The organism is Calidithermus chliarophilus DSM 9957 (genome assembly GCF_000430045.1).
In the GTDB taxonomy this organism is placed as follows: domain Bacteria; phylum Deinococcota; class Deinococci; order Deinococcales; family Thermaceae; genus Calidithermus; species Calidithermus chliarophilus.
In genome coordinates this window covers 880456-927782 of the sequence record NZ_KE387027.1, presented here as the reverse complement: position 1 = coordinate 927782, position 47327 = coordinate 880456, and the positions used below count along the sequence as shown (strand labels likewise).

The window sequence follows — 47327 nt, the reverse complement described above, 5'->3', positions numbered from 1 at the left end:
AGCGCCGCAGCAGCCGCCGCTCCTTGCGGGGGATGCGCCGCTCGCGCAGGGGCAGGGTGCGGTAGGGGTCGTCGGCCCCGCCCACGATGACGCGGTGGTCGGGGGTGGTGCGCACGTAGAGGTAGGGCCGCGCCGTCTCCCAGACGAGGCAGCGCTCGGGCCACAGCGCGCCGGGCTCGAGCGGCTCGCTGACGAAGGCGTAGGTGTTGCGCAGCACCGCCAGCCGCTGCCGCAGGTAGGCCTGGGTCTCGTAGCCGCTGGCGAAGACCATGGCCCGGGCGCTCACGCCGTAGCCCCGGTCGGTCGCCAGCCGCACCCCGGAACCGGGGTAGCTCCAGCCCGTCACCTCGGTGCGGTCGTAGACCCGCAGCCCCCGGCCCTGGGCGGCCTCGAGCAGCCGGTGGGTGAGCCGGTAGGCGTCGGCCTCGGCGGCGGTCTGGGAGCGCAGGGCGCCGGGGGCGCGGATGCCGTAGCGTTCGGCCAGCTCCCCGCGCCCCAGGAACCCCACCGCGATGCCGATGCGGCGGCGGGCCTCGGCCTCCTCGCGCAGCGCGGCGACGTGGCGCGGGCTCGAGGCCAGGTACAGGCTGGGGCGGCGCTGGAGGGAGCAGGGGTCGTCGAGCGTGCCCACCAGGGCCGCGAGCTTGTCCACGGCCTCGAGGCACAGCCGGTAGGCGCGCACCGCGTGCTCCTCCCCCACCAGCCCCACGAGGTCGGTGAGGTGGGTGTCGATCTCGTACTGCAGCACGGCGGTGGAGGCGGCGGTGCTGCCCATGCCGACGTCGCGCCGGTCGAGCACCACGGTCTCGAGGCCGGCCTGCACCAGGTGATAGGCCACCAGCGCCCCCGTGATCCCCCCGCCGATCACCGCCACCTCGCAGCGCTCGTCGCGCGCGAGGGGCGGGTAGACCCGCAGCAGGCCGTTCTGGATCGGCCAGAAGGCCTGCCCCGAGCGCAGGTCCACCGGCTACTCCAGGATCAGGCGGGCTTCGGCGACGCCGTAGCGCCGCGCGGGCTCGTGCACGGCCACCAGCACGTCCACCCGCTTTCGGTAGCGCCGGTTCATGGTGTCGTTGACGACGCCCAGCAGCTCGCGCCCGTTCTCGAAGACCAGCCGCACCCTCTGCCCGCAGCGCCGCCGCCCGTCCTCCCGGAAGAAGAGGTCGCGCGAGAGCGCGACCTGGACCCAGGGCTCGAGGTTGGGCCCGCAGGCGGCGACGTTGGGGTTGCCGTCGGTCTGGGAGGGGAGGGCCTGGTAGTACGTGACCCGCACCGAAAAAGCCGGCTTCCTGGGCCTGGGCTTCGGCTTGGGCGCAGGAGCAGGCGCTGGGGCCTCGAGGGCGGGCCGGGGTTTGCCGAATGCCGGGGAAATGTCGAGCTCGAGTTTAGGCAACAGGCTCAACACCAACCCCATCGGGGAGAGCAGAGCGCAGTAAATCCCAAACAAACACATACCCCCAAAAATGAGAGGGGGTGCTTAGCAGATCTTGAACCGGGCCTTAGTCCTCGCTGAAGGGGAGGGTCGAGGGCCTAGGGTCGAGGGTCAAAGCGGTTCGCGTTTTGCGTACGGCGTAGGACGTACGACGCACGACCCGCGCTGCGCGCCCGGCTATCAGCTACCGGCTATCGACTATCGACCCCTAAGGATTCTCCCGCAACACGTACCCCGCCCCGCGGATCGTCTGGATCAGCCGCGGCTCGCCGCCCGCCTCGAGCTTCTGCCGGATCTGCTTGACGTAGACCTCCACCACGTTGACGTCGCCGAAGAAGTCGGTGCCCCAGACCTTGTCGAGGATCAGCTCCTTCGACATCACGCGCTCGGGGTTCTCCAGGAAGGTCTGCAGCAGGCGGAACTCGAGGCTGGTGAGGGAGATGTTGCGCTCGCCACGGCGCACGGTGAAGGCCTCGGTGTTCATCTCGAGGTCGGCGAAGCGCAGCACGGTGGGCGCTTCGGCCTGGTGGCGGCGCAGCAGGCTGCGGATGCGGGCGACGAGGACGTCGAAGCTGATGGGCTTGGTCACGTAGTCGTCGGCGCCGGTGTCGAGGCCTTTGATCTGGTCCTCGGGCGCGTCCTTAGCGGTGAGCATGATCACCGGCAGCTTCTCGTCGGCGGCGCGCAGGCGGCGCAGCACCTCCACGCCGTCCATGCCCGGCATCATCCAGTCGAGGATCACCAGGTCGGGGTAGCGGTCGCGGGCCTGGTTGAGCCCAGCCTCCCCCGACTCGGCCAGGTCTACGGCGTAGCCCTCGTAGGACAGGCCCCGCTTGAGGAAGTTCCGCACGCTGGGGTCATCATCGATCACCAGAATCCGCTGCATGATTCATGTTCTACACCGACAAGCCCCCCAATTTGTAGCCCATACCCCCTCAGCCCTGCCTCAGAGGAGCCACAGTGTGAGCTAAGACAGCTTCTCTAATTTCGAGACATCACCAGGCCCCGACAGGAGCCTGGAGCCAAGGAGGAAAGGGTATGGATTGGATTATCGCGATTCTGGTAGGGGCCCTGATCGGTTGGCTGGCCAGCCTGGTCATGGGGACGGACGCGCGGCAGGGCGCCATCGCCAACATCCTCATCGGCATGATCGGCTCCGCGCTGGGCCGCTGGATCTTCGCGGACGTGCTGGGCATCGGGGGCGCGGCGGCGGCCGGCTCGCTCTCGCTGCTGGGCATTTTGTGGGGGGTGCTGGGCGCGATCATCCTGATCTTCATCCTGCGCGCCGTACGGGTGCTCTGAAGACTCCTTGAGCCGGGGCTCCCCCGCGAAGCACACCGGTGCTGCACCGCGACGGGAGCCCCTCTTTCTGTGGCGTTAGTGCCGAGCGAGAACCCACCATGCGGGTCACCCTGATCCACAACCCGGCCGCCGGGGGCGCCGGCAGCCTCTCCAGCAGCGACCTCGAGGCCGCCCTGATCCTGGCCGGCTTCAACGCCCAGCACCGGCCCACCGAGTCGGTCGAGGACCTGCCCGAAGCCCTCGAGGACCCCGGCGACCTGGTCGTGGTGGCCGGGGGCGACGGCACCATCCGCGCGGTCGCGAGCCACCTGGCCGAGCGGGGCGTCCCGATGGCGGTGGTGCCCCTGGGCACGGCCAACAACATCGCCGCGGCGCTGGGCGTGCGCGGCAACCCGCGCGAGGTCGTGGAGGGGCTGGCCCAGCCTGAGCGCCGCCGCTTCGACCTGGTGGAGATCAGCGGGAGCTGGGGGCGCGACTTCTGCCTCGAGGCCGCCGGGGTGGGGCTCTTCGCCGCCACCATGTCCACCTACGACCCCGAGGCCGGCAAGAGCCCCCTGCGGGCCCTCACCGCCACCATCCAGACCCTGGCCTCCTACCAGCCCTGCGAGGTGCGCGTGCAGCTCGACGGCACCACCCTCGAGGGGCCCTTCCTGCTGGTGGAGGCCATGAACACCCCCGCCATGGGCCCGCGCGTGCGGCTGGCCCCCGACGCCGACCCCGGCGACGGCTGGCTGGACGTGGTGCTCATCAACCCCGAGCAGGGCGTCGGCTTCGGCGCCTACCTGCGCGGCCTGCTGCAGGAGAAGCTCGACGAGCTGCCCAACGTCACCGTCGAGCGTTGCCGCACCCTGACGCTGGAGTGGGAGGGCTGCCCCTTCCACCTCGACGCCGAGCTGCGCTCCCCGCCCGACGGCGGGCGCGAGCGGGTCAAGCTCGAGCTCAAGCCGGGGGCGCTGGAGGTGTGGGTGCCCAGCGCGGTGGCCCAGCCCGCCTAGAGCGCTCGAGACCGGACGTGACGCGAGGGAAGAGCACGGTAGGAGGGAAGATGCCCACTGAAGAGCACGACCCCAAGAAGACCCCCCCGGTCGAGCAGCCCCCGCAGGCCAAGCCCAGCCCGAAGGAGGTGCTGGAGAGCGGGGCCACCCCCGCCCCGGCCTCGGCCGCGCAGGTGCCCAGCGGCACCATACGCATGGACCTGCACTGCCACAGCGAGGCCTCGGCCGACTGCCGCACCCCGCTCAAGGCGCTGCTCGAGCGCGCCATAGCCAAGGGCATCCACGTGCAGGCCATCACCGACCACAACGAGATCTGGGGCGCCTTGAAGCTGCGCGAGCTGGCCCAGGGCACCCCCCTCACCGTGATCGTGGGCGAGGAGGTCTCGACCCGCGAGGGCGAGATCATCGGGCTGTTCCTGCACGAGAAGATCCCCGCCGGCCTCAGCCCCGAGGAGACCGTCGAGCGCATCAAGGCCCAGGGCGGGCTGGTGCTGCTGCCCCATGGCTTCGACCCCCTCAAGCGCCACCGCCTGCACCCCCTGGCCCTGCAGCGCGTGGCCGACCAGATCGACATCGTCGAGAGCTTCAACGCCCACATCTCCCGCCCGACCTGGAACCGCCGCGCCGCCCAGTGGGCTAAGGAGCGCGGCCTCCCCGTCAGCGCCGGCTCCGACGCCCACACCCTCGTCTCCATCGGCGCCGCCTGGGTCCAGACCCCCGCTCGAGCCGTCCAGACCCCCCAGGACCTGCTCGCCGCCCTCCGCGAGGGCACCGTGATGGGCGAGTGGACCCACCCCGCCTGGGCCTTCGTGCTCAAGATGTGGGACTTCGGCCGCCGCCGCCTGGCGCGGCTGACCAATCCCGAGATGGCGGAGGCGGTTGATGGGCGGTAGATGGGGGATGAAGGCCGGACGCTGATAGCGGATAGCCCATAGCCGATAGCCGAACGCCGGGCGCCGGGTGCGGGTCGTACGTCCTACGTCGTACGCAATACGCCTAACGTCGAACGCCCAACGCCGAACGCGAGATGCGAGATGCAAGACGCCTTTTCTTTACCCCCCTTAGCAAGGGGGGCCGGGGGGGATACCCCTCCCCGCGCGCGGGGAGGGCTTCCTTTCACCACGAGCCACGACCCGGTTTTGCTGACGGCTGACGGCTGAGGGCTGAAAGCTGACTGCCCATCGCTTCCCCATGCCTTGCAGCATTCAGCTATCGGCTATGGGCTATCGGCTATCGCCCCCTACCGCGCGCTCGCCTGTGAGACCTTCGCCAGCGGTAATTGCACCACCGCCGTGGTGCCGTGGCCCAGTTCGCTCTCGAGCCAGATGTTGCCCTTGTGGATCTCTACGATCCACTTGGCGATCGCCAGGCCCAAGCCGCTGCCGCCGGGGTCTTGGCTACGGGAGGCGTCGGCACGGAAGAAGCGCTCGAAGACGCGGGGGAGGTCGGCGGTGGGGATGCCGGGGCCGTTGTCGCGCACGCGGAACTCGGCCTTGTCGTCGCGCACGCTGAGCTCGAGCTCCACCCAGCCGTCGGGGGGGGTGTACTTGAGGGCGTTGTCGAGCAGGATGAGGGCGAGCTGCTTGAGGTAGTCGCTGTCGCCCAGCACCTGTGCTTGCGCCAGGGGCCCCAGCCGCAGGTCGTGGCCGCGGGCCAGGTGGCGGGCCTCCTCGAAGGCGGTGAGCAGCACGTCGCCCAGGGGGAGGGGGTCGTTGCGCACGGTGACGCCCCCGTCGCCGCGGGCCAGCGTCAGCAGGTCGCTGACCAGGCGGTGCATGCGCCGGGCCTCCTGGCGCATCTCCCGCAACGCCTCCTCGCGCTCGGCGGGGGGCATCTGGGGGAAGCGCTCCATGAGCTCGAGATTGCCCAGGATGGCGGTGAGGGGGGCGCGCAGCTCGTGGGCGGCGTCGCTGACGAAGCGCTTCTGGGACTCGTTGATCTGGCGCAGCCGGGCCTCGCTCTCGCGCAGGGCGGCCTCGGCCAGGCGGTAGGGGGTGATGTCGTGGGCGATGCCGCTGAGGATCAGCGGGCGGCCGCGGGCGTCGCGGGAGACCCGGCCGCGGTGCTCGACCCACAGGTAGTCGTTGCGCTCGCTGTGCCAGACCCGGAAGGTGGCCCGGTACTCGTCGCCGTGCTCGAGGGCGGCACGCAGGCGCGCGTCGAAGTCGGCCTGGTCCTCGGGGTGCACCACCTCGCGGTAGCGCTCGCCCAGCAAAGTCTGCACGGCCTGGCCGCCCAGCACCTGCTCGGCGGTGTCGGAGAACATCACCTGGCGATGGCGCAGGTCCCACTCCCACGCCACCATGCCCGCCGACTCCAGCGCCAGCGCCAGCCGCGACTCCAGCGCCCGGTTGCTGGCCTCCAGCCGCGCCATCATCTCCGCACGCTCCAGCGCCAGCCCCAGCGTCGCGGCGGCGCGCGCCATCAGCTCCCGCTCGGTCTCGAGCCAGGGCCCGTGCAGCTTGGGCCGCCCCGCCGAGAGCACCGCGCGCACCTTGCCGTCCGAGCCCCGCACCGGCTCGAGCGCCACGCCGTAGGCGGGGAGGTCAAGGTCGAGGTGCTGGGGCAGGGAGAGGTAGTCTTCGGTGTACAGCGCCGTGCCGCGGTCGATGACCTGCCACATCACGCTGGGCACCGAGCGGGGGATGCCGCCCTCGGCGGTGCGGGCGAAGGGCTCGGGCAGGCGGCCCCAGACGTGGATGAGCACCAGCGTGTCCCCGTCCTGCTGCACCAGCGCCATGTAGTCGGCCTTGAGCAGCGGCCCGACGTGGGAGGCCGCGGTCTGGGCGACCTGCTCGGGGGTGCGGGCGGCGTGCAGGGCGTCGCTGAGGGCCGCCAACAGCTCCGAGCGCTTGCGGGCGGCGTGCAGCAGGCGGTTCTGCTCGGTGAGCAGTTGCTGGGTGCGGGCGCGCTCGACGGCGTAGCGCAGGGCCTTGGCGAGGCCCTGGCCGTCCACCTGGCCCTTGACCAGGTAGTCCTGCGCCCCCTCCTTCACCGCCGCCAGGGCCACCCCCTGGTCGCCCAGGCCGCTCATCACCACCAGCGGCAGCACCGGCGCGGCGGCCCGCATGCGGTGCACGGTGTCGAGGCCCTGCGCGTCGGGGAGCGAGAGGTCGAGCAGCACCACGTCCCAGGGGTCGTGCTCGTGCTGGAGGCGCTCGAGCGCCGGGGCGAGGTGGGTGAGGTGCTCGAGCGCGAAGGCGTCCGGTGCGGCTTCCTCGAGCAATTCCTGCACCAAGAAGGCGTCGCCCGGGTTGTCCTCGACCAGCAGTACCCTGAGCCTCGACACGCGGTTCCCCTACCGAATTTTACGCCGTGGCCTTGGGCGGCAGCCGCACGATCGCCAGCCAGAAGTCCTCGAGCGAGCGCACCACCTGCATGAACGCCTCGAAGTCTACGGGCTTGGAGATGTAGCAGTTGGCGTACTGCTGGTAGCTCCGCACGATGTCCTCCTCGGCCTGCGAGGTGGTGAGGATGACCACGGGGATCTCCTTGAGGGCCGGGTCGCTCTTGAGCTCGGTGAGCACCTCGAGGCCGCCCTTCTTGGGCAGGTTGAGGTCGAGGAGGATGATGTCGGGGCGGGGGGCCTGGGCGTAGGCGCCCTTGCCGCGCAGGAAGTTGAGGGCTTCCACGCCGTCGCCCACCACGTGCAGCCGGTTGCGAACCTTGGCCTCCGCCAGCGCTTCGCGGGTCAGCTCGACGTCGCCGGGGTTGTCTTCAACTAACAGGATCTCGATCATAGCACTCTTCACGATCATGCTCTTTCCTCTGCCGCAGGCCAGGTGAAGTAGAAGGTGCTGCCTGTCTCAGGGGAACTCTCCAGCCACATCCGCCCGCCGTGCCGCTCCACGATCTTCTTGCAGATGGCAAGGCCGATACCCGTGCCAGGATACTCTTCCTTGCTGTGCAAACGCTGAAAGATAACGAAAATCCTTTCATGGTACTGTGGCTCGACCCCGATCCCGTTGTCGCTGACGCTGAATTTCCACATCGCCCCCTCGGGCTGGGCGCAGACGCGGATGTAGGGCGTGACCCCGGGCCGGCGGAACTTGAGGGCGTTGACGAGGAGGTTCTGGAAGACCTGGGCCAGTTGGCTGCGGTCGGCCTGCAGGCGGGGCAGCTCGCCGACTTCGAGCCGGGCCCCGCTCTCCCGCAGGGCCACCTCGAGGTCCCTGAGCACCTCCTGCATGACCTCCCCCGCGTTGGTGGGCTGGGGCTCGCGGCCCTTGGTGCCGACTCTAGAGTAGCTTAGCAAATCCTGGATCAGCTTCTGCATGCGGTTGGCCCCGTCGACGGCGAAATCGATGTACTGGTCGGCCTTCTCGTCGAGCTGGCCGCGGTAGCGCCGGGCGAGGAGCTGGGTGTAGCTGCTGACCATGCGCAAAGGCTCCTGCAGGTCGTGGGAGGCGACGTAGGCGAACTGCTCGAGCTCGCGGTTGGAGCGCTCGAGCTCGGCGGTGCGCTCGCGCAGCTCGGCCTGGTTCTTCGAGCGCTCCAAGGCGATGCCCACCGCCGCCACCGAGCGGGCGATGAGCTCGCGCTCCTCGGCGGTCCACTCGCCCAGCGCGCTGGGGCGGATGGCGGAGATGATCCCCGTGACCTTACCGCCCGGGCTGCGGATGGGCTCGATGGCGAGCCCGAGCTCGGGCTGGCCGGGCGGCTGGCGTTCGCCGGTGTAGAAGCGGTGGTCGTAGAGGGGCCGCCCGCTGCGGATCACCTCGGTCGCCTCAGGAGAGGCCGCCAGCGGCACGCCCGTCTCGAGCACCGGCCCCATCTCCGGCGGCAGCTCGCCGTACCAGCCGGTGAACACCAGCGTGTCGCCCACCAGCTCGTTGACGAACATGTAGCTCGCTCCCAGGAGCTGGTTGAGGCCCTGGATGGCGATTCGGGCGACCTCCTGCGAGGAGGTGGCGCTCTGCAGGGCGTCGGTGAGCGCGGCGAGCAGCTCGGAGCGGGTGCGGGCGGCCTCGAGGCTGTGGGTGGTGCGCTCGAGGGAGGCGGCCATGAGGTTGAAGGCGGTGGCGAGTTGCCCCACCTCGTCGCGGCTTTGCACCGCCACCCGCACGCCGTAGTCGCCCTCGGCGATCCGCTCGGTGGCCCGCTGGAGCCGGCCCAGGCGTTCGACGACGGTGCGGCTGAGGCCCAGCCGCAGGCCCAGCGCGGCCACGATCACCAGCAGCAGCAGCAGCCAGGGCAGGGCGGTGAGGGTCTGGGTGGCGCGGTTGCTGCGCTCGCGGATGAGGTTGAACTGCAGCTCGGTGGCGCGCTGGAGGCCGTCGAAGCGGATGCGCAGGGAGTCGAAGAGCACCTTGCCGTCGCGCAGCAGGGCGTTCTGCTCCTCGGGGGTGAGGGTCTGGCCGAGCTCGACCTTGGCGACGGAGGGCTTGGCCCATTCCTCGATGAAGGAGTAGACCGTCTCCTCGAGCAGCTTGACCTCGCCGGGGAACAGCCCCATTTCCCGCAGCCCCGCCAGCGCGGTCTGGGTGTCGCGCAGCCCCTTGTTGTAGGGCTCGAGGAAGCCGGGGTTGCCGCTGAGCTGGTAGCCGCGCTGCCCGGTCTCGATGTTGAGCACGGCGATCTCGAGCTGGTCGAGGTAGGTGTCGAACTGCCGGACCCGGTAGCGCTCGTTGAGGGTCTGGTTGAGCTGCAGGCCCGTAGTCAGCAGCACCACCACCATTCCCAGCACCGGGATCATGAACGCCACGATCAGCAGCTCGAGCTTGCGCTGCAAGGAAAGGTCGGCCCAGCGCCTCATGCTGCCTTCACGCTACCACCTCGAGTTGAGGCCGCGCTAAAGCGCTCATTCCCTGGCGACAGGCGGTTTTCCTTCGTTTCTGGCGGGAGGGGTGTGTTGCGGTGCTGGGGTTTGGCGACCCTTGTTCCGCCGTCGGGGGTCGTAGGGGGAGGCGATTCCACATCACCTCCCCCTGGCGACCCCCGAGGGACTCCAGGTTACCGGCAGAGCCGGTATGGCCTACGGCCACCCCCTCGCGGACATGCCGCCGGGCCTCAGTGCCCGCGTGTGCGGGGGTGCGGGCCGCACCTTGACCCGGCGGCATGCTCGTCTGCGCCACCCCGCCCACCCCCTCCCGCGTGAGCCGCACACCCCGGCCGGGGCACGGCAGCGACCACCGAGCGCCCTTCCGCGGGGAAGTGGGGCTGTAGTTGGCCTGGGGGGCGGGCACAACCCCAGTGGATGATTAACCCCAACGAGGCGTCTCGCGTTTTGCGTTTGGCTATCAGCTATAGGCTATCGGCTATGGGCTATCAACTATCGACCATCGACACTACCTAATCTCCACCCCCGCCCACCGCTCGAGCAGCCTCGCCACCGCCGTGTGGTCCACGTCGGCCGAGCCGACCTCGTGCTTGGCGATCTCGAAGAACTCGCGCAGTTGGCGCAGCAGAGGGGCGGGCGTGCCGGCGGCCTCGAGCACCTTCACGCAGATGCCCATGTCCTTCGCCAGGAGCCCTAAAGCGAAGGTGTTGGGGAACTCGCGGCTGAGCACCCGTTGGCCGAAGAGGTTTTCCGAGACGTTGGAGCGGCCCGAGGAGGCGTTGATGACCTCGAGGGCCAGCCCCAGGTTGATGCCTTGCTTCGCCAGCGCGGCCATGCCCTCGCTCAGGGCCCACAGGTTGACCGCCAGCAGGCCCTGGTTCACCGCCTTGACCGCGTGGCCCGCCCCCAGCGGCCCCACGTGTACGATCTTGGCGGCGTAGCTCTCCATCACGGGCTTGGCCCGCTCGAAGTCGGCCTCGCTCCCGCCGCACATCACCGTGGCCCTGGCATTGACCACCCCCACCACTCCGCCCGAGAGGCAGGCGTCGAGGTAGCTCACGCCCCGGGTCGCCAGCAGGGCGGCGGTCTGCTTGGCCAGCTCGGGCTCGCCCGAGGTGTGGTCCACCCACAGCGTGCCGGGGCGCAGATGGGGCAGCAGCTCGCGGGCCAGGTCGTCGACGTCCTTGGAGACGGGGACGCAGGTGAGGATGACGTCGGCCTCGGCGGTCTGCTCGAGCCCCACCGCCTTGCTGCCGAACTCTTGGGCGTGGCGCTCGGCCTTGGACGGGGTGCGGTTGTAGACCAGGGTTTCGTAGCGCTTGGCCAAGTGGCCCGCCATGGGGTAGCCCATCGCCCCCAGGCCGATGAACGCCACCTTCATAGCCCCTCCTCAACGATCGCGTCGGCCTCGATCTCCACCAGCATCTCGGGGTCGATGAGGCCGCTGACCTGCACCATGGTGGCCGCCGGGCGGACGTCGCGGAAGAACTCGCCGTGGGCGCGGCCCACCGCCTCCCAGTCGCGCTCGATGTTCACGACGTACATGCGGGTGCGCACCACGTCGGAGAGCTTGGCCCCGGCCCTGGCGAGGGCCCCCTCGATGATGCCGAGGATCTGGCGGGTCTGGGCGTAGGCGTCCCCGACGCCCACCAGCTTTCCGTCCGGGCCGACCGCCGTCGTTCCCGCCACGTGCACGTAAGGGCCGACCCGCACCGCCCGGCAGTAGCCGACGACGGGCTCGTAGGGGGAGGTTCCGGGGATGTTCTGGCGCATGGGCACACCATATCCCATGGCGCCCGCTCGAGGCCAGTTCAGGCCAGGAAAGCCCGCACCCCGTCGGCCACGTACTGCACCGCGAGCGCGGCCAGCAGCAGGCCCAGCACCCGCGTCACCACGTTGATGCCGGTGCGGCCCAGCAGAAAGCGCAGGCGGCTCGAGGCCCGCAGCAAAAAGTAGGTGATCACCAGCACCACCGCGGTCATGGCCAGCACCACCCACAGCCCGCCCTCGACCTTGCGCGACTCGCCCGCCAGGATCAGCACACTCGCCAGGGTGCCGGGCCCGGCGATGAGCGGGATGGCCAGCGGGAAGACCGAGATATCGGAGCGCTCGCGGGCCTCGTCCTGCTCCTCCTTGGTCTCGCGCTCCCACTGGGCGAAGACCATGTCCACGGCGATGCGGAACAGCAGGATGCCCCCCGCGATGCGCAGCGCCTCGAGGCTGATGCCCAGGTGCTCGAGCAGCGGACCGCCCACCAGCGCGAAGAACAGGATCACCCCGCCGGCCACCAGGATGGCCTTGCGGGCGATGTTCACCTGCTCGGAGCGCGGCCGGTTGCCCGCCAGGGCGATGAACATCGGCACCACCCCCACGGGGTCAATGACCACGAAGAAGGTCAGGAAGGCCTTACTCGCGAGTTCAAGCATGGCCCTGGGTCACTCGAGGTAGCTCTCGAGGTCGTCCTGCAGCCGCTCGGCGTCCTTGACGCTGCGGGTAACGATGAAGATGGTGTCCTCCCCGGCCAGCGTGCCCACGATCTCATCGCGGGTGAGGCGGTCGAGGAGCAGCGCGATGCCGGTGGCGTGCCCGTCGGCGGTGCGCAGCACCAGGATGTTCTCGCCCCGGTCCACGTCGCGCACCATCTCGCGGAACATGCGCCGCAGCTCCTCCTCCACGTCTTCCGCCAGGGTCACCGCCGCCAGCGCATACTTATGCCGCCCGCGCCCCATCGGCATCCGCACCAGCCGCATCTCGTTGATATCCCGGCTCACGGTGGCCTGCGTCACGTCGTAGCCGCGCTTGCGCAGGCGGTCCACCAGTTGGGCCTGGGTGGAGATATTCTCCTGGGAGATGATTTCCTGAATAGCCCGGTGACGCTGTTCTTTGCTCGCCATAATGATTCCTCTGCGGTTCGCGCAGTGAGTATACATCATTTTTATGCAGTTTAGCGTTCCTTTGCGGGGCTCGTTGTCGTACGTTGAACGCGATGCGCGATGCGCCGAACGCCCAACGCCGATAGCTGATGGCCGATAGCCGAACGCCGGGCGCGGGTCGTACGTCCTACGCCAGACGCCTAGGCCCTAGACCCTAGACGCCGGCGGGGAGGGCCAGGGAGGGGTAAACCACCGGCCACGAGCCCCCGCTTATCGCTGACAGCTGACCGTTGAAGGCTGATCGCTCTTACTCAACCGCGCTAATCCCGATCCCGGTCGCGGTCGGCGACGGGTTCGGGAATTTCGCGGGGGTACATCTGGTCGAGCATGCGGGAGAGGCGGTCTTCGGGCACCAGGCCCTCGCCCAGGCTCAGGCGGTTGGTCTGGAGCTCCTGCATGGCCCAGGTGACGGCGTTGGGGTCGGGCTTCTCCCCTTCCAAAGTGCGCATCTTGGGCCACTCAGCGGGCTCGAGGACGCTGTTCTTGAACTGGTAACGCAGCAGGTGCTGGGCGCGCTTGGCGACGACGACGGTGAGGCGGTACTTGGAGTCGGTAAGGCTGAGCAGATGGTCAAAACCGGGTTCGGCCACGGGGTTCCTCCTAGCAATCTTCCCGATTGTGAAGACATACCCCCGGCGTGTCAAGACCCCGCTTTGCGAATTGTTTCCTCCAGCACGGCGTTTTCGGCGTCAATTTCCGGGTCGTGGGTCAGGGCCTGGGCGATGGCCTCCCGCATGCGGGGGTAGCGCAGGCGCTCGGCCCGGATGACGGCCATGAAGTCGTTCACGGCGCTGCCGAGCTCGTCGTTGACGACGACGTAGTGGAAGTTGTGGGCGGCCTCCATCTCGCGCCTGGCCTGCGCCAGGCGTTTCTCGATCTTCTCGAGGCTCTCGGTGCCCCGCAGCAGCAGGCGGTGCTTGAGCTCGGAGAGCGAGGGCGGGACGATGAAGATCATCACCGCTTCCGGGGCACGCTGGGCGACCTGCAAGGCCCCCTGGACCTCGATCTCTAAAAGCACGTCGAGGCCCTTATCCAGCGCCTCCTCCACCGGCTCGCGGGGGGTGCCGTAGTAGTTGCCCACGAACTCGGCGTGCTCGAGGAACCCGTTGCGGGCGATGCGGGCCTCGAACTCCTCCTTGCTCACGAAGTAGTAATCCTGACCGTGCTTCTCGCCGGGACGCGGCGCGCGGGTGGTCATCGAGATGGAGTAGTGCAGGCTTTTGTGCAAGTACCCCATCACCTGGGCCCGGATGGTGCCCTTGCCCACCCCCGAAGCCCCGGTCATCACGAATAGCGTTCCTCTTGCCACGGCTGACACCTCGAAGAGCCTTGCAAACCACGGCATCCTACCAAAGCCCTCCAGGTCGCACAAGGCGAAAGCCCGGAATGAGGCGCAAATATGGGCTCTTTCGGGGTAAATTCAGCCTGAAGCGGCGAAAGGCGGGTGTTATGATGCTGGCGATGTTGGATTTGCCCCTGTTGAGGTGGCTATGGAGCTAAAAGTTGGTGTGGTCGGCGTGGGGGTCATGGGTACCTACCACGCCCAGATCTATGCGGGGCTTCCCGGGGTCAAGCTCGTGGGCGTGGCCGATCCCGACCCCATGCGAAGACGAGTGATCGAGCAGGACCTCGAGGTGCCCGCCTACTCCGAGCCGCAGGCCCTGCTGGGCCAGGTCCAGGCGGTGACCATCGCCTCGCCCACCTCGTATCACTACCAGCAGGCCCGGCTGTTCCTGGAGGCCGGGGTGCACGTGCTGGTGGAAAAGCCCATGACCCCCTCCCTCGAGCAGGCCCGCGAGCTCGTCGAGCTGGCCGACCGGCGCGGCCTGGTGCTGCAGGTGGGCCACATCATGCGCTTTTACCAGGCGGTCGCCGACCTCCCCAACCTGGTGGGGACCCCCTGGGTTATCGAGGCGCGGCGGGTGGGCAACAACCGCCGCATCCGCGACATCGGGGTGATCCTCGACCTGATGATCCACGACCTCGACCTCATCCTGCTGCTGCTGCGGGAGAGGCCGCTGCGCTACACGGTGGTGGGGCAATCGCTCGACGGGCGCGACGAGTACGCCCACGCGGTGCTCGAGTTCCCCTCCGGCACCCAGGCCGTGCTCACCGCCAGCCGGGTCTCGCCCCAGCCCGAGCGCTCGCTCACCATCGCCCAGCCGGGCGAGGTCGTGCGCATGGACTTCACCAACGACCCCTACACCGAGCTCTCCATCCACCGCGCCATGAGCACGGGCGAGCTCGGCAGCCCCACCCACGTCCACGTCGAGCGCACCTCGATCCACAACGAAAACCCGCTGCGCCGCCAACTCAAGCACTTCGTCGACCGCATCCAGCGCAACGACCCGCCCCTGGTCACCCTCGAGGACGACCTGCTCGCGCTCGAGCTCGCCCTCGAGCTCTCCAAGGCGCTCGACGCCCTGCCGCAAAGCCGGGTCTCGGCGCCCCGCTCCCGCTAAGCCCCTATGGACATCACGCAGATCCTGCAATTCCTGCCCCACCGCTACCCCTTCCTGCTCATCGACCGCGTGCTCGAGGCCGACGAGAAGCGCTTCCGGGCCCTAAAGAACGTGACCTTCAACGAGCCCCACTTCCAGGGCCACTTCCCCAGCTACCCCATCATGCCGGGGGTGCTGATCCTCGAGGCCATGGCCCAGGCCTCGGTGGCGGTGGTCACCAAGCAGCCCGAATTCAAGCCCGGCGGGCTGGTGTTCTTGGTGGGGGTCGAGGAGGCCCGCTTCCGCAAGCCGGTGACGCCCGGCGACAGCCTGCTCCTGGAGGGCGAGCTGCTGCAGTACCGCCGTGGCCTGGGCAAAGTGCGCGTCGAGGCCAAGGTCGAGGGCGAGGTCCGGGCCGAGGCCACGCTCACCTTCGTGCTGCGCAACGAGGCCTGAGCCGCCATGACCCAGACCCACATTCACCCCACGGCGGTGGTGTCCGCCAAGGCGGAGCTCGGCCGCGGCGTCGAGGTCGGGCCCTACGCCGTCATCGAGGGCCCCAGCGTGATCGGCGACGGCAGCCGCGTCGGGCCGCACGCGGTGGTCCTGCCCTACGTGCGGCTGGGCGCGGGCGTGCAGGTCGGCGCCCACGCCGTGCTGGGCGGGGAGCCGCAGGACCTGACCTTCAAGGGCCAGGAGACCTGGCTCGAGGTAGGGCCCGAAACAATCCTGCGCGAGGGCGTCACCCTGCACCGCGCCACCCGCGACGACCGCCCCACCCGCGTGGGCGCGGGCTGCTACCTGATGGCCTACAGCCACGTGGCCCACGACTGCCAGCTCGCCGACGGGGTCATCCTGACCAACAACGTCATGCTCGCCGGCCACGTCAGCGTGGGCAAGGGCGCGATCATCGGCGGCGGGGCCGCCGTGCACCAGTTCGTGCGCATCGGGGCCGGGGCCATGCTCGGCGGCATGGCGGGTGCCCGCAAGGACATCCTCCCGTACACCCTCGCCACCGACTTCCCCGCCGTCCACTACCGCCTCAACACCGTCGGCCTGCGGCGCAGCGGCGTGAGCGGCGAGCGCTACAAAGCCCTCGAGCGCGCCTTCCGCGCCCTCCGCGCCGGCGACCCCCTCCCCCCCGACCTCCCCGAAACCCCCGAGCTGCTCGAGCTGCGCGCCTTCCTCGAGGGCCCCAGCAAGCGCGGCATCGCACGCTTCGTGCAGCACGAGGCGGAGTGGGAGGGGTAGGAGCCGCGGCCAAGGCGGGAGGCCCATCGCTCGTGGTGGAAAGAAGCCCCTCCCCTTTCCTCCCCGCGTGCGGGGAGGGGGTATCCCCCCTAACCCCCCTTGCTAAGGGGGGAACAAGGCGTTTGGCGTTTGGCGTCTTGCGTTTGGCGTACGGCGTAGGACGTACGACCCACGCCCAGCGTCCGGCTATCGGCGCTCCGCGTTCGGCCACCGGCCACCGCCCCCTCAGGCATTCACCATCTCCCCCGCCCGCTCCACCTGCGTCTCGAGCGCCGGGAACTCGTGGCGGTGGTGCATGACCCGCACTGCGTAGTCGTAGGTGAAGTAGCTGTAGGCCCAGTTGCCCAGCACCATCAGGCGGTTGCGGAAGCCGGCCAGGTAGTACAGGTGCACCCCCAGCCAGGCGGCCCAGGCGGGGAAGCCGGTCAGGCGTAGACCCTTGACCTCGGCCACGGCGGCGTTGCGGCCCAGGGTGGCCATGTTGCCCTTGTCGAAGTAACGGAAGGCCTTCTGCTCCTTGCCGTGCAGGTGGCGCAGGATGTTCTGGGCGGCCAGGCGGCCTTGTTGCATGGCGACGGGGGCCACCTGGGGGTAGGGGCGGCCGTCCTTGTACTCCAGCGAGTTCATGTCGCCCGCGACGTAGATCTCGGGGTGCTCGGGCACGTAGAGCTGGGGGGTGGTGGCGACCCGGTTGCCGCGCGTGGTCGGAAGGCCCGGTATCCCCTGCCCCGTGACCCCGGCGCTCCAGATCGCGGTGAAGGTCGGGATGAACTTGCCGCTCAAGAGCTTCACCCCGTCGGGCCGGATCTCCACCACCCGCTCGCCGAACCACACCTCCACGCCCAGGCGCTCGAGGAAGCGCTGCGCGTAGCGCGCCGAGGAGGGCGCGAAGGCGTCGAGCAGGCGGTCGCTGCCCTCGATGAGGATGATCCGCACCTCGGAGAGGTCCACGCCGGGGTAGTCGCGGGGGATGACGTGGCGGCGCACCTCGCCCAGGGCGCCGGCCAGCTCCACCCCGGTCGGGCCGCCACCCACGATGACGATGGTCATGAGGGCCTTGCGGCGCTGCGGGTCGGCGGTGCGGCTGGCCTCCTCCCCGGCCGAGATGATCCGGTCGCGGATGCGCATGGCGTCGTCGAGGGTCTTCATCGCGTAGCTGTACTTGGCCACGCCAGGCAACCCGAAGTCGTTGGTGCGGGTGCCCGAGCCCACGACGAGGTAGTCGTAGGGCACCGGCTTGCCCTCGACCATCAGCACCTTGGCCTCGGCGTCGATGCCCTCGGCGCTGCCCAGCAGGAAGCGCGCGTTCTTGTGACGCCGCAGGAAGGCCCGGACCGGGAAGGCGATCTGGGGGGCCTCGAGCCCCGCCGAAGCCACCTGATAGAGCAGGGGCTGGAAGAGGTGGTAGTTGTTGCGGTCGACGAGCGTGACCCGCAGCGAAGGCTCGCGGGAGAGCACCCGCACCGCGTTGAGGCCTGCAAACCCAGCACCCAATACCACGACGTGTTTCTCGGCCATGTGGCCTCCTCCTTCTAAGAATCCAGGCGGAAGCGTCGGCTTGGTGGTGCTTTAGAAGAGGCGGCCTTCCCCGGACTCTTGGGCGGGGACATTTGTCCCCTCAAGGACAAATGTACTTCTTTTCACAAGATAGTGAGGGGTGCTGTGACACAATTCACAACACCCCCCTCAGCGCCGCTGCCAGGCCGGGGCCATCACCCGCACCAGCACCATGCCCACGACGAACCCGCCGATGTGTGCCCAGAAGGCCACGCCGGGGACGCCGCTGAAGGACTGGTAGAACTGCAGCAAGAACCATAGCCCCAGGTAGATCAGGGCCGGGATCGGGATGGGAAAGAAGCCCAGCAGGCTCACGATCAGGGCCCGGGGGTAGAGCACGATGTAGGCCCCCAGCACCGCCGAGATCGCACCGGAAGCCCCGATCATCGGCCCGTCGCTGCCGAAGGACACCAGGCCCTGCGCCAGCGCCGCGCCCGCGCCCCCCAGGAGGTAGAACAGCAGAAAGCGGCCGTGCCCCAGGCGGTCCTCGACGTTATCCCCGAAGACCCACAAGAACCACATGTTCCCCACCAGATGCGCGATCCCCCCGTGGAGGAACATGCTGGTGAAGAGGGTGGGCCACTCGGCTAAGGGGTCGGCGAAGAACTGCGCGGGGACGAAGCCGTAGGCGTAGATGACCGCCGCGGGCTCGTTAAGCACCCACTCCCACACGAAGGCCGCTAAGTTGGCGACGACCAGCACGGGCACCCAAACCGCCCGGCGGCGCGGGCGGTTGATGTCGTAGAGGGGGAACATGGGCCAAGTCTACAGGGCGGAAAGCCAAGAGTATCCTCCTTCGGAGGACGCCCCGTACAAGCAAGAGCCCGGCGGAGTCTTCCGCCGGGCTGGAGGGACTCGAGTTCTAACCCACCAGCACGTCGATCTTGCGGGGCTGGGCGGCCTCGGCCTTGGGGATGTCGACGTAGAGCACGCCGTTCTTGAAGTTGGCGCTCACCTTGGTGAGGTCGTAGGTGTTGGGGATGGTGAAGCTGCGGACGAAGGTGCCGTAGGTGCCCTCGAGGCGGTACTGCTGCACGCCCTCGGGGCGGTTGAAGGGCCGCTCGGCCTTGACGCTCAGGGTGTTGTTCTCGGCGGTGAGCTCGACCTGGCCAGGCTCCACGCCGGGCAGGTAGACGGCGAAGTGCAGGCCCTGGGCGTCGTCGAGCACGTCGACCAGAGGGGCGTAGGTGCGGCTACCGCTGTCGGGGCGGGCCACGCCGAAGTTGCGGAACAGGCGCTCCTGAATTTCCTCGATTTCCTTGAAAGGGTCGAAACGTACCATCGCTTACCTCCTGATTTGGATAATAAAACTTGAGTGGGCTCATGTCAAGTTTTATTATTGGTATAGACCACAAAACTTAAGGCCAGGGAGTGGTCCCTGGCCTCGAGAGGAGGAGATTACGGCGGGGCTACTGTGCGGGCCTCACCACTCCTTCAGGCCCGCGCTCCACTCGTCGACCTCGCGCTCGGCCCGGTCGCGGGCCAACCCGTAGCGCTCCTGGAGCTTGCCGATGAGCTGTTCGCGCTTGCCGTTGATGGCGTCAAGGTCGTCGTTGGTGAGGTCGCCCCACTTCTCCAGCACTTTGCCCTTGAACTGCTTCCAGTTGCCTTCGATGCGGTCCCAGTTCATGACTGACCTCCTTCGCGCCAAGGATGACCCACGCGCCTGAGGCGGGCGTTACCGGCGGCTGAGCCGCGCCTGAATCACCAGCGCACCAAGCCGGCGAGGCCGCCGAACTCCTCGTGCAGGCGGGCTTCGACCTCGCCGTGAACGATCTCGAGCCGGACGTTGTAAGCCTGCGCCAGCGCGGGCAACGCGTCCTTGAGGGGGACTTCCTCGAGCCCCTCGCCCGGGCAGAAGGCCTCGGCGGCCTCGCGGCTGAGCCCCACCCCGCCCGAGGCGCAGCGGAAAACCTTGGCGCCGAGGTTCCAGGGCACCGCCAGCAGGTACAAGCGCCCCTCTTGCAGCGCCTCGAGCACCTCCTGCAAGCCCCAGATGCCGCGCTCGCGGATGGTGTCGAGCAGGCGGTTCTCGCGTTCGCGCTCGAGGGCGGGCAACTGCTGCCCCACCGCCTTGAGCACCTCCCCCGCGCTCACGCGGGAGTGGGGCATGGAGGGCAGGATGTAGGGCTCAGGGAGGTTGCCGGGCAGGTGGGCGGCGAAGTTCTTGGTCTCGGGGTCGGGGCCCATGAGGATGAGTTGCCCGATGCCCCGGGCCTTCATGGTCTCGACGAGGTGCTGGGCCATCTCCTTGAAGAAGCGCTCGGTCCACTCGCCCATGCGCTCGTTGAAGTTGTCCTTGCCGCTGCCCCCGACGGCGCGGCCCACGTGCCCTACGGCTCCCGGCCCGGCGCTGCGGCCCCCGGCGGCCGTGGCGTCCTCCCCCAGCTCGCGCCACTCGTCGGTGGCGACGGCGCGGAAGGCGCCCTCGAGCTCCTCGATCTTGCCCATGTGCACCTCGAAGAGCCGCCACTTCTCCTGATCGACGAGCACCACCGCGTAGCGCTCGTACTCGTCGAGGGCGTACATCAGGGGCGTGAGGTAGGGCTCGCCCCAGCGGGCCTCGACCCCGCCCGGCAGGGGCAGCTCGGTCTGCAGGTCGTAGGCCTCGAGCCAGTCCTCCCCGGCGAACACCGCCCGCAGGCGGCCCTCGGGCAGGCGCTCCATGGCGCCCAGGGCCTGCTCGAGCACCTTGCCCGGCACCTCGAGCGCCCGGGCCGCCTCCTTGGCCCGGATCAGGTAGGCCTTGCCCGAGTTGTCGGGGTTGGCGGGGTTGATGTCGACGTACAGCGAGAGCACGGGGGCAGGATGCGCGGCGATGGCTTCTTGAATGCGGCGAATGTTCTCCTGACTCAGCATTCCGACCTCCTCGCCTTCGCACCCTAACAACCCGAGTTGAACCCCGGCTGAGCCCGTCCCGGCGCGGCCCGGGAAAGCGGCCGCCGGGCTGTGGGTTCGCGCCCGCACCCGCCTCGAGGCGTCCAGGAGCGGCTTCGCTCTCGGTCGCCGCCGTCTCGAGGATTTTCCGATTTTCGCATATGGCTGAAAAGCCCCGAAAACTTGCCCTCCTGGAGGGCGAGTGCTAAAGTTCGCCCCAAGATCGACAACTCGGCGTCGTGCATCCATCGTGCTGCGGTCTAAGGAGGGTTCTCGGATGGATAAGAGCAAGGCAGCGGCTTACTGGAGGGCCAACCTCAGCCTCATCGTCAGCCTCCTGGCGATCTGGGCGTTGGTCTCGTACGTCTTCGGGATCCTGTTGGCCCCGGCGCTCAACGGCATCCGGCTCGGGGGTCTGCCGCTGGGCTTCTGGTTCGCCCAGCAGGGATCGATCTACGTCTTCGTGATCCTGATCTTCGTCTACGCCGCGCGGATGCAGCGGGTGGACGAGGAGTTCGACGTCCACGAATAAGGGGTGGGGCATGTCGGTCGAGACCTGGACGTATATCATCGTCGGCATCACCTTCGCCGTGTACATCTACATCGGCTACTGGGCGCGGGTGCGCGACACGCAGGGCTTCTACGTGGCCGGGCGCGGCGTGCACCCCATCGCCAACGGCGCCGCCACCGCCGCCGACTGGATGTCGGCGGCCAGCTTCATCTCGATGGCGGGCCTGATCTCCACGCTGGGCTACGACGGCGCGGTGTACCTGATGGGCTGGACCGGCGGCTACGTGCTGCTGGCGCTGCTGCTAGCCCCCTACCTGCGCAAGTTCGGCAAGTACACCGTCCCCGACTTCGTGGGCGACCGCTACTACTCCCAGACGGCCCGGCTCATCGCGGCCATCGCCGCCATCTTCATCTCCTTCGTGTACGTGGCCGGCCAGGTGCGGGGCGTGGGCATCGTGTTCAGCCGCTTCGTGGGGGTGGACATCGCCACCGGCGTGATCATCGGGGTGGCGGTGGTGGGCTTCTTCGCCATCATCGGCGGGATGAAGGGCGTGACCTATACCCAGGTGGCGCAGTATGCGGTACTGATCATCGCCTACCTGATCCCGGCCGTCGCCATCTCGAGCGTGCTCACCGGCAACCCCATCCCGCAGGCGGGCTTCACCTTCAGCGACCTGATGCCCAAGCTCAACCAGATCCACCAGGACCTGGGCTTCGCCGCCTACACCGCCAGCACCCGGCCCATGATCGACGTCTTCTGCATCACCATGGCGCTGATGGTGGGCACCGCCGGGCTGCCGCACATCATCGTGCGCTTCTACACCGTGCCCAACGTGCGCGACGCGCGCGTCTCGGCGGGCTGGGCGCTGCTGTTCATCGCCCTGCTCTACACCACTGCCCCCGCGCTGGCCTCCTTCGCCCGCTACAACCTGATCCAGACCCTCAATGGCAAGAGCCTCGAGGAGGTCCGGGCCATCCCCTGGGTCGCCAAGTGGGAGAAGACCCGCCTCCTGCAGTTCACCGACAAGGACGGCGACGGCCGCATCACCTTCGCGCCGGGGCGGGCCTTCAACCTCAAGAGCGGGCGCCCCGACTTCACCAGCCCCAACCCCGCCAGCCGCAACGAGGTCTACTTCGACAACGACATCATCGTGCTCTCCACCCCCGAGGTGGCGGGGCTGGCCCCCTGGATCATCGCGCTGGTGGCGGCGGGCGGCCTTGCGGCGGCGATGTCCACGGCCTCGGGGCTGCTGCTGGTGGTGAGCAGTTCGGTGGCCCACGACATCTACTACCGCCTCGTCAACCCCGGCGCAACGGAGGCCCAGCGGCTGCTGGTGGGGCGCGTCATGATCGGCGTGGCGGTGGTGATCGCGGCCTACTTCGGGGTCAATCCACCGGGCTTCGTGGCGCAGGTGGTGGCCTTCGCCTTCGGCCTGGCGGCGAGCTCCTTCTTCCCCATCATCGTGCTGGGCATCTTCGACAAGCGCATGAACAGCCAGGGCGCCGTGGCCGGGATGCTGACGGGGCTGATCTTCACCACCGTCATGATCCTGCTGATGAAGTCGGACGTGCTCTTCGGGCAGCCGGCCCCGGCCCTGCCCAACTGGTTCGGCATCAGCGCCGAGGGCATCGGCACGGTGGGGATGGTGCTCAACTTCGTCGTGGCCTGGGCCGTCTCGCGCGCCACCGCGGCCCCGCCGGAAGACGTGCAGCACATGGTGGAGGACCTGCGCATCCCCCGCGGCGCCGGCACGGCGGCCGCCCACGACTAGCAAGCCTCGAGCCGGTCCCCCCTGGGTCCAGGGGGGCCCCTCCCGTCGGAGAAGAATGGCGACTTATCCTAAGGCCATGCAACCGGTCAAAACCGCCGCCCTCGGCCTCCCCCACCTGCTGCGGCGGGTGGTGGGGGTCTACCTGGGGGTGGGGCTGTTCTACCTGCTGGGCAGCCCGGTCTTCGGCTTCGCGGTGCCCACCCCCCTCCAGATGCTCCACCTGCTGCTGGCCGTGCTGCTGGGCAGCGGGCTCGGGGTGGCCTTCGCCTGGTTCTGGCCGCTGCCCCCGGCCCGCGGCTGGGAGCGGGTGGTGCGCACGCTGCTGCTGTCGATCCCGGCGCTGGGGCTGGGGATGGCGCTGCAACTCGTGCTGCAGGGGCCGGGGGCCGAGCAGGCGCTCTTCCTGGTCTTCGCGCTGGCCGCGTGGCTGGCCTCGAGCTCCATCGTGCGGCTGCCGGCGGAGGGGAAGAAGCCCAGGGCCTGAGCAGGGGTGCGCTTGAACCCGCTCGAGTTCGTCCGGCAGACCCCGCCCTTCGACACCCTCCCCCAGGAGGCGCTCGCGGCGGTGGAGCGCGGCCTGGAGATCCAGTTCTTCCCCAAGGGGACGCGGGTCCTCGAGCGCGACGGCCCGCCCAGCGATCACCTCTACCTCATCCGCAAAGGCTCGGTGCGCCTGCTGCGCGAGGGGCGCGAGGTGCTGGCGCTGGAGGAGGGCGACTGCTTCGGCTACCCCTCGCTGCTCTCCAAGGACGCCCCGGCCTTCGACGTCGTGGCCGAGGAGGACCTGCTCGTCTACGGCTGGGGCGCCAAGGACTTCGCCGCCCTGACGGCCTACCCGGCCTTCGCCCAGTTCTTCAACCAGGGGCTGGCCGAGCGGCTGCGGCTGGCCTCGCAGGGCGTGGCGCCCGCCCTGAACCCCGTCAACCTGGACCTGAGCCTGCCGGTGGGGGAAATCCTCCAGCGCGGCCCGGTGTTCGTGGACTCAGGATCCACCGTGCAGCAAGCAGCGCGGCTGATGCGCGAGAACGGCATCAGCTCGGTGCTGGTGACCGACTCGCTCGCCCACGCCCGCACCCTGGGCATCCTCACCGACCGCGACCTGCGCAACCGGGTGCTGGCCGAGGGCCTGGGGCCCGACACCCCCGTCACCCAGGTGATGAGCACCCCGGTCAAGACCCTCCCCGCCAGCGTGCCCCTCTTCGAGGCGCTGTCGTTCATGGTGCGCCAGGGCATCCACCACCTGCCGCTGGAGGACGGGGGCAAGGTGGTCGGCGTGGTGACCGACACCGTCTTCCTGCGGCAGCAGGCCCGCAGCCCGCTCTACCTGCTGCGCCGCCTCGAGCGCACCCGCGACCCTGCCGACCTGCGGGGCTACCGCGAGGAGCTCACCGGGGTGGCCGAGGCCCTGCTGGCCGGCGGGCTGGGCGCGCGCGAGATCGGGCGCAGCGTCAGCAGCCTCAACGACCAGCTCGTGCGGGTGTTGCTCGAGCTCGCCGAGGCGGAGCTGGGGCCGCCCCCCACCCCCTACGCCTGGGTCGTCTTCGGCAGCGAAGGCCGCATGGAGCAGGCCCTGCTCACCGACCAGGACAACGCCCTGGCCTACCAGGACGACCTCCCCGAGGCCCGCCCCTACTTCGCCCGGCTGGCCGAGTTCGTGGTGCAGGGGCTGTTGCAGGCGGGCTTCCCCCCCTGTCCCGGGGGCTACATGGCGACCCGCTGGCACAAGCCCCTGGCCGAGTGGGAGGCGCTTTTCCGCCGCTGGATCGAACAGCCCAGCCCCCCCGAACTGCTCGAGGCCCAGATCTTCTTCGACTTCCGCCCGGTCCACGGCCGCCTCTCGCTGCAGGGCCTCGAGCAAGTCGTCGCCCACAGCGGGGAGAACGGCCTGTTCCTGGCCCACCTCGCCCGCGCCGCCCTCCAGTTCCGCCCGCCGCTCGGCCTCTTCCGCCGCATCCGCGAGGAGGAGGGGGGCGTGGACCTCAAGAAGGGCGGCATCGCCCCGGTGGTGAGCCTGGCCCGGGTGTACGCCCTCGAGGCCCGCAGCAGCGCGCGGGGCACGCTCGAGCGGCTCGAGGCCGCCGCCCGTGCGGGCCGGCTGAGCGCGGAGGGGGCCGAGACGCTGTCGGAGGCCTTCAACTTCCTCACGCGCCTGCGCCTGCGCGAGCAGCTCGGCGCCCTGCGGCGCGGCGAACCCCCCAGCCACAAGGTCCCCCTCGAGGCCCTCTCGGCGCTCGAGCGCCGCCACCTCAAGGAGGCCTTCGTGGAGATCCGGGAGATGCAAGAAGCCCTCAGCCAGCGCTTCCAGACCGACCGCCTGGGGTAGGGAGTGCTGAGCTCGCCCGCCTGGGACACCCCGACCTACTGGGCGCTCGACCTCGAGACCAGCGGCCTCTCCCCCGCCGACCAGATCCTCTCGGTGGGCATGGTGCCCCTCCGCCAGGGGGTCATCCGCTACGGCGAGCGCTTCTACAGCCTGGTCCGCCCCCAAGCGGGCCTGCCGCTCTCGCAGGAGGGCATCCGGGCCCACCACATCGTCCCGGCCGAGCTCGAGGACGCCCCTCCCCTGGCCGAGGTGCTCGAGGCCGTCCACCCCCGCCTGGGCGAGGGCATCCTGCTGCTGCACCACGCCCCGCTGGACCTGGGCTTCCTCCAGCGGGCCTACCGCCGGCTCGGCCGCCCGTGGCCCCGGCCGCGGGTGCTGGACACCGCGGGCCTCATCGCCCGGCTCCAGCACCGCCAGCACCAGCTCGAGCCCCACGCCCGCCCGCTCCCCACGGGCCTGGCCGAGTCCCGTGCCCACTTCGGCCTGCCGCCCTACCTCGAGCACCACGCCCTCTACGACGCGCTCGCCACGGCCGAACTGTTCCTGCTGCTGCGGGCGCGGCTGGGCGCGAAGACCCTGCGGCAACTGCTCTGAACCCCGGCAAGGGCACGCCCGGCCCTTGAGCTTCGGTTAACTCACGAGTTCAGGCTTCATGAAATGGTTGTAATCACCTCTCAACATCCCCGCGCCGCGCTACCCTAGACTTACCGTGCAGATGGCACAGAACGCTCGAGGGTGGTTGTGGTGGCTCGTGGCTCTTGTCGTGCTCTTCGGGTCGGCCCAGGCGCAAACCCGCAAGATCTACGTGGTGCAGCGGGGGGATACGCTCTGGGGGATCGCCAAGCGGCACAAGATCGGCCAGGTGCAGCTCAAGCGCTGGAACCGGCTCAAGAGCAACGTGATCTTCAAGGGTCAGAAGCTGTGGGTCACCCCGCCGCCCCCTAGCTTCGCTGTGCGGCTCATCAACGGGCCGGTGCTGGGCGTGCCCGTCACGGCGGTGCAGGTGAACCTGGCCCACCCGCAGGTGCGCGTGCGGGCGCTACTGCCGCAGGGCGGGCTGGGGCGCTCGGGGGCCCCGTTGCTCGCCCTGGCCAACCGGCCCCGGCTGGTGGCGGCCATCAACGGCGGCTACTTCCACCCCCGCACCTTCTCGCTCGCGGGCGACCTGGTGGTGGGCGGGCAGCAGCTCTCGCGGGGCCGCATCCCCACCGCCCTCTCCATCACCGCCGACAACCGCGCGCGCATCCACAACCGCCTCGAGCCCTGGCGCGGTTACGAGACCGTCATCGCCAGCGGCCCCTACGTGCTGCGCGACGGCCGCGTGGTGGTGTGGCCGCGCTCGGAGGGCTACAACGACCCGGCCATCTGGGGCCGGGCCCGCCGCAGCGTGGTGGGGCTGGTCAACGAGCGCTTCCTGATCTTCGTCAGCACCCGCCAGGCCCTCACCCTCTCCGAGACCGCCAAGGTCATGGCCCGGCTGGGCGCTAAGGAAGCCCTGCTGCTCGACGGGGGCTCGAGCACCGGCCTCGTCTGGCAGCAGCGCCTGCTGGTCTCCCCTTCCCGCAAGCTGGCCTTCGGCATCGGCATCTTCCTGCTGCCCAAGCCCCAACCCGCCGTCAACCGCAGCTAAGCCTCAGGGGCTCCCCTTGCCCTCCCCGCGCTCGAGGTCGTCGGGGTTGAGCTCGTCGCTGTCGCGGCGCTCGAGCTCCTCCGGCGCCCCCTGGCTGCCCTCGCTCTCCTTGGCCTGGTCGGGCCCGGCTTCCGGTTGGCGGTCGCGCGTGGGCGGGGAACGGTCGTCGCGTTCGTGGTCCATAAGCTGGCCTCCGCGTCCCATCTTCGGCCAGACCCCGCGCCAGGGGGACACCCGAAGGGGGTAAGGATTTCCTCCCTCCAAAGCGCACCCCTTTACCCGAAAGAGATGAGAAAAGCCTTTCCCATCGTTAAAGCCTCTGGTGATATATGACCCAAACCCGTCCCCTAAGTCCGCTACCATCATGCCAACCGGATCGGACCCGCCCTCTTTGCACCCCCATTGCTCCAGCCGGTTCAAGGGAGCAGCCATGCACGAACTCAAGTCACGAATGGAAGACCTGGAGCAACTCGCGGCCCTGGCTCTAGCCCACCCCCGGGCGACTCCCCGTATCCGCCGCCTGATCAACGAGGCCCTGCGGGACTTCCGGGGGATGGTGCTGTTCGCGATGCACTTCGAGAACCCGCGGTGGATCGCCGAGGCCACGGAAACCATCGAGGAGCCCATCCGGCACATCGAGCGCTTCTTCCTCAAGTTCGCCGTCAAGGCCTGAGGTGAAGCTTGGCCCCTACGTGGCGCCCTAGGGGTTACGAGCCACCACCAAAGCAGACCCCCTAGGGGGTCTGCTTTTCGCTTGCCCTCACGCTTCAGCGGTAGCGCACGAAGGTCAGGAAGAGCTCGCCGCCCGTCTGGGTCACCCCGAAGGCCAGAAACCCGAACTTCTCGTGCTTGTAGTGGCGCACCGTCGCCACCACGCCCCCCGCCCGCACGACGTGCTCGGAGAAGCGGCTCCAGCGGGCAGCCTCGAGGGCCTGCAGCACGATCTCGCCCCCTTTGGGGTTGCTCGAGCGGTACGACTCGTCGGAGTAGGCGTTGCGCCCGTTGCCCTTGACCCACAGCTTGATCTGCGAGAGGATCTGCCCCTCGGTGCGCCCGCACTCCCGCACCAGCCAGGCGGGCTTGCTCATCATCACCACGCCGTTGAAGATGCCCTCGGTCTTCTGCGAGAGGCAGGGGCTCGACTCGGCCAAGACCGGCGACACCATCAGCGACACCACCGCGACCAGCCAACCAAGGGTGGCTTTCATGGATCCTTTATAAGCCCTCGAACGCAGGCAGGTGGAGGGCCTGGCAGGCCGCACCGCCGACTTTGAAGGTTGCGTTAAGCATCCTCAGCCACGACCCCGAGCAACAGCGGCTTTCGAACACCTAGCTTTCAAGGACGACCCTGGCAGCCGTTCCCCGCTCAGGCAAGACCTCCGCAGGCAAGCGGTTAAAACGATCAGGGCAGCCTAGGCTGCCCTCCTCTCTTGGTGGCTGTGGGCGGACTTGAACCGCCGACCTAACGATTATGAGTCGTTCGCTCTAACCAGCTGAGCTACACAGCCAGGCTTTGCGTGTGCCTACCGCACAACGTAAAGAGTGTAGCGTCTAGGGCGGGAACGGTCAAGCAGGGGCCAAAAGCCAAGGCGCAGGGGGATGCCCTGCGCCTTACGTGCTGGTTGCGGGGATAGGATTTGAACCTATGACCTTCGGGTTATGAGCCCGACGAGCTACCAGACTGCTCCACCCCGCGTCGGTCTGCGTGCTGGAGGGCTTGGCCTCCGAAGCCGCAAACTCCAATATAGCCGGGAAGGGGCAAGCAGTCAAGGCGGCCCCCGGTTCGCTCAGTCGGGCTCGTTCTCGTCGTCCCAGAGCTTGCGCATCTCGGGGCTCTTCTCGAGCAGTTCGGCCAGCTTCCCCTGGGCCTCGACGCGGCCCTCCTTCAGCACCACGATGTGGGTCGCGCGGCGCAGCGCCACCCGGCGGTGGCTCACCACCAGGCAGGTCGCCTCGCGGTCGTGGAAAAGGCCCTCCCAGAGCTGGCGCTCGGTGGCGACGTCGAGGGCCGAGGAGAGATCGTCGAAGATGAGGAGGTCGGCGGCGCGGGTGAACATGCGGGCGGCGCTGGCCCGCTGCACCTGGCCGCCCGAGAGCTTGACGCCGCGGTTGCCCACCAGGGTGTCGAGGCCGTTCTCGAGCGCGTTCACGTCGGGGCGCATCACCGCCAGGTCCACGGAGCGCTCGAGCTCGAGCACCTTGTCCTCCCCCAGCAGCACGTTGTCGCGCAGGGTCTCGCTGAAGAGGCGGGGCACCTGGGCGGTGTAGCTCGAGTGGGGCGGGATGAAGAAGCTGGCGGGATCCTCCACCGGCTCGCCGTTCCACAAGATCTCGCCCGAGTCCTTGGGCAAGAGCCCCTGGAGCACGCGCAGCAGGGTGGTCTTCCCCGCCCCGATGCGGCCGGTGATCACCACGAAGTCGCCCCGCTCGAGCGCGAAGCTCACGCCCTCGATGCCGTTCTCGGAGCCGGGGTAGCGGAAGCTGAGGTTTCGCACCTCCAGGCGCTGCAGCGGGCGGTAGCCGGGCGCCACCGTGCTCAGGGGGGGCAGGGGGCCCTCGAGGGGCAGCGGCTTGGGCTCGACCGCGGCCCCAGGGGGCGCGTCTACGAGCAGGTGCTCCATGCGGTCGGTGGCGACCTTGGTGCGGCGGTGCTGGGCCATCATGTCGCCTACGAAGGTCAGCACGTTGGTCACGCGCGGCAGGAGCTGGATGAACAGCGCCAGGTCGCCCACGGTGAAGGTACCGGCCTTGAGCTTGGCCGCCGCCATCACCAGCACCACCCCCACCCCGACGTTGACCAGGTTGGTGTTGACGCTCTTGATCATCTCGGTGAGCAGCACGTCGGCCAGCGCCCGCTTGCGGCGCTCGTGGCCCAGCGCGGCGAAGTGCGCGGTCATGCTGGCCTCCTGGCCCGCCACCTTGACCGCCTGCACCGCGCCGAAGGACTCGCCGATGAAGTCGGTGACCCGCGCCGTGGCCTCGCGCATGCGGCGGCGGTAGGTGCGGATGGTGGGCGAGAGCCGCCGCATGAGCAGCGTCATGGCGAACATGGGCGTGCAGACCACCGCCGCGATGGCGGGGTCGACGACGAACAGCAGCACGATCCCCGAGAGGCCGTAGAGCACGAAGCCCCCGGCGTCGACGTAGTTCTCCACGTAACGCACCACGTCGTCGACGTCGTCGCGGAAGCGGCTCACCGCCTCGGAGGGCGACTCGGGCAGCACCCTCGAGCCCCGCGCCGTGAGCAGGTACTCGATGAGGTTGTGCCGCAGGAAGGAGCCCAGGTAGTGGTAGTAGCTGGCCCAGGCCCGGATGGCGAAGACGAAAGACACCTGCCGCGACCCGTAGGCCACGGCCAGGATCGCCAGCAGCGTCCAGGGGTTCCAGCCCGCCTCGACGCCGCCCGACAGCGCGTCGAAGATCCACTTGATGAGCAGGCCGTTGGCGATGGGGATCATGTGGAACAGGCCCCACAGGGCGAAGTTCCACAGGAACTGCCCCCGCCGCCAGGCGATCAGGCGGAAGAGGTACTGCCAGGTCGTGAGGGGTTGAGCGGTCATGGTTCACCCCGGTAAGTGCGATCCGTACGGCTGCCCAGGGCGAAGACCCTGATGGGCGTCTCTCCCGGCATGCGCGCGGCGTAGGGCGTTTGGCGTTGGGCGTTCGGCATCCTCATACCCCCAACCGCTCCATCTGCTCGTCCAGCCCGGCCTCGCTGCTCAGGCGCAGCATGGCGTGGTAGCGCGAGCCGGGGTCGGCGGCGAGCTCGGCGCGGTCGCCGAACTCGAGGATCTCCCCCTGCGAGAGCACCATGATCTTGTCCACGCGCTCGACGGTCTCGAGGCGGTGGGCGATGATGATGCCGGTGCGCCCCTCGAGCAGCCGGTCGATGGCGCGGGTCAGCAGGCGCTCGGTGGCGGGGTCGAGGCGGCTGGAGGGCTCGTCGAGGATGACCAAGCCGGGGTTCTTGAGGAAGACCCGGGCGAAGGCCAGCAGTTGCGATTCCCCGGCCGAAAGCCCCGCCCCGCCCGAGCGCAGCACGGTGTCGAGGCCGTTGGGCAGGCCCTCGAGCCACTCCCCCAGCCCCAGCTCGGCCAGGACGCGCCGGATGGCATCGTCGGGCACGGCGGGGTCGAAGAAGGTGAGGTTGTCGCGCACGGTGCCGTGGAAGAGCTGCACGTCCTGCGTCACCAGCCCTACCCGCTGGCGCAGCTCGGCCAGGCGGGTGTCGCGCAGGTCGACGCCGTCGAGCAGGACCTGGCCCTCGGTGGCGTCGTAGAGCCGGAAGAGCAGGCGGATGAGGGTGGTCTTGCCGCTGCCGGTGCGGCCCAAAAGGCCCAGGGTCTGGCCGGGCTCGAGGCGGAAGCTCAGGCCCTTGAGCACGTTCTGGTCCTCGTAGGCGAAGCGCACGCCGCGGAACTCCACGGCGTGGGCGCGGCGCGGCGGCAGGGTACGGCTGCCGTCACGCACCTGGGGCGTGGTCTGTAGCATCTCGCTCACCCGCCGCATCCCGGCGGCGGCCCGCTGGAACTCCTGCAACTGCTGGGTGATCTGCTCGACGGGGGCCTCGAGCATGAGGACGTAGTTGAAGAACAGGTAGACCGTGCCCAGGCTGATGCTCCCGTCGAGGTAGAGCCCGATGCCCATGCCCAGCGCCAGCAGGTTACCCAGCGAGAACAGCGAGCCGAACAGCAGCCAGAAGGTGCCCCGCATCCACCAGGCGTGGGTGCCCCTGGCGTAGAGCTCGCGCTGGACCTCGAGGAAGCGGCGCAGGGTGTAGCGCCCCGCCCCGTTGGCCCGGATGTCGTCGAGCCCGGCCAGCCGCTCCTCGACGAAGCCGAAGACCTGGGCGCTGGCCTCGCGCTCGGCCCGCGTCGCGGGCACCGCCACCTCGCGGCGGGCGAAGAGGACGTAGGTGACGCCGAGGGTGAAGACGCTCAGCACCAGCCCCACCCGCCAGTCCTCCAGCCACAGCACCACCAGGATGCCGCCCATCAAGAGCACCGCGCCCGTGACCTGCACCAGAAACTGCGAGAAGAAGTTGGCGATGCTGGTCACGTCGCCGTCGATGCGCTCGATGAGCTCGCCCGGGGTGCGCTCCTTGTGGTAGGCCAGGTCCAGGCGCAGGGTGTGGCCGAAGAGGTCGGCGCGGAGCTGGTTGGTGCTGCTCCAGCCCACGTCGGCGGAGAGGTAGGTCGAGAGCGCGGCGAGCAACTGGCGCCCCACCGCCAGCACCAGGTAGACGATGGCGATGCCCACCAGCACCTCGAGCGTCCCCCCCGCCGTGGCCTGGTCGATGAACTGCCGCACGAGCTGGGGGGTGTAGAGTTGCAGCCCCGAGGCCGCGAACAGGCTCAGGGCCAGCACCAGCACCTTGCCCCGGTAGGGCGCCAGGTAGTGCCCCAGGAAGCGAAAATAGAGGCTGCCCTCTCGAGGCCTGCCGGCCGATAGCCGCTGCGATACAGGCTCCATGAAACCTCGCGAAATAACCCGGCCGAACGCACAGCCCGGGACCGGCCCGGCCGCGTCCAACTCGGTCCCCGTTTGCGGGGATGACGGTGATCCTGGCTTCCGGTCGCCTAAACCGACTTACAGCACCCGAACGGCTCTGCTGCGCCCGCCCCAAGCGAGCAGGTAGCCCTCCGGCCTAATGCACTACAGCCTTATGAATATAGCGTAACGCACGATGTTCCGTCAATCCCGGTGGGGTTAGCGGGCAGCTTTCAGCGTTCAGCCGTCAGCCATCAGCCAAAGGCTCGTGGGGACCCCTCCCCGCCGGCGGGGAGGGGGTATCCCCCCAGCCCCCCCTTGTTAAGGGGGGCGAAGAAAGGGCGTTTTGCGTCTTGCGTCTTGCGTTTTGCGTCTTGCGTCTTGCGTCTTGCGTCTTGCGTTTTGCGTTCAGCGTTGGGCGTTCGACGTCCGGCTATCGGCGTTCAGCACGACCCGACCCGCTCAACCCCGTCCACCGTCCCGCCACAACTCCGCAATGAACTCGAGCGCCTCCTCGGCCGGGGCGATGCGGGCCTCGCGCCCCACGAACCAAGCCTCGAGGCCTGCCCGGTCGAGCTTCTCCAGGTCGCCGGGCCGCCCCAGCAGGATCTTATGGTCATGGTCGCCGACCCAGACCATGCCCAGCACCTCGCCCTCGAGCCACTCCCCCGCCGCCACCGGGGCCGGGTCACACCAGATCGCGTCGAGCTCGGCCCGGTCGGCGGGGTTGAAGTAGCCGGGGATGCAGCCGTAGTTGACCGGGGGGAGTTCCCAGGCCTCGGGCCAGGGCTGGCGGGGCACCAGCGCCCCTTCCTTCCAGTCGTAGCGTTCGCGGGTGCCGATGGTCCACTCGACCACCATCCGGAGCTTCATAGCTGCAACAGCATACGGGCCACGCTCAGGTAGATCAGCAGGCCGGTGAGGTCGCTCAGCGTGGCGATGAGGGGGTTGGAGATGAGCGCGGGGTCGAGCCCGAGCTTCTTGATGCCGATGGGCAGCAGCGCCCCCACGATGTTGGTCACGGTCATGAGGGTGGCGAGCGAGAGCGCCAGCACCGGCAGGATCTCGGCGTGCCCGTCGGCCACCACCTTCACCGCCAGCACCGCCGCCAGGGTGAGGCCCAGCAGCAGCCCCACGCCCAGCTCCTTGAAGAGGATGCGCCACCAGTCGCGGCCCCGCACGTCGCCCGTGGCGAGCGCGCGCACGATGAGCGTGGAGGACTGGTTGCCGGTGTTGCCCCCGGCCCCCAGCAGGATGGTGAGGTAGAAGGTGAGGGCCGTGACCGCGCTCAGCGTGGCCTCGAAGCCCTCGAGGATGGTGCTGGAGAACATCCCGCCCACGATCAGCACCACCAGCCAGCGCACCCGCGCGCTCCACAGCTCCCACACCGTCGAGCGGCTGTAGACGAGTTCGGGGGCCTCTACCGCGCCCAGGCGGTAGATGTCCTCGGTGGCCTCCTCCTCGATGACGTCCACCACGTCGTCGATGGTGATGATCCCCGAGAGCACCCCGTTCTCGTCGACCACCGGCAGGGCCTGGAAGTTATAGTCGGCCACCATGCGGGCGACGACTTCCTGGTCGGTGTCGGTGCGCACGTACTTGACGTCGGGGTTCATGATCTCCCGCACGCGGGTCTTGGGGTCGGCCACGATCAGGTCGCGCAGGCTCACCACGCCCTCGAGCCGCTCCGCCGCGTCGACGACGTAGAGGTAGTACACCTGCTCGGCGTCGGGGGCGGCGCGGCGCAAAAAGCGCAGCACCTCCTCCACGCTCATCGAGTCGCGCAGGGCGATGTACTCGGAGGTCATCAGGCCGCCGGCCTCGTCCTCCTCGTACTCGGAGAGCTCCTCGACCTCGGCGCGGGTCTCGGGGTCGAGCTGGGCCTTGATCTCCTCGGCGAGCTCGGGGTCTTCCTCCTCGACCGCCTGCAGCGTGTCGGTGAGGTCGTCGAGGTAGAGCTCGCCCAGCATCTCCTTCACCCGCCAGCGCGGGAGGGCCTCGAGCAGCGCGGTCTGCTCGTCCTCCTCGAGGTGGCTGAAGACCTCGGCCGCCTCGCTCGCGGGCAGCAGCGTGAGGATGACCAGGTGGTGCTCGGGGGCGAACTCGCCCCAGTTGTCGATGATCTGCGGGGCGTCGAGCTCCTCCAAAGCCGCCTTCACCGCCACCGCGTCGCTCTCGGCGAGGGCGTTCTGGAGAGCCTGGATCGCTTCAAGGCGCTCGGTATCGTACATTTGCCACCTCCTTCTGTGCCCGTGTCGCGCGCGAACGCGGCAGCGCGGCCTTGGAAGGAAGCAGCCGTGAAGTACGGGATTGTCGAGGGGTTAGCGGCGGCTCAAAAGCACAGAGCGCACCGGGCTAAACCTTCGACTGTCGCTGTAATCTTCCACGGTGCCTCCTGAGACCTCCGGGCCTCTGACCCTGTGCCAGCGGTCCCGAAGGGGCTTAGAGCCTCCGATAGGGTAGCACCGGAGGCGGGCAGAGGCAACCGTTTCCGGCCGCCCGACTAGCGCCCCAGCATCACCAGTTGGAGTTGCTCGGCGCGCTTGGTCTCCCCGTCGCGGATTCGCCGGGCGAGCTCGAGCACCGCCCGGTTCTTCGAGCGCTGCAACGCGATCTGCGAGAGGTTGACGCTGGTGGCGAGGTTGGTGGAGATCACGTTGGCGAAGGTGTCGCGCACGCCGGGCTTGCCCAGGTCGAGGCTGAGCTGGTCGAGGTCGGCGTCCATCTCGACCTGCATGATCTCCTTGGTCACGGGCTTATCCCCGCCAAGGTTCTTCAGCAGGCGGTTGATCTCCTCGAGGCGTGCCCTGCGGTCGGCCATCATCCCCTCGACCCAGCGCTTCATGGCCGGGTCCTTGGCGTAGGGCAGGTACTCCTCCCCCAGCTTGTGCATGGAGGCGTAGTGCGGCACCAGCATCGAGAGATAGACCCGGTCGAAGCTCTGGTCGCTGGCCTCGCGCATGGCGAGCCAGATCTGCGAGTTGGTGAAGCCGCAGCCGAGCGCGGTGCCCAACGCGAGGGCCAGGGTGAGGAGCGGGGCCAGGAGGCGCATAGCGTTCTAGGGCATTGTAGCTCTGCTCGACGCCGATAGCCGGACGCTGAGCGCGGGTCGTACGTCGTACGTCGTACGTCGTACGCAAAACGCAAGACGCCTTGTTCCCCCCTTAACAAGGGGGGCCAGGGGGGATAAACCCTCCCCGCCGGCGGGGAGGGGTGAACCGCGAGCCACAGGCCCCCTATCCCCCGATCCCCCTGCCCTTGCCGGCTTCAAACTTGATATTGACACGCTCAAGCTTGTGCTGCTACCCTAGCGGGCGGCCTCGAGAAAGAGGCCTTTTGATCGCAAAAAAGGCTTGAGTGATTTTTTGAGGTCTGAGGGAGCCAGAAAGCATGTTTGAGACGCTAAGCCGCCGCATCCGCGACGCAGTAGACAAGCTGCGCGGGCGGGGTCGTATCAGCGAGGCCGACCTCAAGGCCACCCTGCGCGAGATCCGCATGAGCCTCCTCGAGGCCGATGTGAACTTCGAGGTGGCCAAGGATTTCGTCGCCAAGATCCAGGAGAAGGCCCTCGGGCAGCAGGTGCTCGAGAGCCTCACCCCCGCCGAGCAGATCCTCACGGTCGTCTACGAGGAGCTCACGGAGGTGCTGGGGGGCGAGGCCAAGCAGCCACTGCTCAAGAACGAGGGCAACGTGTGGTTTTTGGTGGGCCTGCAGGGCGCGGGCAAGACCACCCACGCCGCCAAGCTGGCCCAGTTCTACAAGGGCAAGGGGCGCCGCCCGCTGCTCGTGGCCGCCGACACCCAGCGCCCCGCCGCGCGCGACCAGCTCAAGATCCTGGCCGAGAAGGTGGGGGTGCCGGTGCTCGAGGTCGCTGACGGCGAACGCCCCGAGACCACCGCCCAGCGCCTGCGCCAGCACCTCACCTTCGACTACCGCGACCTCGTGATCGTGGACACGGCGGGCCGCCTGCAGATCGACGAGAACCTGATGAACGAGCTCGCCCGCCTGAAGGCGGCGGTGGGCCCCAGCGAAACGCTGCTGGTCGTGGACAGCATGACCGGCCAGGAGGCGCTGGGCGTCTCCAAGACCTTCGACGAGCGCATCGGGGTGACGGGCCTGATCCTCACCAAGCTCGACGGCGACGCGCGCGGCGGGGCGGCACTCTCGGCGCGGCACGTCACGCAGAAGCCCATCTACTTCGCGGGCGTCTCCGAGAAGCTCGACGGCCTCGAGCCCTTCTACCCCGACCGCCTGGCCCAGCGCATCCTGGGCATGGGCGACCTCCAGACCCTGCTGGAGAAGGCCCGCGCGGCCGAGATCGAGGGCCCGGTCAAGGCCCCCGGCGAGATCACGCTCGAGGACGTCATCACCCAGATGCGCCAGATCCGCAAGATGGGCAGCTTCGGCGACATCCTCAAGATGATCCCGGGCATGTCGCGGATGCTGCCGGCCAACTTCCAGGTCGACGACAAGGCGCTCAACCGCCTCGAGGCCATCGTGCTCTCGATGACCCCGCGCGAGCGCCGCGACCCCAAGATCCTCAACGCCTCCCGCCGCAAGCGCATCGCCGCCGGCTCGGGCACCAGCGTTCAGGAAGTCAACCGCCTCATCAAGACCTTCGACGACATGAAGGCCATGATGAAGACCATGCAGAAGACCAAGGGCCGGGGCCTGTTCCGGCGCTAGCTTGACCCAGGAGATACGCCTTTAGGGCAGTGAATATCTCAGTTTTGAAGGAGTGACGCAATGACCAAGATCCGCCTTTCCCGTTTCGGCTCGAAGAAGAACCCCCACTACCGCATCGTCGTGACCGACAGCCGCAACAAGCGCGACGGCGCCTACCTCGAGCGCGTGGGCTACTACGACCCCCGCAAGACCACCCCCGACTGGCTCAAGGTCGACGGCGAGCGCGCGAAGTACTGGCTCGGCGTGGGCGCCCAGCCCACCGAGACCGTGCGCAAGCTGTTCAAGCAGGCCGGGGTGCTGTAAGCACGTCGGTAGCCCATAGCCGATAGCTGATGGCCTGAGATGGCTATTAGCTATCGGCTATTTGCTATAAGCTTTTTCCCATGAAAGACCTCGTGGAATACCTCGCCAAGGCCGTGGTGGATCAGCCCCAGGCGGTGCGCGTCGAGGAGCGGCGCGGGCGCGAGGGGCCGGTGTACTACGTCGAGACCGCCCCCGCCGACAAGGGCCGCCTGATCGGGCGGCAGGGGCGGGTCATCGAGAGCATCCGCACCATCGTGCGCTCCTACGCCAAGGGGCGCGTTTCGGTCGAGGTGCGCTAGACGCCGGGCCATGAAGCGCGTGCAAGTCGGGCGCCTCGGCTCGGCCTACGGGCTGGACGGGGCGATCAAGTTCCGCGGCGAGCCCCTGGTGGCCGACCTCGAGCGCGTCTACATCGACGGGATCGGCTACCGGGCCATCGAGGACGCCTACTACCTGGGCGAAGAGTTGGTGCTCGAGCTCGCCGGGGTCGGCACGGTGGAAGCCGCGCGCACCCTGGCCGGGCGGGCCGTGCTGGCCGACCCCGAGGAGCTGCCCGAGCTCGAGGAGGGGCAGTTCTACTACTTCCAGCTCATCGGCCTTCCGGTGCTGGTCAACGGCGAGCCCGTCGGCAAGGTGGTGGACGTGGACGACGCCGGAGCCCAGGACGTACTGGTAGTGCAGGTGGGTACCCGGCGCCACCTGATCCCCTTGCAGGCCCCCTACGTCAAGCCCAGCGCGACCCGGATCGAGGTCGAGCCCATCCCCGGATTGCTCGACTAGTGGGAACAGTAGGGGCGGGCCTTGCGCCCGCCCTGATTTGTAGGTAATACCGCTCGGCTTTTCGCTGACGGCTGAAGGCTGACCGCTAATACCGGATTCAAAAAGATCATCACCCAAACCAAAGACCTTCAGAGGCTATCTTTTTGAATCCTAGAGCACACCCCTCCCTGACGGTCGGCGAAGAAAGCGTATCCCTTCGGTCGGCCGCCCCGCCTTGGCGGGGCGGCGTCACCATTCGGGAACGAACTGACCGAATCTGGTATTACGTCAGTTGCAGCCTCCCCCGCGCCGCCGCCACCGCGATCTCGCGGCCGAGCGACTGGTAGAGGCTCTGGTAGGTCTGCTCCCACTCCTCGTCGCTCATGTCCTGCGGCTGCAGGAAGTGAATCAGGCGCACGTAGGGGTGGGTGCCCGCCGCGAGGGACTGCACGGTGGGGGTGACGGCGGGGCTCTGGGTGATGCTGCGCACCAGGTCGAGCACGTCCATCTGGAGCTGGGTGAGGGTGGGCATCTCCTCGTGGCCGTGGTGGACGATGGCGCTCACCCGCTCGAGGATGCCCAGCGCCACCTCGCACGTCGCCGCCTCCTCCAGCCGCCGCTGGTAGGCCTCGAGGGCCTCGAGGGCCTTGGGCAGGTTCTTCTCGAGGTCGTCGCGCCCCAGCAGTTGCCGCGCCTTGCCCCACCAGGCCTCGAAGTTGCTGGCGTTCTGGCGCAGGGTCTCGAGCACCGAGACGTCCGGGGGCTTGCCCTGGGCGAGCTGCTCGGCGAGCTCGCGCTGCACCCGGCCCATCTCGGCCATGTCGCGCTGCAACCGCAGGCCTTCGTCCTTGAGGATGACCGCTTCCCGGAGTTGATCGCGTTGCTTGGTGAGGGTGCTCTGCATCTTGCTCTAGAGCTTAGGCCCTTCGCGCGGCCGGGCGTGGCAATTTGACCGTTACCGTCGTTACTTCATCGCCCGGTGAACCGGCCAGAGCTTCAGCGCACCGCCAGCTCCTCGACCCACACCAGCTCGCAGGCGCCGTTGCCGGTGTCCTCGCGGGTGAGGGAGGAGTTCCAGAAGAAGCCGTCGGGGCCGCTGACGTTGACCAGATAGCCCTGCAGGCGCACGATGTTGCCGCTCTTGAGCCGCTTCAGGCGCTGCTCGAGCTCGGGCGTGGCGGGGATCATGTGCATGTTGGCGCTGCTGAGCGCAATTTCCTGCAAAGGGATGGGCGGGTCGGGGGTGTACCAGAAGTAGAAGCGGTTGCCCTGGCTGATGGAGATCTTCTCCAGCACCCGGCTATCGGACATGCGGCCCCAGCCCAGCGCGAGGTCGACGGGGGCGAGCTTGGCGCCGGGGTCGGTGCTGTAGAGCCGCTTGCCCAGGACGCGGGCCTCGAGGGCGAAGCGGGCCACGGGCTGCAGGCGGTAGCCCTCGTGCTCGAAGGCTGCGGGAAGGTTCTGGGCACCCTGGAACGGCGCCAGCGGGCACAGCACGCCGGGGGGCCGGGCGATGGGCTGGGCCGCCGCGTTGCGGAAGTAGACGAACACGGCGAGGGAGAGCAGGAACAGCAGGCCGACGAGACGCATCGTAGGGCAGTGTATCCGCAGTGTAAGGTTTTGGGGAGCTTTCCGGGGTTCAGCGCTGGACCCAGGTCACGAAGGCGTTGACCACGTCCTTCTCGCCCAGCAGTTGGGGATCCTGCACGGCCGCGCGCAGGAAGGCCTCGAGCACCCTCCGCTCGGCCTTGCGCAGCAGCTCGGCGACGCTCTGGCCCGCGTAAGGCCCCGCCCGCAGCGGCTGCGCGAGGCGGGCGTTAGCGGCGGCCATGGGCGCCGCGGCCTTGAACTCGGCCTCGAGCTTCTCCAGCAGCAGCCGGTCGCCCTCCGGGCCGAGCAGCTCGGCGGTCTCGAGCAGGGGCATCCCGCCGAGGCCGCGCGGCTCCAGGCCCAGCACGTAGAGCTGGCGGGCCAGGCTGGGGGGCAAAACCTCCAGGGCCTGGCGGGCCACGGCCTCGCCGTAGCGCACCTCGAGCGTGTAGCGCCCCTGGGCGGGCAGCCGGACCCCGGGGGCGAGCTCCTCGAGCTCGCTGGTCATGGCCCCGAAGGCCACCTTCTTGCTGCCCTGGCCCAGCACCTTGCCCTGCGCGTCGAGCAGCCGCACCGAGAGGGGCTGCTGGCTCAGGTAGGGGCTGCCCGAGAGCCGCACCCGGGGAAAGACCACTTCCCCGGCGTGGAAGGGGCGGGCGTCGGGGGCGTCGGGGCCGTCGGGGCGCAGCAGGAGCGCCTCGAGCCGCACCTCGAGCCGGCCCTCCTGCGCCAGGGCCCGGCGGGCGGCGCCGGCCAGGGGGTGGCGGGGGTGGGCCTCGAGGAAGGCGCGGTAGTGGGCCTTGGCCTCCTCCAGCAGCCCCACCCGCTCGGCCAGGAAGCCCATCCAGTAGGCCAGGCGGCTGTCGCCCGCGGCGGCGAGGTCCTCCAGGGCGAGCCGGTAGACCTCCTCGCGGTCGCTCTCGAGGGCGCGGGTGTAGGCCTCACGGGCCCCCAGCAGGTCGCCGTAGAGCGCCCGCACCAGCCCCAGGTTGTACAGCGCGGTGGGGTCGGGGTCGGCGCCCAGGCGCAGCGACCGCAGGCTCGCCTGCAGCGAGCGGGCGCGGTCGCCCTTGAGGTAGAAGGCCCAGCCCAGGTTGGTCCAGGCCAAGCGGCTCTCGGGCAGCAGCTCGAGGGCCCGCCCGAAGGCCTGGGCGGCCTCGTCGGGCCGGTCCTCGTCGAGGGCGGCGAAGGCGCGCTGCTCCCAGCCGTAGGGGATCTCGGGGGCGTGCTCGCTGAGCCCCCGGGCCGCCGCCCGCCAGGCGGGGTCCTCGAGCGCCTGCAGCACCATCACGGCGGCGACGCGCTCGAGGGCGTTGCCCTGCGCGAGCTTGCGGGCCTGGGCCAGCGCCGGCGCCTTGCGGCCCTCCTGGAGGTCGAACATCGCCTGGTAGGCCGGCAGGGGCTTCCCCGCGTTGAGCGAGGTCCAGAACTCGACGAGGGGGCGGGGCAGGGGCTCGAGGCTCCCCTTCAGCTCCCCGCCCTCGGTGAGCGCCAGCGCCGCCTCGTACTGGGCTTTGGGCGCGGGGAAGCGGGCCACGCCCTGGAGTTCCCCCTGGGCCAGCCTGGCGAGGTCGGCCTCCTGGCGCGGGTCGGGCCGGAAGGCCCCCGGCTTGAGCCCCAGGCGGGTGCCCGCCCAGCGCAGGGCCAGCAGCGGCTCGGTGAAGCGGGCCCGGGCCACCTCCTTGGGCGTGGCGAGGAACAGCACCAGCTCGCCCCCCTCCCCCGTCCTGCCCACCAGCACCCAGTCGGCGCGGGTGCTCTCGAGCGCCAGCCGCGCCCCGCCCGGGGTGTACAGGCTGCCGGTCACCCGCTCGTAGCTGCCCTCCCAGGGCAGGTCGGGCAGCAGCACGGCCGCCAGCGAGGGCGGCGCCACCCCCAGGCTCTCGGCGAAGGCCTGGGCGGTGGCGTGCCCGCCCGGCCCCTCGAACGGCAGCACCAGCCCCTTCGCCCACGACGGGGCCCACCCCGCAAGGATCAGCAGCCACAAGGCCAACCAGCGCGACATGGCCCCATGCTAATACCCCGCGCCGCCAACACAGTGACGGACGTCCCGGCGCCGCGCTTCTCCCGGTAGACTGTTTGGAGTGGCCGTAATCACCGCGCGCAACCTGGTCAAGCGCTACCCGGTGGCCCTCAAGGAGCCGGGGCTGCGCGGGACGCTGCAACACTTCTTCCGCCGCAAGTACCGCCAGGTGGAGGCGGTGCGGGGCGTGAGCTTCAGCCTCGAGCCCGGCGAGATCGTGGGCTTTTTAGGCCCCAACGGCGCGGGCAAGACCACCACGCTCAAACTCCTGACCGGGCTGATCCACCCCAGCGAGGGGGAGGTGCGGGTCGCGGGCTTCGAACCCTTCCGCCGCGAGGCGGCCTTCCTGCGCCAGGTCACGCTGGTGATGGGCAACAAGCAGCAGCTCATCTGGGACCTGCCCGCCTGGGACTCCTTCCGCGTCAACGGCGCGGTCTACGAGATCCCCGACGCCGAGCTCTCGCGGCGCGTGGGCGAGCTGGCGGAACTGCTGGGCCTGCAGGACAAGCTCACCCAGCCCGTGCGCAAGCTCTCGCTGGGCGAGCGCATGAAGGCCGAGCTGCTGGCGGCCTTGCTGCACCAGCCCAGGGTGCTCTTCCTCGACGAGCCCACCCTCGGCCTCGACGTCAACGCCCAGACCTCGGTGCGCGAGTTTCTGCGCGAGTACAACCGCCGCTATGGGGCCACCATCCTCCTCACCAGCCACTACATGGCCGACATCACCGCGCTGTGCGAACGGGTGGTCATGATCCACCAGGGCCGCCTGATCTACGACGGGGGGCTGTCGGGGCTGCTGGAGCGCTTCGCCCCTTACCGCGAGGTGGTGCTCAAGCTCAACCGCGCCCTGCCCCGGCCCGAGCTCGAGCGCTACGGCGAGGTGCGCGAGGCGCAGGGCCTGGAGGCGCGCCTGTTGCTGCGCCGCGAGAGCTTAGTGGGCGCGGTGGCCCAGATGCTTCGCGAGCTGCCGGTGGAGGACCTCGAGGTGCGCGAGCCCCCGGTGGAGGAGGTCATCTCGCAGGTCTTCGCCCAGGGCGAGGTGGTGCCGGGGACGAACGAAAGGAAATGAAAGGCCGGGGGGCGGAGGGCGCCCCTGGCCGATGGCCCGTAGCCGGCGGCCGCGACAGGCACGCCGGCGCAGGATAGCTCGCCGCCTTTTTGCGAGGGGACGGAAATCTTTCGCAAGCCACGGTAAGATGTGGGCGATGAACCGGGCAGCAGCCATCGAACGGCTCGAGCGGGAAAATTTCGACTTCTTGGTGATCGGCGGCGGGGCCACGGGCAGCGGGGTGGCACTGGAGGCGGCGAGCCGGGGCCTCAAGGTGGCGCTGGTGGAGCGCTTCGACTTCTCCGAGGGGACCTCCAGCCGGAGCACCAAGCTCATCCACGGGGGGGTGCGCTACCTCGAGCTCGCCGTCAAGAACCTCGACCGCGTTCAGCTCAACCTGGTGCGCGACGCCCTGCACGAGCGGGCCACGCTGCTGCGCATCGCGCCGCACCTCTCGCGCCCGCTGTGGCTGCTGACCCCGCTGTACAAGGTGTGGGAGGCGCCGTACTACTGGTTCGGCCTCAAGCTCTACGACCTGCTCGCCGGGAAGGGGCGGCTCGAGATGTCGCGCTACCTCACCGCCCGCCAGACCCTCGAGGCCTTCCCTGAGATCCGCAGCAGCGGCCTGGTGGGCTCGGTGGCCTACCAGGACGGCCAGTTCGACGACGCCCGCTTCAACGTCTCGCTGGCCCTCACGGCGGCCGAGCAGGGCGCGGCGGTGCTCAACCAGGCCGAGGTGACGGCGCTGCTCAAGCAAGACGGCAGGCTCCGGGGCGCGGTGGTGCGCGACCGGCTCAGCGGGCGGGAGCTCGAGGTCGGCGCCCGCGTGGTGGTCAACGCCACCGGCCCCTTCGGCGACGCCATCCGCCGCCTCGACGACCCCGACGCCCCTCCCCTGCTCAAGGTCTCCTCGGGCGTTCACATCGTCCTGGACGGCAAGTACAGCCCCCCCGAGACCGGGTTGCTGATCCCCAAAACCGAAGACGGGCGCGTGGTGTTCGTGCTGCCCTGGCTGGGCCACACCCTGGTGGGCACCACCGACGACCCGGCCCAGCTCAGCGACCATCCCGGCGTGAGCGAGGGCGAGGTCGCCTACATCCTGCGCCAGGTGGAGCCCTACCTGGGCCGCATCCCCCGCGAGGAGGTGCGCGCCGCGTGGTCGGGCCTGCGCCCACTGGTCTCGCGCCCCGAGGCCGACACCGCCAAGCTGGCCCGCGACCACCTCATCCAGCAGAGCCCTTCCGGCCTGCTGACCCTCACCGGCGGCAAGTGGACCACCTACCGCAAGATGGCCGTGGACCTGGTGGCCTACGCCGCCCGCGTGCACGGCCTCGAGGTGCCCCCCAGCCGCACCGACCGCCTGCCCCTGGTGGGCGCCGAGGGCCTGGACGTGTACGGCGGGGCGCTGCTGCTCCAGCGCACCTACGGCGTAGACCCCGCCACCGCCGCCCACCTCCACCGCACCTACGGCTCGAGGGCTTCACGGGTGCTCGGGCTCGCCCAGGGAAGTCCCGCCCGGCTGGTGGAGCACCACCCCTACCTCGAGGCCGAGGTCCGCTACGCCGTGCGCTACGAGATGGCCCTCACCCCCCTGGACTTCCTCGCTCGCCGCACCCGCCTGGCCTTCCTCGACCGCAAAGCCGCCGAGCAGGCCCTCCCCCGCGTGACCGAGCTCATGGCCCAGGAACTCGGCTGGGACAGCGCGGCCTCGAGCCGGCAGCAGGAGCAGGCGTTGGAGATGTTGGCTAGTGCCATTTGATGGTGGGGTGTCGATAGCTGATAGCCGGTAGCCGGACGCCGGGCATGGGTCGTACTTCTGGGTCGTACGTCGTACGTCCTACGTCGTACGCAAGACGCCCCTTCTTCGCCCCCCTTAGCAAGGGGGGCAGGGGGGATATTCCCACACACCACGGGCCACTAGCCTCCCGCTGGCGGCTGACGGCTGCCCGCTTCCCCCCTCACGACCCCCAGAACTCCGGCCCGAAGGGGTTCTGCTGCGGGCTGATCAGCACGCTCACCACGATCACGGCTGCCGTGACGATCACGGCCCAGCGGGCGTTGTTGGCGTAGGCTCCGGCGACTTGCAGGCCGATGTAGCTCGAGAACACCTGCGCGAGCATCACCAGCGGCACGCCCAGGCGGAACGCGAGGTAGCCGGGGCTGCTGACGAGATGGCGGTAATTCTCGTCGAAGGTGATGAGCGAGGCCTTGCGGTCGGGGTCGAGCGGCCAGGTGATGGGAACGGGGAAAAGCCACGCCCACAGCAGCATGAGCGCGGCGAAGGCCAGGAACAGGCGGCTGCTGTGGGCGAAGACCGCGAAGGGCTTGTTGTCGAAGCCCGCGACGAACATGAAGACGAGCGGCACCCAGGCGAAGGTGACCACCCGCGCCAGGAATTCGCCGAAGACCTGGCGGAAAACCTCGCCCTGCCCACCCGGCAGAGCCAGGTAAAACTGCCGCGTCATCAGCCCGAAGGCGAGGGCCTCGAGCACGCACGCCCCCAGCACCACCAGCCAGGGAATGCCCGGCCGCGCCAGAGCCCTGGCGTAATAATTCCGGATCCACTGCCGCATGGGCCTAATGATAGTTCCTCAAGGGCAAAACCGCTGTCCACCGACGAGTGGAGGGGCGCAAGCACCCCCGGGCTGCGTCGAGGGTGCAGGGCCGAGGGCCAAGGCGTCTTGCGTTTGGCGTCTTGCGTTTTGCGTCTTGCGTTTGGCGTCTTGCGTCTTGCGTTTGGCGTCTTGCGTTTGGCGTACGACGTACGACGCCGGGCGCAGGACGCACGACCCGCGCCCCGCTATCCCCCCTCGACACCCCACCCCCCCTCGACGATACGATGACCACAATGACGCGCAAACTCAAAGCCCTCCTCCAGGCCCAGATCGCGCTGATGCTCGAGTACCGCGCCGAGGTGTTCTTGTGGGCGCTGGCGACGGCGCTGCCCCTGATCCTGATGGGCGTGTGGACGCAGGCCGCCGAGGGCGGGACCTTCGCGCTGAGCTCGCAGGAGATGGCCCGCTACTTCCTGTGCGTGTTCGTCGTGCGGCAGCTCAGCGTGGTGTGGGTGATCTGGGAGTTCGAGCAGGACGTGGTGCAGGGGCGGCTGTCCTTCAAGCTACTGCGGCCCATCGACCCCTACTGGGAACACCTGATGGCTCACCTGGCCGAGCGGATCACCCGTTTTCCCTTCGCGGTCATGCTGGTGGCGCTGTTCGTGCTGATCTACCCCCCGGCCCGCTTCGCGCCGGAGTGGGGCGACCTGCTGCTGGGTATTTTTACGGCGCTCGCCGCGTTCATGCTGCGCTTCCTGATGCAGTACACCTTCGCGCTGCTGTCCTTCTGGATCGAGCGGGCGGCCGCCGTCGAGGAGGGCTGGTTCATCCTCTACCTCTTCCTCTCGGGCCTCATCGCTCCGCTGGACGTATTCCCCGAGGTCGTGCGGCAGATCGCCTTCCTCACGCCCTTCCCCTACCTCGTCTACTTCCCGGCCTCCATCCTGGCGGGCATCCCGGTGGACCTGGTTCAGGGATTCGTGGTGCTGGGCGCGTGGGGGGTGGTTTTCCTGGTCCTCAACCGCTGGCTGTGGCGCAGGGGCCTCAAGCAGTTCTCGGGGATGGGGGCTTAGTGCGGGGAAAATCGTACCCGTGCCAGGGCGGTAAATTGCCTCTCGTGGACATCGAGAGATTGCGCTACGAGTACACCAAGGGCAGCCTCGAGCTCTCCGACCTCTCCCAAGACCCCTTCGTCGAGTTCGGGCAGTGGCTCGAGGCCGCCCTCGACGCCCGGCTCAAGGAGCCCCACGGCATGACCCTCTCCACGGTCGGGCCGGACGGGCGCCCCAGCAGCCGGGTGGTGCTGCTGCGCGGCCACTCCCCGGCGGGGCTGGTGTTCTACACCAACTACCGCAGCCGCAAAGGGCGCGACCTGGAGCACAACCCCTACGCCGCCCTGAACTTCTGGTGGCCCGAGCTCGAGCGCCAGGTGCGGGTCGAGGGCCGGGTACACCGGCTGGAGCCCGAGCTCTCCGACGCCTACTTCGCCAGCCGCCCCTATGAAAGCCAGGCCGGCTCCGCCAGCAGCCCGCAAAGCGAGCCCATCCCCTCGCGCGAGTGGCTCATGGAGCGCATCGCCGAGCTCACGCGCCAGTACCCCGAGCGCATCCCCCGGCCCGAGCACTGGGGCGGCTACCGCCTCGAGCCCGACTACTTCGAGTTCTGGCAGGGCCGCAAGAACCGCCTGCACGACCGCTTCGCCTACCGCCTCGAGCCCGGCGAGGGCTGGCGGATCGAGCGCTTAGCGCCCTAGAGCGGTTCCCACGAATACCCCTACGGGGTAAAACACCCGCCGGGCCCGGCGGGTGTTTGTGGGAAACGCGATAGGTGCTCGCGCAGGCGGGCCTCGGTGCGCTCGAGGAAGGCCGGCGCGGCCTTGCGCCACTGGGGGTTGGGCGAGACCGTCACCAGGTTGGCGAGCTGGATGGCCCGCCCGGTGATCAGGGTCTCGACCTGGCCGGCCTCGGTCTCGGGCCACTCCCCCACCCGGCGGTAGCCGCGCTCGAGGGCCGCCCGCAGCGCGGGGTACTCGGGGTGGCGGCTCAGGTAGTAGAGGGTGATCCCGATGTCCTGC

At 69.2% G+C, this 47327-nt stretch carries 50 protein-coding genes and 2 tRNA genes (1 of these 52 running past the window's edge); 21 read left to right on the top strand and 31 right to left on the bottom strand.

The window, feature by feature from the left end; all coding sequences use genetic code 11:
• The 3 genes from MEICH_RS0121470 to MEICH_RS0121460 form a co-directional block, all read right to left on the bottom strand.
• The coding region (locus MEICH_RS0121470) for an NAD(P)/FAD-dependent oxidoreductase (protein ID WP_027894321.1) at positions 1–964 on the bottom strand (964 nt) is incomplete at its 3' end.
• Positions 965–967: 3 nt separating this feature from the next.
• Positions 968–1414: an RlpA-like double-psi beta-barrel domain-containing protein gene (locus tag MEICH_RS26405; protein WP_157202572.1), complete on the bottom strand. Its 447-nt coding sequence runs from the start codon at positions 1412–1414 to the stop codon at positions 968–970.
• 226 nt (positions 1415–1640) lie between these two features.
• Entirely contained in the window at positions 1641–2318 is a 678-nt protein-coding gene (locus MEICH_RS0121460; protein WP_036218185.1) for a response regulator transcription factor, read from the bottom strand.
• Positions 2319–2470: 152 nt separating this feature from the next.
• Between MEICH_RS0121460 and MEICH_RS0121455 the strand changes: the two genes are divergently transcribed.
• The 3 genes from MEICH_RS0121455 (at position 2471) to MEICH_RS26400 (ending at position 4622) form a co-directional block, all read left to right on the top strand.
• Complete coding sequence (locus tag MEICH_RS0121455) at positions 2471–2734, top strand: GlsB/YeaQ/YmgE family stress response membrane protein (protein WP_027891272.1); 264 nt, start codon at positions 2471–2473, stop codon at positions 2732–2734.
• Positions 2735–2832: 98 nt separating this feature from the next.
• Positions 2833–3729, top strand: a complete 897-nt coding sequence (locus MEICH_RS0121450; protein ID WP_036218183.1) for a diacylglycerol/lipid kinase family protein — start codon at positions 2833–2835, stop codon at positions 3727–3729.
• A 50-nt stretch (positions 3730–3779) separates the two neighbouring features.
• Positions 3780–4622 (top strand): PHP-associated domain-containing protein, encoded by an 843-nt coding sequence (locus MEICH_RS26400; protein WP_084542142.1) that lies wholly within the window; start codon positions 3780–3782, stop codon positions 4620–4622.
• 347 nt (positions 4623–4969) lie between these two features.
• Here the strand turns inward: MEICH_RS26400 and MEICH_RS27495 are convergent, their stop codons facing one another.
• The 9 genes from MEICH_RS27495 to gmk all read right to left on the bottom strand — a co-directional run bounded on the left by MEICH_RS27495 (position 4970) and on the right by gmk (position 13786).
• Positions 4970–7018 (bottom strand): ATP-binding protein, encoded by a 2049-nt coding sequence (locus MEICH_RS27495; RefSeq protein ID WP_051304401.1) that lies wholly within the window; start codon positions 7016–7018, stop codon positions 4970–4972.
• A gap of 19 nt (positions 7019–7037) precedes the next feature.
• On the bottom strand, positions 7038–7469 hold the full coding sequence (locus MEICH_RS0121435) for a response regulator (protein ID WP_218022880.1): 432 nt from the start codon (positions 7467–7469) through the stop codon (positions 7038–7040).
• A gap of 14 nt (positions 7470–7483) precedes the next feature.
• Entirely contained in the window at positions 7484–9484 is a 2001-nt protein-coding gene (locus MEICH_RS27490; protein WP_051303840.1) for an ATP-binding protein, read from the bottom strand.
• Between the two features lie 532 nt (positions 9485–10016).
• A complete protein-coding gene (locus MEICH_RS0121425; RefSeq protein ID WP_027894320.1) occupies positions 10017–10889 on the bottom strand; it encodes an NAD(P)-dependent oxidoreductase in 873 nt (290 codons plus the stop codon).
• Entirely contained in the window at positions 10886–11281 is a 396-nt protein-coding gene (locus MEICH_RS0121420) for a RidA family protein (protein WP_027894319.1), read from the bottom strand. Before MEICH_RS0121420 ends, MEICH_RS0121425 begins: the two co-directional genes overlap by 4 nt.
• 38 nt (positions 11282–11319) lie before the next feature.
• Positions 11320–11934: a MarC family protein gene (locus MEICH_RS0121415; RefSeq protein WP_027894318.1), complete on the bottom strand. Its 615-nt coding sequence runs from the start codon at positions 11932–11934 to the stop codon at positions 11320–11322.
• A 9-nt stretch (positions 11935–11943) separates the two neighbouring features.
• On the bottom strand, positions 11944–12402 hold the full coding sequence (argR, locus tag MEICH_RS0121410) for an arginine repressor (RefSeq protein WP_027894317.1): 459 nt from the start codon (positions 12400–12402) through the stop codon (positions 11944–11946).
• 299 nt (positions 12403–12701) lie between these two features.
• A complete protein-coding gene (locus MEICH_RS0121405; RefSeq protein ID WP_027894316.1) occupies positions 12702–13031 on the bottom strand; it encodes a DNA-directed RNA polymerase subunit omega in 330 nt (109 codons plus the stop codon).
• 50 nt (positions 13032–13081) lie between these two features.
• The gene (gene gmk / locus MEICH_RS0121400) at positions 13082–13786 is read right to left on the bottom strand and encodes a guanylate kinase (protein ID WP_051304400.1); all 705 of its coding nucleotides are present in this window, start codon (positions 13784–13786) and stop codon (positions 13082–13084) included.
• A 145-nt stretch (positions 13787–13931) separates the two neighbouring features.
• On the opposite strand from gmk, the gene MEICH_RS0121395 reads away from it, so the two are divergent.
• From MEICH_RS0121395 to lpxA, 3 genes are read left to right on the top strand one after another with little or no spacing between them, the layout of a single operon-like run.
• Complete coding sequence (locus MEICH_RS0121395; protein ID WP_027894314.1) at positions 13932–14903, top strand: Gfo/Idh/MocA family protein; 972 nt, start codon at positions 13932–13934, stop codon at positions 14901–14903.
• A 6-nt stretch (positions 14904–14909) separates the two neighbouring features.
• Entirely contained in the window at positions 14910–15338 is a 429-nt protein-coding gene (fabZ, locus tag MEICH_RS0121390) for a 3-hydroxyacyl-ACP dehydratase FabZ (RefSeq protein ID WP_027894313.1), read from the top strand.
• 6 nt (positions 15339–15344) lie between these two features.
• Positions 15345–16133, top strand: coding sequence for an acyl-ACP--UDP-N-acetylglucosamine O-acyltransferase (gene lpxA / locus MEICH_RS0121385; protein ID WP_027894312.1), 789 nt, complete (start codon positions 15345–15347; stop codon positions 16131–16133).
• A 225-nt stretch (positions 16134–16358) separates the two neighbouring features.
• On the opposite strand, the gene MEICH_RS26385 is transcribed toward lpxA, so the two are convergent.
• The 5 genes from MEICH_RS26385 to MEICH_RS0121360 all read right to left on the bottom strand — a co-directional run bounded on the left by MEICH_RS26385 (position 16359) and on the right by MEICH_RS0121360 (position 20549).
• Positions 16359–17651: an NAD(P)/FAD-dependent oxidoreductase gene (locus MEICH_RS26385; RefSeq protein WP_051304399.1), complete on the bottom strand. Its 1293-nt coding sequence runs from the start codon at positions 17649–17651 to the stop codon at positions 16359–16361.
• A 168-nt stretch (positions 17652–17819) separates the two neighbouring features.
• Positions 17820–18446: a rhomboid family intramembrane serine protease gene (locus tag MEICH_RS0121375; RefSeq protein WP_027894311.1), complete on the bottom strand. Its 627-nt coding sequence runs from the start codon at positions 18444–18446 to the stop codon at positions 17820–17822.
• Between the two features lie 106 nt (positions 18447–18552).
• The gene (locus MEICH_RS0121370; protein ID WP_027894310.1) at positions 18553–18972 is read right to left on the bottom strand and encodes an Hsp20/alpha crystallin family protein; all 420 of its coding nucleotides are present in this window, start codon (positions 18970–18972) and stop codon (positions 18553–18555) included.
• Between the two features lie 141 nt (positions 18973–19113).
• Positions 19114–19320: a CsbD family protein gene (locus MEICH_RS0121365; protein ID WP_027894309.1), complete on the bottom strand. Its 207-nt coding sequence runs from the start codon at positions 19318–19320 to the stop codon at positions 19114–19116.
• Between the two features lie 74 nt (positions 19321–19394).
• A complete protein-coding gene (locus tag MEICH_RS0121360; RefSeq protein WP_027894308.1) occupies positions 19395–20549 on the bottom strand; it encodes a VLRF1 family aeRF1-type release factor in 1155 nt (384 codons plus the stop codon).
• Positions 20550–20844: 295 nt separating this feature from the next.
• On the opposite strand from MEICH_RS0121360, the gene MEICH_RS0121355 reads away from it, so the two are divergent.
• The 6 genes from MEICH_RS0121355 (at position 20845) to MEICH_RS0121330 (ending at position 26802) form a co-directional block, all read left to right on the top strand.
• Positions 20845–21099 carry a DUF4212 domain-containing protein gene (locus MEICH_RS0121355; RefSeq protein WP_027894307.1) on the top strand — a complete coding sequence of 85 codons (255 nt, stop codon included), beginning with the start codon at positions 20845–20847 and terminating at the stop codon, positions 21097–21099.
• Between the two features lie 10 nt (positions 21100–21109).
• Positions 21110–22849: a sodium:solute symporter family protein gene (locus MEICH_RS0121350; RefSeq protein WP_027894306.1), complete on the top strand. Its 1740-nt coding sequence runs from the start codon at positions 21110–21112 to the stop codon at positions 22847–22849.
• Positions 22850–22925: 76 nt separating this feature from the next.
• Complete coding sequence (locus tag MEICH_RS0121345; RefSeq protein ID WP_027894305.1) at positions 22926–23333, top strand: hypothetical protein; 408 nt, start codon at positions 22926–22928, stop codon at positions 23331–23333.
• A gap of 12 nt (positions 23334–23345) precedes the next feature.
• On the top strand, positions 23346–25172 hold the full coding sequence (locus MEICH_RS0121340; protein ID WP_027894304.1) for a putative nucleotidyltransferase substrate binding domain-containing protein: 1827 nt from the start codon (positions 23346–23348) through the stop codon (positions 25170–25172).
• 3 nt (positions 25173–25175) lie between these two features.
• Complete coding sequence (locus MEICH_RS0121335; protein WP_027894303.1) at positions 25176–25766, top strand: 3'-5' exonuclease; 591 nt, start codon at positions 25176–25178, stop codon at positions 25764–25766.
• A gap of 121 nt (positions 25767–25887) precedes the next feature.
• Positions 25888–26802 (top strand): phosphodiester glycosidase family protein, encoded by a 915-nt coding sequence (locus MEICH_RS0121330; RefSeq protein WP_245587729.1) that lies wholly within the window; start codon positions 25888–25890, stop codon positions 26800–26802.
• A 3-nt stretch (positions 26803–26805) separates the two neighbouring features.
• Here MEICH_RS0121330 and MEICH_RS0121325 read toward each other — a convergent pair whose 3' ends face one another.
• Complete coding sequence (locus MEICH_RS0121325) at positions 26806–26985, bottom strand: hypothetical protein (protein ID WP_027894301.1); 180 nt, start codon at positions 26983–26985, stop codon at positions 26806–26808.
• Between the two features lie 247 nt (positions 26986–27232).
• Here MEICH_RS0121325 and MEICH_RS0121320 point away from each other — a divergent pair, with 247 nt between their 5' ends.
• Positions 27233–27475 carry a hypothetical protein gene (locus tag MEICH_RS0121320; RefSeq protein WP_157202948.1) on the top strand — a complete coding sequence of 81 codons (243 nt, stop codon included), beginning with the start codon at positions 27233–27235 and terminating at the stop codon, positions 27473–27475.
• A gap of 94 nt (positions 27476–27569) precedes the next feature.
• On the opposite strand, the gene MEICH_RS0121315 is transcribed toward MEICH_RS0121320, so the two are convergent.
• The 8 genes from MEICH_RS0121315 to MEICH_RS0121280 all read right to left on the bottom strand — a co-directional run bounded on the left by MEICH_RS0121315 (position 27570) and on the right by MEICH_RS0121280 (position 35344).
• Positions 27570–28010 (bottom strand): hypothetical protein, encoded by a 441-nt coding sequence (locus tag MEICH_RS0121315; RefSeq protein WP_027894299.1) that lies wholly within the window; start codon positions 28008–28010, stop codon positions 27570–27572.
• Between the two features lie 223 nt (positions 28011–28233).
• Positions 28234–28310: transfer RNA gene (locus MEICH_RS0121310), tRNA-Met, on the bottom strand.
• Between the two features lie 111 nt (positions 28311–28421).
• A tRNA-Met gene (locus tag MEICH_RS0121305) sits at positions 28422–28498 on the bottom strand.
• Positions 28499–28589: 91 nt separating this feature from the next.
• A complete protein-coding gene (locus MEICH_RS0121300) occupies positions 28590–30362 on the bottom strand; it encodes an ABC transporter ATP-binding protein (RefSeq protein WP_027894298.1) in 1773 nt (590 codons plus the stop codon).
• 112 nt (positions 30363–30474) lie between these two features.
• Positions 30475–32274 carry an ABC transporter ATP-binding protein gene (locus MEICH_RS0121295; RefSeq protein WP_027894297.1) on the bottom strand — a complete coding sequence of 600 codons (1800 nt, stop codon included), beginning with the start codon at positions 32272–32274 and terminating at the stop codon, positions 30475–30477.
• A 480-nt stretch (positions 32275–32754) separates the two neighbouring features.
• Positions 32755–33165 carry a hypothetical protein gene (locus tag MEICH_RS0121290; RefSeq protein ID WP_027894296.1) on the bottom strand — a complete coding sequence of 137 codons (411 nt, stop codon included), beginning with the start codon at positions 33163–33165 and terminating at the stop codon, positions 32755–32757.
• Complete coding sequence (gene mgtE / locus MEICH_RS0121285) at positions 33162–34523, bottom strand: magnesium transporter (RefSeq protein ID WP_027894295.1); 1362 nt, start codon at positions 34521–34523, stop codon at positions 33162–33164. Before mgtE ends, MEICH_RS0121290 begins: the two co-directional genes overlap by 4 nt.
• 272 nt (positions 34524–34795) lie before the next feature.
• Positions 34796–35344, bottom strand: a complete 549-nt coding sequence (locus MEICH_RS0121280) for a DUF305 domain-containing protein (RefSeq protein WP_027894294.1) — start codon at positions 35342–35344, stop codon at positions 34796–34798.
• A 338-nt stretch (positions 35345–35682) separates the two neighbouring features.
• Between MEICH_RS0121280 and ffh the strand changes: the two genes are divergently transcribed.
• The 4 genes from ffh (at position 35683) to rimM (ending at position 38061) form a co-directional block, all read left to right on the top strand.
• Positions 35683–36978, top strand: coding sequence for a signal recognition particle protein (ffh, locus tag MEICH_RS0121275; RefSeq protein WP_027894293.1), 1296 nt, complete (start codon positions 35683–35685; stop codon positions 36976–36978).
• Between the two features lie 60 nt (positions 36979–37038).
• The gene (rpsP, locus tag MEICH_RS0121270) at positions 37039–37281 is read left to right on the top strand and encodes a 30S ribosomal protein S16 (RefSeq protein WP_027894292.1); all 243 of its coding nucleotides are present in this window, start codon (positions 37039–37041) and stop codon (positions 37279–37281) included.
• Positions 37282–37361: 80 nt separating this feature from the next.
• Complete coding sequence (locus MEICH_RS0121265) at positions 37362–37580, top strand: KH domain-containing protein (RefSeq protein WP_027894291.1); 219 nt, start codon at positions 37362–37364, stop codon at positions 37578–37580.
• 10 nt (positions 37581–37590) lie between these two features.
• Positions 37591–38061: a ribosome maturation factor RimM gene (gene rimM / locus MEICH_RS0121260; RefSeq protein WP_027894290.1), complete on the top strand. Its 471-nt coding sequence runs from the start codon at positions 37591–37593 to the stop codon at positions 38059–38061.
• Between the two features lie 262 nt (positions 38062–38323).
• Here rimM and MEICH_RS0121255 read toward each other — a convergent pair whose 3' ends face one another.
• The 3 genes from MEICH_RS0121255 to MEICH_RS0121245 form a co-directional block, all read right to left on the bottom strand.
• A complete protein-coding gene (locus MEICH_RS0121255; RefSeq protein ID WP_027894289.1) occupies positions 38324–38944 on the bottom strand; it encodes a hypothetical protein in 621 nt (206 codons plus the stop codon).
• 92 nt (positions 38945–39036) lie between these two features.
• The gene (locus MEICH_RS0121250) at positions 39037–39630 is read right to left on the bottom strand and encodes a hypothetical protein (protein ID WP_027894288.1); all 594 of its coding nucleotides are present in this window, start codon (positions 39628–39630) and stop codon (positions 39037–39039) included.
• A 49-nt stretch (positions 39631–39679) separates the two neighbouring features.
• Entirely contained in the window at positions 39680–41635 is a 1956-nt protein-coding gene (locus MEICH_RS0121245; protein ID WP_027894287.1) for a tetratricopeptide repeat protein, read from the bottom strand.
• A 79-nt stretch (positions 41636–41714) separates the two neighbouring features.
• Here MEICH_RS0121245 and MEICH_RS0121240 point away from each other — a divergent pair, with 79 nt between their 5' ends.
• Complete coding sequence (locus MEICH_RS0121240; protein ID WP_027894286.1) at positions 41715–42719, top strand: ABC transporter ATP-binding protein; 1005 nt, start codon at positions 41715–41717, stop codon at positions 42717–42719.
• Positions 42720–42855: 136 nt separating this feature from the next.
• Entirely contained in the window at positions 42856–44457 is a 1602-nt protein-coding gene (locus MEICH_RS0121235; protein ID WP_027894285.1) for an FAD-dependent oxidoreductase, read from the top strand.
• A 199-nt stretch (positions 44458–44656) separates the two neighbouring features.
• Here MEICH_RS0121235 and MEICH_RS0121230 read toward each other — a convergent pair whose 3' ends face one another.
• The gene (locus MEICH_RS0121230; protein WP_027894284.1) at positions 44657–45271 is read right to left on the bottom strand and encodes a hypothetical protein; all 615 of its coding nucleotides are present in this window, start codon (positions 45269–45271) and stop codon (positions 44657–44659) included.
• Positions 45272–45546: 275 nt separating this feature from the next.
• Between MEICH_RS0121230 and MEICH_RS0121225 the strand changes: the two genes are divergently transcribed.
• Complete coding sequence (locus tag MEICH_RS0121225) at positions 45547–46326, top strand: ABC transporter permease (protein WP_027894283.1); 780 nt, start codon at positions 45547–45549, stop codon at positions 46324–46326.
• Between the two features lie 44 nt (positions 46327–46370).
• Positions 46371–47006, top strand: a complete 636-nt coding sequence (gene pdxH, locus MEICH_RS0121220; protein ID WP_027894282.1) for a pyridoxamine 5'-phosphate oxidase — start codon at positions 46371–46373, stop codon at positions 47004–47006.
• Between the two features lie 20 nt (positions 47007–47026).
• Here pdxH and MEICH_RS26380 read toward each other — a convergent pair whose 3' ends face one another.
• On the bottom strand, positions 47027–47327 hold the 3' end of the coding sequence (locus tag MEICH_RS26380; protein ID WP_051304398.1) for a phosphotransferase enzyme family protein. Its footprint extends 743 nt past the window's final position; only the last 301 of its 1044 coding nucleotides appear in the window; its start codon lies off the right edge, out of view; the stop codon is at positions 47027–47029.

What these genes read in the sequence shown, in the direction of transcription:
- MEICH_RS0121415 (WP_027894318.1), bottom strand. Translation starts at nt 11,934, where the DNA reads ATGCTTGAACTCGCGAGTAAGGCCTTCCTGACCTTCTTCGTGGTCATT.
- MEICH_RS0121315 (WP_027894299.1), bottom strand. Translation starts at nt 28,010, where the DNA reads ATGAAAGCCACCCTTGGTTGGCTGGTCGCGGTGGTGTCGCTGATGGTG.
- MEICH_RS0121360 (WP_027894308.1), bottom strand. Translation starts at nt 20,549, where the DNA reads ATGCTGAGTCAGGAGAACATTCGCCGCATTCAAGAAGCCATCGCCGCG.
- MEICH_RS0121255 (WP_027894289.1), bottom strand. Translation starts at nt 38,944, where the DNA reads ATGCAGAGCACCCTCACCAAGCAACGCGATCAACTCCGGGAAGCGGTC.
- MEICH_RS0121450 (WP_036218183.1), top strand. Translation starts at nt 2,833, where the DNA reads ATGCGGGTCACCCTGATCCACAACCCGGCCGCCGGGGGCGCCGGCAGC.
- ffh (WP_027894293.1), top strand. Translation starts at nt 35,683, where the DNA reads ATGTTTGAGACGCTAAGCCGCCGCATCCGCGACGCAGTAGACAAGCTG.
- MEICH_RS0121300 (WP_027894298.1), bottom strand. Translation starts at nt 30,362, where the DNA reads ATGACCGCTCAACCCCTCACGACCTGGCAGTACCTCTTCCGCCTGATC.
- MEICH_RS0121330 (WP_245587729.1), top strand. Translation starts at nt 25,888, where the DNA reads ATGGCACAGAACGCTCGAGGGTGGTTGTGGTGGCTCGTGGCTCTTGTC.
- MEICH_RS0121245 (WP_027894287.1), bottom strand. Translation starts at nt 41,635, where the DNA reads ATGTCGCGCTGGTTGGCCTTGTGGCTGCTGATCCTTGCGGGGTGGGCC.
- MEICH_RS0121295 (WP_027894297.1), bottom strand. Translation starts at nt 32,274, where the DNA reads ATGGAGCCTGTATCGCAGCGGCTATCGGCCGGCAGGCCTCGAGAGGGC.
- MEICH_RS26400 (WP_084542142.1), top strand. Translation starts at nt 3,780, where the DNA reads ATGCCCACTGAAGAGCACGACCCCAAGAAGACCCCCCCGGTCGAGCAG.
- MEICH_RS0121420 (WP_027894319.1), bottom strand. Translation starts at nt 11,281, where the DNA reads ATGCGCCAGAACATCCCCGGAACCTCCCCCTACGAGCCCGTCGTCGGC.
- MEICH_RS0121455 (WP_027891272.1), top strand. Translation starts at nt 2,471, where the DNA reads ATGGATTGGATTATCGCGATTCTGGTAGGGGCCCTGATCGGTTGGCTG.
- MEICH_RS0121250 (WP_027894288.1), bottom strand. Translation starts at nt 39,630, where the DNA reads ATGCGTCTCGTCGGCCTGCTGTTCCTGCTCTCCCTCGCCGTGTTCGTC.
- gmk (WP_051304400.1), bottom strand. Translation starts at nt 13,786, where the DNA reads ATGCCGTGGTTTGCAAGGCTCTTCGAGGTGTCAGCCGTGGCAAGAGGA.
- MEICH_RS0121320 (WP_157202948.1), top strand. Translation starts at nt 27,233, where the DNA reads ATGCACGAACTCAAGTCACGAATGGAAGACCTGGAGCAACTCGCGGCC.
- MEICH_RS26405 (WP_157202572.1), bottom strand. Translation starts at nt 1,414, where the DNA reads ATGGGGTTGGTGTTGAGCCTGTTGCCTAAACTCGAGCTCGACATTTCC.
- MEICH_RS0121235 (WP_027894285.1), top strand. Translation starts at nt 42,856, where the DNA reads ATGAACCGGGCAGCAGCCATCGAACGGCTCGAGCGGGAAAATTTCGAC.
- argR (WP_027894317.1), bottom strand. Translation starts at nt 12,402, where the DNA reads ATGGCGAGCAAAGAACAGCGTCACCGGGCTATTCAGGAAATCATCTCC.
- MEICH_RS0121325 (WP_027894301.1), bottom strand. Translation starts at nt 26,985, where the DNA reads ATGGACCACGAACGCGACGACCGTTCCCCGCCCACGCGCGACCGCCAA.
- MEICH_RS0121370 (WP_027894310.1), bottom strand. Translation starts at nt 18,972, where the DNA reads ATGGTACGTTTCGACCCTTTCAAGGAAATCGAGGAAATTCAGGAGCGC.
- MEICH_RS0121365 (WP_027894309.1), bottom strand. Translation starts at nt 19,320, where the DNA reads ATGAACTGGGACCGCATCGAAGGCAACTGGAAGCAGTTCAAGGGCAAA.
- rpsP (WP_027894292.1), top strand. Translation starts at nt 37,039, where the DNA reads ATGACCAAGATCCGCCTTTCCCGTTTCGGCTCGAAGAAGAACCCCCAC.
- MEICH_RS0121435 (WP_218022880.1), bottom strand. Translation starts at nt 7,469, where the DNA reads ATGATCGAGATCCTGTTAGTTGAAGACAACCCCGGCGACGTCGAGCTG.
- MEICH_RS0121355 (WP_027894307.1), top strand. Translation starts at nt 20,845, where the DNA reads ATGGATAAGAGCAAGGCAGCGGCTTACTGGAGGGCCAACCTCAGCCTC.
- MEICH_RS0121395 (WP_027894314.1), top strand. Translation starts at nt 13,932, where the DNA reads ATGGAGCTAAAAGTTGGTGTGGTCGGCGTGGGGGTCATGGGTACCTAC.
- MEICH_RS0121375 (WP_027894311.1), bottom strand. Translation starts at nt 18,446, where the DNA reads ATGTTCCCCCTCTACGACATCAACCGCCCGCGCCGCCGGGCGGTTTGG.
- MEICH_RS0121345 (WP_027894305.1), top strand. Translation starts at nt 22,926, where the DNA reads ATGCAACCGGTCAAAACCGCCGCCCTCGGCCTCCCCCACCTGCTGCGG.
- MEICH_RS27490 (WP_051303840.1), bottom strand. Translation starts at nt 9,484, where the DNA reads ATGAGGCGCTGGGCCGACCTTTCCTTGCAGCGCAAGCTCGAGCTGCTG.
- MEICH_RS0121265 (WP_027894291.1), top strand. Translation starts at nt 37,362, where the DNA reads ATGAAAGACCTCGTGGAATACCTCGCCAAGGCCGTGGTGGATCAGCCC.
- MEICH_RS0121225 (WP_027894283.1), top strand. Translation starts at nt 45,547, where the DNA reads ATGACGCGCAAACTCAAAGCCCTCCTCCAGGCCCAGATCGCGCTGATG.
- MEICH_RS0121290 (WP_027894296.1), bottom strand. Translation starts at nt 33,165, where the DNA reads ATGAAGCTCCGGATGGTGGTCGAGTGGACCATCGGCACCCGCGAACGC.
- MEICH_RS0121350 (WP_027894306.1), top strand. Translation starts at nt 21,110, where the DNA reads ATGTCGGTCGAGACCTGGACGTATATCATCGTCGGCATCACCTTCGCC.
- rimM (WP_027894290.1), top strand. Translation starts at nt 37,591, where the DNA reads ATGAAGCGCGTGCAAGTCGGGCGCCTCGGCTCGGCCTACGGGCTGGAC.
- fabZ (WP_027894313.1), top strand. Translation starts at nt 14,910, where the DNA reads ATGGACATCACGCAGATCCTGCAATTCCTGCCCCACCGCTACCCCTTC.
- MEICH_RS0121460 (WP_036218185.1), bottom strand. Translation starts at nt 2,318, where the DNA reads ATGCAGCGGATTCTGGTGATCGATGATGACCCCAGCGTGCGGAACTTC.
- lpxA (WP_027894312.1), top strand. Translation starts at nt 15,345, where the DNA reads ATGACCCAGACCCACATTCACCCCACGGCGGTGGTGTCCGCCAAGGCG.
- MEICH_RS0121230 (WP_027894284.1), bottom strand. Translation starts at nt 45,271, where the DNA reads ATGCGGCAGTGGATCCGGAATTATTACGCCAGGGCTCTGGCGCGGCCG.
- MEICH_RS0121425 (WP_027894320.1), bottom strand. Translation starts at nt 10,889, where the DNA reads ATGAAGGTGGCGTTCATCGGCCTGGGGGCGATGGGCTACCCCATGGCG.
- mgtE (WP_027894295.1), bottom strand. Translation starts at nt 34,523, where the DNA reads ATGTACGATACCGAGCGCCTTGAAGCGATCCAGGCTCTCCAGAACGCC.
- MEICH_RS26385 (WP_051304399.1), bottom strand. Translation starts at nt 17,651, where the DNA reads ATGGCCGAGAAACACGTCGTGGTATTGGGTGCTGGGTTTGCAGGCCTC.
- MEICH_RS0121280 (WP_027894294.1), bottom strand. Translation starts at nt 35,344, where the DNA reads ATGCGCCTCCTGGCCCCGCTCCTCACCCTGGCCCTCGCGTTGGGCACC.